The organism is candidate division KSB1 bacterium, from assembly GCA_022566355.1.
Taxonomy (GTDB): domain Bacteria; phylum Zhuqueibacterota; class JdFR-76; order JdFR-76; family DREG01; genus JADFJB01.
On sequence record JADFJB010000007.1, the window covers coordinates 1 to 57,671 of the forward strand.

The 57,671-nt window shown below is 40.2% G+C and carries 48 protein-coding genes and 5 pseudogenes (1 of these 53 running past the window's edge); 14 read left to right on the top strand and 39 right to left on the bottom strand.

Annotated features, from left to right (window positions below; all coding sequences use genetic code 11):
* Positions 1-261: 261 nt before the first annotated feature.
* The 3 genes from IIC38_02460 (at position 262) to IIC38_02470 (ending at position 1,683) form a co-directional block, all read left to right on the top strand.
* On the top strand, positions 262-534 hold the full coding sequence (locus IIC38_02460; GenBank protein MCH8124814.1) for a VOC family protein: 273 nt from the start codon (positions 262-264) through the stop codon (positions 532-534).
* Between the two features lie 10 nt (positions 535-544).
* Positions 545-1,057 (top strand): hypothetical protein, encoded by a 513-nt coding sequence (locus tag IIC38_02465; GenBank protein ID MCH8124815.1) that lies wholly within the window; start codon positions 545-547, stop codon positions 1,055-1,057.
* A 71-nt stretch (positions 1,058-1,128) separates the two neighbouring features.
* Positions 1,129-1,683 carry a DinB family protein gene (locus tag IIC38_02470; GenBank protein MCH8124816.1) on the top strand — a complete coding sequence of 185 codons (555 nt, stop codon included), beginning with the start codon at positions 1,129-1,131 and terminating at the stop codon, positions 1,681-1,683.
* Positions 1,684-1,692: 9 nt separating this feature from the next.
* Here the strand turns inward: IIC38_02470 and IIC38_02475 are convergent.
* Positions 1,693-2,065, bottom strand: a pseudogene (locus IIC38_02475) (DUF5615 family PIN-like protein).
* Positions 2,062-2,301, bottom strand: a complete 240-nt coding sequence (locus IIC38_02480; protein ID MCH8124817.1) for a DUF433 domain-containing protein — start codon at positions 2,299-2,301, stop codon at positions 2,062-2,064. The pseudogene IIC38_02475 and the gene IIC38_02480 overlap by 4 nt, the downstream one beginning before the upstream one ends.
* A gap of 231 nt (positions 2,302-2,532) precedes the next feature.
* On the opposite strand from IIC38_02480, the gene IIC38_02485 reads away from it, so the two are divergent.
* Positions 2,533-6,987: a DEAD/DEAH box helicase gene (locus IIC38_02485; protein ID MCH8124818.1), complete on the top strand. Its 4,455-nt coding sequence runs from the start codon at positions 2,533-2,535 to the stop codon at positions 6,985-6,987.
* Positions 6,988-6,998: 11 nt separating this feature from the next.
* On the opposite strand, the pseudogene IIC38_02490 reads toward IIC38_02485, so the two are convergent.
* The 9 genes and pseudogenes from IIC38_02490 to IIC38_02530 all read right to left on the bottom strand — a co-directional run bounded on the left by IIC38_02490 (position 6,999) and on the right by IIC38_02530 (position 12,850).
* Positions 6,999-7,299: pseudogene (locus tag IIC38_02490) on the bottom strand (type II toxin-antitoxin system RelE/ParE family toxin).
* Positions 7,296-7,517, bottom strand: coding sequence for an addiction module protein (locus IIC38_02495; GenBank protein MCH8124819.1), 222 nt, complete (start codon positions 7,515-7,517; stop codon positions 7,296-7,298). The pseudogene IIC38_02490 and the gene IIC38_02495 overlap by 4 nt, the downstream one beginning before the upstream one ends.
* A 201-nt stretch (positions 7,518-7,718) precedes the next feature.
* Complete coding sequence (locus tag IIC38_02500; protein ID MCH8124820.1) at positions 7,719-8,519, bottom strand: hypothetical protein; 801 nt, start codon at positions 8,517-8,519, stop codon at positions 7,719-7,721.
* A 377-nt stretch (positions 8,520-8,896) separates the two neighbouring features.
* Positions 8,897-9,293 (bottom strand): annotated as a pseudogene (locus IIC38_02505) (GxxExxY protein).
* A gap of 154 nt (positions 9,294-9,447) precedes the next feature.
* Positions 9,448-9,843 carry a methylmalonyl-CoA epimerase gene (gene mce, locus IIC38_02510; protein ID MCH8124821.1) on the bottom strand — a complete coding sequence of 132 codons (396 nt, stop codon included), beginning with the start codon at positions 9,841-9,843 and terminating at the stop codon, positions 9,448-9,450.
* Positions 9,844-10,163: 320 nt separating this feature from the next.
* Entirely contained in the window at positions 10,164-10,628 is a 465-nt protein-coding gene (locus tag IIC38_02515) for a hypothetical protein (GenBank protein MCH8124822.1), read from the bottom strand.
* Positions 10,597-11,568 carry an aldo/keto reductase gene (locus tag IIC38_02520; protein MCH8124823.1) on the bottom strand — a complete coding sequence of 324 codons (972 nt, stop codon included), beginning with the start codon at positions 11,566-11,568 and terminating at the stop codon, positions 10,597-10,599. Before IIC38_02520 ends, IIC38_02515 begins: the two co-directional genes overlap by 32 nt.
* A gap of 230 nt (positions 11,569-11,798) precedes the next feature.
* Positions 11,799-12,220, bottom strand: a pseudogene (locus tag IIC38_02525) (GNAT family N-acetyltransferase).
* Positions 12,221-12,667: 447 nt separating this feature from the next.
* Positions 12,668-12,850, bottom strand: coding sequence for a hypothetical protein (locus IIC38_02530; protein MCH8124824.1), 183 nt, complete (start codon positions 12,848-12,850; stop codon positions 12,668-12,670).
* A 352-nt stretch (positions 12,851-13,202) separates the two neighbouring features.
* On the opposite strand from IIC38_02530, the gene IIC38_02535 reads away from it, so the two are divergent.
* Together IIC38_02535 and IIC38_02540 are read left to right on the top strand one after the other, a co-directional pair.
* Positions 13,203-14,927 (top strand): TldD/PmbA family protein, encoded by a 1,725-nt coding sequence (locus IIC38_02535; GenBank protein ID MCH8124825.1) that lies wholly within the window; start codon positions 13,203-13,205, stop codon positions 14,925-14,927.
* A gap of 71 nt (positions 14,928-14,998) precedes the next feature.
* The gene (locus IIC38_02540) at positions 14,999-16,858 is read left to right on the top strand and encodes a hypothetical protein (protein MCH8124826.1); all 1,860 of its coding nucleotides are present in this window, start codon (positions 14,999-15,001) and stop codon (positions 16,856-16,858) included.
* A 252-nt stretch (positions 16,859-17,110) separates the two neighbouring features.
* Here IIC38_02540 and IIC38_02545 read toward each other — a convergent pair whose 3' ends face one another.
* The 8 genes from IIC38_02545 to IIC38_02580 form a co-directional block, all read right to left on the bottom strand.
* The gene (locus tag IIC38_02545) at positions 17,111-17,446 is read right to left on the bottom strand and encodes a helix-turn-helix domain-containing protein (GenBank protein MCH8124827.1); all 336 of its coding nucleotides are present in this window, start codon (positions 17,444-17,446) and stop codon (positions 17,111-17,113) included.
* Between the two features lie 5 nt (positions 17,447-17,451).
* Positions 17,452-17,817 (bottom strand): type II toxin-antitoxin system RelE/ParE family toxin, encoded by a 366-nt coding sequence (locus IIC38_02550; protein ID MCH8124828.1) that lies wholly within the window; start codon positions 17,815-17,817, stop codon positions 17,452-17,454.
* A 402-nt stretch (positions 17,818-18,219) separates the two neighbouring features.
* The gene (locus IIC38_02555; GenBank protein MCH8124829.1) at positions 18,220-19,320 is read right to left on the bottom strand and encodes a hypothetical protein; all 1,101 of its coding nucleotides are present in this window, start codon (positions 19,318-19,320) and stop codon (positions 18,220-18,222) included.
* 72 nt (positions 19,321-19,392) lie between these two features.
* Positions 19,393-19,590, bottom strand: a complete 198-nt coding sequence (locus IIC38_02560) for a hypothetical protein (protein MCH8124830.1) — start codon at positions 19,588-19,590, stop codon at positions 19,393-19,395.
* 350 nt (positions 19,591-19,940) lie between these two features.
* Positions 19,941-21,104, bottom strand: a complete 1,164-nt coding sequence (locus IIC38_02565; protein ID MCH8124831.1) for a hypothetical protein — start codon at positions 21,102-21,104, stop codon at positions 19,941-19,943.
* A 5-nt stretch (positions 21,105-21,109) separates the two neighbouring features.
* The gene (locus IIC38_02570; GenBank protein ID MCH8124832.1) at positions 21,110-23,680 is read right to left on the bottom strand and encodes a GH3 auxin-responsive promoter family protein; all 2,571 of its coding nucleotides are present in this window, start codon (positions 23,678-23,680) and stop codon (positions 21,110-21,112) included.
* Between the two features lie 466 nt (positions 23,681-24,146).
* Positions 24,147-24,962: a sterol desaturase family protein gene (locus tag IIC38_02575; protein ID MCH8124833.1), complete on the bottom strand. Its 816-nt coding sequence runs from the start codon at positions 24,960-24,962 to the stop codon at positions 24,147-24,149.
* 1,028 nt (positions 24,963-25,990) lie between these two features.
* On the bottom strand, positions 25,991-26,284 hold the full coding sequence (locus IIC38_02580; protein MCH8124834.1) for an ankyrin repeat domain-containing protein: 294 nt from the start codon (positions 26,282-26,284) through the stop codon (positions 25,991-25,993).
* 728 nt (positions 26,285-27,012) lie between these two features.
* Here IIC38_02580 and IIC38_02585 point away from each other — a divergent pair.
* From IIC38_02585 to IIC38_02595, 3 genes and pseudogenes are all read left to right on the top strand, one after another.
* A complete protein-coding gene (locus IIC38_02585) occupies positions 27,013-28,956 on the top strand; it encodes a T9SS type A sorting domain-containing protein (protein ID MCH8124835.1) in 1,944 nt (647 codons plus the stop codon).
* Between the two features lie 43 nt (positions 28,957-28,999).
* Positions 29,000-29,914, top strand: coding sequence for a TIGR01777 family protein (locus IIC38_02590; GenBank protein MCH8124836.1), 915 nt, complete (start codon positions 29,000-29,002; stop codon positions 29,912-29,914).
* Positions 29,915-30,410: 496 nt separating this feature from the next.
* Positions 30,411-31,410 (top strand): annotated as a pseudogene (locus tag IIC38_02595) (isocitrate/isopropylmalate dehydrogenase family protein).
* A 349-nt stretch (positions 31,411-31,759) separates the two neighbouring features.
* On the opposite strand, the gene amrA reads toward IIC38_02595, so the two are convergent.
* The 4 genes from amrA to IIC38_02615 form a co-directional block, all read right to left on the bottom strand.
* Positions 31,760-32,329, bottom strand: a complete 570-nt coding sequence (gene amrA / locus IIC38_02600; GenBank protein ID MCH8124837.1) for an AmmeMemoRadiSam system protein A — start codon at positions 32,327-32,329, stop codon at positions 31,760-31,762.
* Between the two features lie 102 nt (positions 32,330-32,431).
* A complete protein-coding gene (gene amrB, locus IIC38_02605; GenBank protein MCH8124838.1) occupies positions 32,432-33,268 on the bottom strand; it encodes an AmmeMemoRadiSam system protein B in 837 nt (278 codons plus the stop codon).
* 94 nt (positions 33,269-33,362) lie between these two features.
* Positions 33,363-34,106: a 23S rRNA (guanosine(2251)-2'-O)-methyltransferase RlmB gene (rlmB, locus tag IIC38_02610; protein ID MCH8124839.1), complete on the bottom strand. Its 744-nt coding sequence runs from the start codon at positions 34,104-34,106 to the stop codon at positions 33,363-33,365.
* An 81-nt stretch (positions 34,107-34,187) separates the two neighbouring features.
* Positions 34,188-34,970 (bottom strand): fumarylacetoacetate hydrolase family protein, encoded by a 783-nt coding sequence (locus tag IIC38_02615; GenBank protein MCH8124840.1) that lies wholly within the window; start codon positions 34,968-34,970, stop codon positions 34,188-34,190.
* Between the two features lie 341 nt (positions 34,971-35,311).
* Here IIC38_02615 and IIC38_02620 point away from each other — a divergent pair, with 341 nt between their 5' ends.
* Both IIC38_02620 and IIC38_02625 read left to right on the top strand, forming a co-directional pair.
* On the top strand, positions 35,312-37,489 hold the full coding sequence (locus IIC38_02620) for a GWxTD domain-containing protein (GenBank protein MCH8124841.1): 2,178 nt from the start codon (positions 35,312-35,314) through the stop codon (positions 37,487-37,489).
* A gap of 14 nt (positions 37,490-37,503) precedes the next feature.
* The gene (locus IIC38_02625) at positions 37,504-38,868 is read left to right on the top strand and encodes a GWxTD domain-containing protein (GenBank protein ID MCH8124842.1); all 1,365 of its coding nucleotides are present in this window, start codon (positions 37,504-37,506) and stop codon (positions 38,866-38,868) included.
* A gap of 4 nt (positions 38,869-38,872) precedes the next feature.
* Here IIC38_02625 and IIC38_02630 read toward each other — a convergent pair whose 3' ends face one another.
* From IIC38_02630 to trkA, 15 genes are all read right to left on the bottom strand, one after another.
* The gene (locus IIC38_02630; protein ID MCH8124843.1) at positions 38,873-40,216 is read right to left on the bottom strand and encodes an energy transducer TonB; all 1,344 of its coding nucleotides are present in this window, start codon (positions 40,214-40,216) and stop codon (positions 38,873-38,875) included.
* 16 nt (positions 40,217-40,232) lie between these two features.
* A complete protein-coding gene (locus tag IIC38_02635; GenBank protein ID MCH8124844.1) occupies positions 40,233-40,757 on the bottom strand; it encodes a biopolymer transporter ExbD in 525 nt (174 codons plus the stop codon).
* Between the two features lie 2 nt (positions 40,758-40,759).
* Entirely contained in the window at positions 40,760-41,218 is a 459-nt protein-coding gene (locus tag IIC38_02640) for a biopolymer transporter ExbD (GenBank protein MCH8124845.1), read from the bottom strand.
* A complete protein-coding gene (locus IIC38_02645) occupies positions 41,187-41,852 on the bottom strand; it encodes a MotA/TolQ/ExbB proton channel family protein (protein MCH8124846.1) in 666 nt (221 codons plus the stop codon). The genes IIC38_02640 and IIC38_02645 overlap by 32 nt, the downstream gene beginning before the upstream one ends.
* A 26-nt stretch (positions 41,853-41,878) precedes the next feature.
* Positions 41,879-42,214, bottom strand: coding sequence for a hypothetical protein (locus IIC38_02650; protein MCH8124847.1), 336 nt, complete (start codon positions 42,212-42,214; stop codon positions 41,879-41,881).
* 7 nt (positions 42,215-42,221) lie between these two features.
* Positions 42,222-44,948, bottom strand: a complete 2,727-nt coding sequence (locus tag IIC38_02655) for a tetratricopeptide repeat protein (protein MCH8124848.1) — start codon at positions 44,946-44,948, stop codon at positions 42,222-42,224.
* Positions 44,949-45,046: 98 nt separating this feature from the next.
* A complete protein-coding gene (locus tag IIC38_02660; GenBank protein ID MCH8124849.1) occupies positions 45,047-45,721 on the bottom strand; it encodes a tetratricopeptide repeat protein in 675 nt (224 codons plus the stop codon).
* A 41-nt stretch (positions 45,722-45,762) separates the two neighbouring features.
* The gene (locus tag IIC38_02665) at positions 45,763-46,284 is read right to left on the bottom strand and encodes a hypothetical protein (protein ID MCH8124850.1); all 522 of its coding nucleotides are present in this window, start codon (positions 46,282-46,284) and stop codon (positions 45,763-45,765) included.
* Between the two features lie 94 nt (positions 46,285-46,378).
* Positions 46,379-47,422, bottom strand: coding sequence for a hypothetical protein (locus tag IIC38_02670; GenBank protein MCH8124851.1), 1,044 nt, complete (start codon positions 47,420-47,422; stop codon positions 46,379-46,381).
* 107 nt (positions 47,423-47,529) lie between these two features.
* The gene (locus IIC38_02675) at positions 47,530-48,210 is read right to left on the bottom strand and encodes a deoxynucleoside kinase (protein MCH8124852.1); all 681 of its coding nucleotides are present in this window, start codon (positions 48,208-48,210) and stop codon (positions 47,530-47,532) included.
* A gap of 138 nt (positions 48,211-48,348) precedes the next feature.
* Positions 48,349-50,064, bottom strand: a complete 1,716-nt coding sequence (locus IIC38_02680; GenBank protein MCH8124853.1) for a S8 family peptidase — start codon at positions 50,062-50,064, stop codon at positions 48,349-48,351.
* A 235-nt stretch (positions 50,065-50,299) separates the two neighbouring features.
* Complete coding sequence (locus IIC38_02685; protein ID MCH8124854.1) at positions 50,300-50,881, bottom strand: orotate phosphoribosyltransferase; 582 nt, start codon at positions 50,879-50,881, stop codon at positions 50,300-50,302.
* The gene (gene pyrF / locus IIC38_02690; GenBank protein MCH8124855.1) at positions 50,871-51,704 is read right to left on the bottom strand and encodes an orotidine-5'-phosphate decarboxylase; all 834 of its coding nucleotides are present in this window, start codon (positions 51,702-51,704) and stop codon (positions 50,871-50,873) included. Before pyrF ends, IIC38_02685 begins: the two co-directional genes overlap by 11 nt.
* Positions 51,705-52,148: 444 nt before the next feature.
* Complete coding sequence (locus IIC38_02695) at positions 52,149-53,591, bottom strand: TrkH family potassium uptake protein (protein MCH8124856.1); 1,443 nt, start codon at positions 53,589-53,591, stop codon at positions 52,149-52,151.
* Between the two features lie 9 nt (positions 53,592-53,600).
* On the bottom strand, positions 53,601-55,001 hold the full coding sequence (gene trkA / locus IIC38_02700) for a Trk system potassium transporter TrkA (GenBank protein MCH8124857.1): 1,401 nt from the start codon (positions 54,999-55,001) through the stop codon (positions 53,601-53,603).
* A 350-nt stretch (positions 55,002-55,351) separates the two neighbouring features.
* Between trkA and IIC38_02705 the strand changes: the two genes are divergently transcribed.
* From IIC38_02705 to IIC38_02715, 3 genes are all read left to right on the top strand, one after another.
* Positions 55,352-55,954, top strand: a complete 603-nt coding sequence (locus IIC38_02705) for a hypothetical protein (protein MCH8124858.1) — start codon at positions 55,352-55,354, stop codon at positions 55,952-55,954.
* 153 nt (positions 55,955-56,107) lie between these two features.
* Positions 56,108-56,512: a hypothetical protein gene (locus IIC38_02710; GenBank protein ID MCH8124859.1), complete on the top strand. Its 405-nt coding sequence runs from the start codon at positions 56,108-56,110 to the stop codon at positions 56,510-56,512.
* 112 nt (positions 56,513-56,624) lie between these two features.
* Positions 56,625-56,897, top strand: a complete 273-nt coding sequence (locus tag IIC38_02715; protein MCH8124860.1) for a hypothetical protein — start codon at positions 56,625-56,627, stop codon at positions 56,895-56,897.
* Positions 56,898-57,248: 351 nt separating this feature from the next.
* Here IIC38_02715 and IIC38_02720 read toward each other — a convergent pair whose 3' ends face one another.
* Positions 57,249-57,671, bottom strand: partial view of a DUF4835 family protein gene (locus IIC38_02720; GenBank protein MCH8124861.1) — the 3' portion only. Its footprint extends 390 nt past the window's final position; 423 of the gene's 813 nt are visible here — the last part of the coding sequence; its start codon lies beyond the right edge, outside the window; the stop codon is at positions 57,249-57,251.

Here is a 57,671-nt window from a genome sequence, read left to right on the forward strand (position 1 = left end):
TCCGTTGCTAAATTATTGAGTTGCGGTCCAAGGCGCTATGTTAATCAGTTGCCTAATTTTTCTCTAAAGATGTTTAGCTACACGTAAACAAAGATTTTCTAAAAGATGTGATTACAATTGAACGGTTCATGACATGAATATCAAAATGATATTGGAAATTACCACGGATATAATTTGATTAATTTATAGATTATCCGTATAAATACTTAATTCCTTTACTGATAAAATTAATAGTTTTTGAGTTCATATTGAATGAATAAAATGAGCCATCTTAATTTCGCCATATATTTAATTACAATTTATTTTGGTTTTGGGAATCAAGAAATAAAAAATAATCCCCAAAGTAGATTTCGACTCGACCATATCAACATCGCCGTTAAGGATTTGGAGAAAGCAAAGCAGCGCTATCAAGACTTGGGTTTTTCCATCAAACCGGGAAAAAGATCTCCTTTCGAAATGGTATTCCAATTTCATCATCGAGAACCCCCGAGGTGCCGGCGCTTTTTGCGCTTTGAAAGTGGAGCAGCCTGCTGATCTGGATACTTTGAGAAAAGGTTTCGGAAAGAATAAAATTGAGTATAAATACCAGGAATTTGGATATGCTAATATCCTGTCTTTTCCGGAGAACGATCCAATGCATCCGTTCTTTTTTATCCATTATTCCAGTCCTGCCAAAGATCATGTGATTCATTTGAATCATCCGAATACCGCCCAGAAATTGTATGCTGTTTGGATCCCGGAACACATTTACCGCGAAAACCTCGAGAAATTCCAAAGTTTTGCCGCCGGCAATCCTTCTCATGTTGAACTCTCTTACACAAACACACCTGTAAAAGTCATTGAATTGGACAGTGGAAAAATTTATCTTGTGAGTGATAATTATTCCGGCCGCATAGTTGGCGCCACCGTTCTGGTGAAAAAAATCAGCCAGACAAAGTTATTGCTTGAGAATTCGTTTAAGCAGAAGTTTGATTTTTATTCCACGCCGAGAGGACGGAGCATATTAATTCCTCCTCAGTTTACGTTCGGTATTTGGTTGGAATTTTTAGAACAATAGCAAAAACCGTTGTTTGCGATTCATTCTTTTACCTATAAAACTAAATCGTCATTTTTAAAAGTGAGGCAGGTATGATAAACAGAACTAAATGGATCGAAAGAAAATTTGAATTTCATGATCCGGTCGGAGTCTTTCCCTGTATTTTGGCACGCCTGCGTGGAACCCCGGTTCGAATAGGCGAAATCACCCGAGATTTACCGCCGGGCATTCTTGTCATTAGAGCGGCTGACAGTTGGTCTATTCAGGAAAATGTCGGTCACTTGCTGGATCTGGAAGAACTGGGTGAAAAAAGACTGGCCGATTTTTTGTCAAATGCAGATGTTCTCACTCCGGCGGATATGACAAATACAAAAACCCACGGTGGGAATCATAACTCCGGTTCTATGAAGGATCTCCTGCAAAAATTCAGAGATGCCCGGCAAGACCTGGTTTCCAAACTGGCAGACCTTAGCGGAGAACAAGTGGCTATCTCTATTTTGCATCCCCGCATCAATAAACCCATGCGTATCATCGATTGGGCGTTTTTTATGGCAGAGCACGACGATAACCATGTGGCGAGAATTATCGAATTAGCGAAGATTTTGCAAAGGGGTAATAATGCTTCTTTATGCGAGCATCCTGAGTAGCCGACAGTTTCATCGTCGTATTTTTCTTACTCTGAATTTATCTTTTTGAGAGATACAGAAGTGATTTTTTATTTTGTCTCGATATTTTGATATAATCATTTTCATTACCTCAAGTTTTTCTGATCCTGTCGCATCTTCTAGTCTTAGTAGTATGATTCCTTTATGATCCATTAGAAGAATGATATACTAATTCTCCGAAATCTTTGTCCATAGTAATAATCATCCTTTCTTCACTAGCTGCTATTTTTAGAATATCAATATCAGACAATTTGGGATCGATAGATCTTACTGTTTTTGTATCATGACCAACATTTATGAGAAATTCTTCAATCTTTATGCCAACCCCAACATCCACTAAAAACTTCAATTCAATCAAGCTTATGTTGAAGATTCTACAGGAAATACCTGTTCTTCATCAACCAAGTCTGCAACATACGAATAAACAGCTTGAAAGTCTTCTTTTTCTAATTCCGGATATTCTTCTAATAATTCCTTTTCAGAAATACCGCCAGCTAAAGCGCGTAATATTTGTTCAACAGTGATTCTCATTCCTCTTATAGTTGGTTTTCCAACCATTATATCCGGATTAATGGTTATTCGCGCTATTGATTTCACCATTTTAACACTCCTAATGTTGAATCGAAAAATATGAAAATCTATTACTAAATAAGAAAAATTAAAATGTCAACCCTAAAACAAATATAAAAACCACTGAAGTTGCTATTATTGGAAATAAATTCGTTCAACTAAAAAAATCAACTCCTCATCAATTTCCCCATGAACTTGCTGTCTTAATTTCTTACATTCAGTAAACGGTTTCAATTTCTCGAATAAATGCTCTCAGACAATATGAAAGATCTATTCCACCCAACGGTTGCCAATTGGTTTCAAAATACGTTTGCAGCGCCTACTGAAATTCAGACCCGGGCCTGGCCGGAGATCAAGAAGCGCCGCAACACACTCATCGCCGCGCCAACCGGCTCCGGTAAAACACTGGCGGCATTTTATTCGGCTATCGATGACCTGGTTAAGCAAGGACTGGCAGGCGACCTGACCGACCAGCTGCAGGTTGTTTACGTTTCGCCCCTTAAAGCCTTAAGCAACGATATCGAACGTAACCTGCAATTTCCCTTAATTGGCATCAAAAAGGAGCTGGCAAAAGCCGGGCTGCCGGAGGTTAAGATTAAAGTCTCGGTTCGCACCGGCGACACGCCATCCTCACAGCGCACGGCTATGGTCAAGAAACCTCCGCATATTTTGGTGACCACGCCGGAATCCCTGTATCTATTGCTTACCAGCGAGAATGGTCGACGCATGCTGGGGACTGTCCACACCGTGATCGTCGATGAAATACATGCGCTGGTTGGCAATAAACGCGGCTCACATTTGTCCCTGTCCCTGGAACGATTGGATGCACTCACCGAACAAAAATTGATCCGCATTGGCTTGTCGGCAACCCAGAAGCCGATTAAAAAGGTGGCGCGTTTTTTAACCGGCAGTAACGGCCACGATTCTAAAGTTTCCTCTTGCACCATTATTGACGTTGGCCACACCCGCAAAATGGATCTGGCCCTGGAAGTACCGCGCTCGCCGTTAACCGCAATTATGCCCACCGAAGTTTGGGGCGAGATTTATGAGCGCTTGGAAGAGTTGATCAAAGCCCATAAAACCACCTTGATTTTTGTCAATACCCGGCGGTTGGCCGAACGCGTCGCTCACAATTTAACCGAACGCCTGGGTGAAGAAGTCATAACTGCGCACCATGGCAGCATGTCCAAAGATAATCGATTGGATGCCGAACAGCGGCTCAAAGCCGGTTCATTAAAAGCCTTGGTCGCCACTGCATCTTTGGAGTTGGGCATCGATATTGGTTCGGTGGACCTGGTTTGCCAGATTGGTTCTTCCAAATCGATTGCCGCATTTCTACAGCGCGTGGGGCGCTCCGGGCATACGGTCCATGGTACTCCCAAAGGCAGGTTGTTTCCCCTCAGCCGCGATGAACTGGTCGAATGCTGTGCCATTCTGGATGCGGTCAGGCGCGGGGAACTGGATCAAATCATCATGCCGGAAAAGCCGGTGGATATTTTAGCCCAGCAAATCGTGGCCGAGATTTCCTGCAAGGAATATAAAGAAGAGGAATTATACCAATTAGTTACTAAAGCTTATCCTTATCGAAATTTAACCCGCAAGGAGTTTGATGAAGTCATCACGATGTTATCCGATGGCTATGCAACCCGAAGAGGCCGGCGGAGTGCATATTTGCATCATGATATGGTGAATGAACGACTGCGTGCACGAAAAAACGCCCGGCTCACAGCTTTACTTTGCGGCGGCGCTATTCCTGATAATTTCGATTATGATGTGGTTATGGAACCTGAGAACACTTTCATCGGGACGATTAACGAAGATTTTGCTATCGAAAGTTTGCCGGGTGATATTTTCCAATTGGGCAACAGTTCGTGGAGAATCCTGCGCATCGAAAATGGTAAAATGCGGGTGGAAGATGCCAAGGGGCTGCCGCCCAACATTCCCTTCTGGTTTGGCGAAGTGCCGGGAAGAACTACGGAGTTGTCTGCTGCAGTATCCCGGCTGCGAGAAGAAATATCCAATCGTCTTGATGATTTGGAAAGCATCATTGCAGACGAAAATAACGGCGAGCTTGCTTCAGAGAATGATGCCTGGAAACAAAATCCAATGGACTGGCTGATCAACGAAGTGGGAGTGGCGCCGGAAGCCGCTGACCAGGTGGTTACTTACCTGGCCACCGTGAAACTGGCTCTTGGGGTAATGCCGTCTCAAAACACACTGGTTCTGGAACGGTTTTTCGATGAAGCCGGCGACATGCACCTGGTGATCCATTCGCCATTTGGCAGTCGTTTGAACCGGGCATGGGGATTGTCTCTGCGAAAACGCTTTTGCCGCAAATTTAATTTTGAATTACAGGCGGCTGCAACCGAAGATTCCATTATCTTATCGCTGGGTGCAACCCACAGCTTTCCATTGGAAGAAGTGTTTGATTACCTTAATCCTCAAACGGTGCGGGAGATATTGATCCAGGCGCTCCTGGATGCACCCATGTTTGAAGTGCGCTGGCGCTGGAATGCTTCCCGCGCTTTAGCCGTGCTGCGGCGTTCGGGCGGTAAAAGGGTACCTCCGCAGATCCAGCGTATGAATTCGGAGGATTTAATCGCATTGATTTTTCCAGACCAGCTTGCCTGCCCGGAGAACATCGTCGGGGAACGCGATATCCCGGATCATCCCCTGGTGAACCAAACCATCCATGATTGCCTGACCGAAGCCATGGATATCGATGAGCTGGAGAATCTTCTAACTGCAATCCAGGCTAAGGAAAAAACCCTGGTCGTGCGGGATTTGAAAGAGCCTTCGCCATTATCCCAGGAAATTTTAAATGCTCGGCCTTTTGCATTCCTGGACAATGCTCCTTTGGAAGAAAGACGTACAAATGCAGTGATGAATCGAAGATGGCTCGATCCCAAAGAAGCAGCAGACCTGGGAAAATTAGATGCTGCGGCCATCGAAGCCGTAAAGGAAGAAGCCTGGCCGCAAGTAAGAAATGCAGATGAATTACATGATGCATTGGTGTTGCTGGGTTTTCTGATCGAAGAGGAAGGTGTAGCCGGCGCTTGGCAGGATTATTTTGAACAGTTGGTTGCTGACAATCGTGCCACAGTTTTAATCACCCGGGAAACAGGCCCAAAACTGTGGGTAGCGGTTGAACGTGTTTTGGAAATGCAGGAAATTTACCCGGATGGAATTTTAACCCCGGAGATCCGGGTACCGGAACGATTGCGAAAAAAGATCGGTGAAAAAGGAAAAGATGCCTCAGAAGGAAAAGTTTCTTTGGTTGAGATCGTGCGGGGAAGATTGGAAGCGCTTGGCCCGGTCCTTGCAGAAACTTTGGCAGCGCATATGGGTATCTCAATAGCCAAAATTGAGCAGACTTTACTGGCTCTCGAAAATGATGGTTTTGTATTTCGCGGCCAATTCCATCCTGGCACCACCGAAACGGAATGGTGTGAACGACGGCTTTTGGCTCGTATCCATCGTTATACTTTGGAACGATTGCGCAAAGAGATCGAACCGGTATCATCAGCGGATTTCATGCGATTTCTGTTTGCGTGGCATCGTTTAGATTCGGAAAATAAGCCAGAAGGTCCTGAATCTTTGCAAGATGTGCTGACTCGACTGGAAGGGTTCGAAGCGGCCGCTGCTTCCTGGGAAAGTGATCTATTACCAGCGCGGATTAAAGATTACGACCATCACTGGCTCGATGATTTATGCCTTTCCGGTCGAGTGGTTTGGGGCCGGTTCCAGCACAATGGTCATTCGATGATTTCGCAAGAGAACGGATCTAATGGCAAAAAACGTGGCGGACCGATTAAGACCACTCCTATTGCCCTGGTCAATCGATCGAACCTTTCGGTATGGAAAAAGTTGGCCGTTCCGCCAAATGGGAATGGTGATTTGTTGTCTAACAATTCCAATAAAGTATTGGAATTACTAACCGATTTTGGCGCGTCTTTTTTTGATGAGATCGTAGAACGGAGTCAACTATTACAAACCCAGGTAGAAGAGGCGGTGAGTGAATTGGTTTCTTTGGGATTGATAACATCCGATAGTTACACGGGTCTCAGGGCGTTGTTGGTGCCGGCAAAAAATCGATCCAGCACCGGTATGCGCAGACGCAGGCTGGCTTTCAAAATGGAGCAGGCCGGCAGGTGGTCGTTGTTGCGCTATGAACAAAAAGGGTACAATGAAACCAAACTCGATTTTGAGTCCATAGCAATGCTGGCCTGGACATTATTACGGAGATATGGCGTTGTGTTTCGCAAGATCATCGAACGGGAAAGTTTTGCACCGCCCTGGCGCGAATTGGTGCGGGTTTTCCGTACTCTCGAAGCCAGAGGTGAAATTCGGGGAGGTCGTTTTGTCGATGGTGTTTGGGGTGAGCAGTTTGCCTTACCGGAAGCGGTAGCAAAGATGCGTAAAACCAGGAAAGCACATTTATCCAATAAAAAAAAGGGCAATGGCAATCTCATCTCGATCAGTGCAGCCGATCCATTGAATTTAACCGGTATAATTACGGTCGGCAAACGGGTGTCTACTATTTTCAGTAACCGGATCCTTTACAGAGATGGAGTCCCCATTGCGGTCAAAGAAGGCAAAGAAATCAAATTTTTTATCGAGGTTGATGAATCAGAACAATGGCAATTGAAAAATGCTTTAATACAAAGGAATGTCTCGCCGAAGTTGAGGGCTTATTTGGGGAAGGGAGTGCATTGAGAATTTTTGATTTACATGTTATCTCTTCTTTGTTTTAGAACGGTAGGATTTCTTCTATGATGAAGGACAGCTATTACTACGATCCTATTTTTGTCAAGCAAATAGACTATCTTGTAAGGAAATCTTTTAATGATATGTTTTCTGACACCTTCATAATCTTTTTGAAATACTTCAGGATTGATCTCCAGGAAACGAAAAGCCGCTTCAATCTGCAATAACAAATCGTGTCCTATCATGTTTGCTCTCGTACCATGAAAATGCTTCTTTTATATCATTTTCTGCCTCGGGTTGGATGACCACTTTATATTTCATTTTTTGTCTACAATTCGGTTATAGACATCCTTCCATGGAGATCCACTGTTAGGATTCTGGTGATAAGCTTCCAATCTTTGGTTAATAACTTCCTTTTCTTCTTCGGCTAACTCTACAGATTCTACCTCAGCAGCTATGCTGTCCCAGATATCTTCGACTAACTGAATTCGTTCTGGTATTGACAAGTGAAGTGCATCTGTTGCAGTAATTCTTCTCATAATCTAAGTTCCTTAAATCATTTTCACATTAGTATTATGTTTTGTAAATAATAAACCGCATAATTTATCACACCCAGGAATCTGATTCAAGTAATTCCAAAAACCAATCTCAATTTTCAAATAAATCCCAAAATACAATTGAAAACGACCAAAATTAAGAGCCCAAGATATTTACTATAAATGGATCAGATTCCAGTAGTTTTATTGAAGATGCATCGAAGCACAAGCAGCGCTCTTTAGCTCCCATTTTGATAAATACCTACAAGCCATTTCTCTTGTCCGAGCTATTTGTTTCTCAGTTAATTTAGCCTTTTTTGCACTAGGTGAAATCATTAAGTTTCCCGAAACTTTATCGGAAATACTCAAAAGTTCTATCCCGCATGTTTGATAAAAGTATGACTCATCCGGGTGTTGAAGACCAAGAAAGTGTCCAATTTCATGGGCTAACGTAATACCATTTTCATTCGGTGTATCCCAAGCAAGCGCAATGGCGTGATCCCTGTTTGTGTTATTTGTGCAACCAGGCCCTCTTGTCAATCCACTAATTATAGTATTATTAAAGCCAAATCGATTTGTATTTCTGCCTACATAAATATGGATTCCATTTTCCATTTTGTAATTTGTATGCAAACTCAAAGGTAGAAACTCTAATGGATTCGCTGACAAAACTTGATTTTCAAGACTGTCATGAGTCATGATGTCATATGTTTCCAGTTTAAATTGAATTTTTGCTTGATTCCAAACAACGCCAATCGATGTATATATTTGATTGACTTTTACATCCTCTAGTAATAATGAGTTTAATTGTTTACCAATTCTAATTCGGGTTCCCGTTCCTTCTATCCAATTTCTTACATTTGTTTCGTTTAACAGGTAATCTATTTGTTCATTTGTCTTTTTAAAGACGTGAACATGAACTGGCAGATTGATCACATCATCTACTGGTAAAGAATAAATTCCCGCTATGAATATTGAAAGAACTAGATGGTTTAGCCAATTCATCTGTTGGAAATTCCTGACCGGATTAAGTTTTCCAATTCGTCAATTTCTTAGCGAGGTTGATGAATCAAAACAATGGCAAATGAAAAATGCTTTAATACAAAGAAAGGTCTCGCCGAAGTTGAGGGCTTATTTGGGGAAGAAAGTGCATTGAGAATTGATAATTTAGATTGTTCTAAAAACATGTTTAAACACACGATTTATTTTGTCATCATGGTTCAGATGTTTTTTTTCGAGTATGTTTTAATAAATTGTCTGAACCCTGATTTTCTTGATTTCAGGATTACTAGGATTTTTTTATTGGTCATTTGAATATTATTTTGATTTTATGCGATATTACGATTTTATGATTCTTTAATTATGCTAATCAATCCAATTAATCATGGTTCAGACAAGTTTTTATCGCGGTTAAGATTATGATGCACCCGTTTAAATTGCAGACTTTGTGTGCCGAAATTTATCAATAAACCAATTTCCATGTTGTAGGCTTCCAGATAATTCATAGCTTGTGCTAAATGTACATTTTCCAGTGCTACGATTGCCTTCAATTCAACCATAATTTTCTCTTCTACAAAAAAAATCTACCCTCCTGCTGCCAATATTTTGTTCACGATAGAAAATGGGCATTTCCTTTTCACGCTCAAAATTTTGATCTTTAACATTCATCTCGATAGCCAAAGCCCGCTGGTATATCACCTCTTGAAAACAATTATCCAAAGTACTATTAACCGTCATCGCGCAACCTATAATCTTTCGGGTAATGTCTTCATACTTCATTGTCTGAACCATGATTATTAGGATTTATAGATGTAAAGGATTAAAAATGTATAATCGTGACATCAAGCAAAGAATATAAAAGACATATTTTACAAATAGAAATCAAGAAAATCCCCACATCAAGATAATCATGGTTCAGACATTTTAATAATCCTTATTCACTAAGCTCCATTAATACACCAAAAGTCGATTTCGGATGCAGAAATGCAACCTGGTTTCCACCGGCTCCTGTTTTAACTGTTTTGTCAATAAGCTCGACGCCCATTTCTTCCATCCTGATCAACTCGCCAGCAAGGTTCTCTACACGAAATGCAATATGGTGCATGCCTTCGCCTTTTTTTTCGAGAAATTTCGCAATGGGGCTATCTTCAGTTGTGGGTTCCAGCAATTCGATATGGGTGTCGCCAATCGGAAGCATGGCCAGCCGTACTTTTTGATCTGCGATTTCTTCAATTCCGGCATTTTGTAGTCCGAGAACATCTGTGTAAAATTTCAGGCTGGAATCCAAATCGTGAACGGCTATTGCTATGTGGTCAATTTTTTTAATCATTATTAACTCTGGTTAAATTTGAGTTGTTTATCATTTTGAGCTGTCTTGAAAATCAGTCACTGTGTCGCAGAGGACACAGCACGGTAACGCCGCAACCAATTCATAAAAGCCACGGATTTTCACGGATAAAATCCGTCTAGAAACAAATTAACAGCCATTACATGCAATTTTAAATTTGTAGAAATTTATTATAAGTGAAAAGTGAATTAAAGCTCCATTTATTAAAACTTGTGCGCCTACTGGCGTATCCGTGTTTTATCCGCGTAAATCAGTGGCAATATTATTGTTTGGTTTTTTAATCGCAGGGTGCACGTAAAAAATCATCCACTAATCCGTTTCCTCTTCTGTAATGCCATCTCCCTTTCTCCTTTCAGATGATCCAATAACTGCAGTAACATTGGCAGGCAAATCATCACATAGAAGAATCCGGAATAACTGCCGGGTATATTTTCTTCTCGATAAACAAGGGCGATTGTAATTAATAGCCCATAGGATAAAAATAGAATAGAAACCCATTTTACCCTGCCATAAGCGTGGTGGCCGTTTTGGAAAAGATCATAGCCTACGAGTAAAACAATAAACAAAAACAATAATTGCAGGAAAAGAGTAAAGGTCAACGAAAATGCGGCGAGTGAGAATTCCTGCTTAAAGCCATTTGTGTTTAACTCATAAATATGAAAAAAATGGTTTATGACCAAAAAGGAATAAAAAACAAGGATTTTGCTCGAGCGGCTCATATGAATAGTTCGAATATTAATCCAGATAAAAATTTCGCTGCCAGGCATGCTCGGCCAGTCGTTTGATCGTTTCGGAAGACAATTTATTCTTTTCTGAAATTGAGCAATTTGACTGGGCATGGCTTACGGTTCGCATGCCCGGGATGATTGTCGAAACGGCGTCAAATCCCAGGCAGAATTTCAACGCCAGTTCTGGCAAAGTTTCTGTTTCCGGGCCAAGAAAGTTCTCCAGCTTTTTAGTGCGTTCTTCAACCTGAAGTTTACGATCACCGGCAAAATAGGAATTGCGGAAATCACCCGAAGGGAATGTCGTATTGCGATCGATTTTGCCGGTCAGTCCGCCTTCATCCAGGGAAACACGAACGATGACACCGATATTATGCTCCACACAAGCCGGAAACAACCTGGCCGCTGGTGATTGATCGAAAATATTGAAAATAACCTGTACGCTGTCTACCAATCCTGATTCAATTAAGCGGACGGCATTTTCCGGCTGGTGATCGTTGATGGAAATGCCAAAGTATTGAATCTTTCCATCTTGCTTCAATTGATCGATTGGGGCAACCCAATCAGGTTCAGATAACCACTCATCATTCCACACGTGCAATTGCAGCAAATCAATGCAATCGACATCCAGGTTCTTCAGTGATTTTTCAGCACAAATCGTCACATGATCCGGTGGGAATACCTGGTCTATAGAAATACCGGGTTGGGCCGGCCATTTGAAATTTTTTGGTGGAACTTTGCTTGCCACATAAATGCGCTCGGATCTTTCTTTTAAAATTTTGGAAATCAATTGTTCGCTGTGGCCGTTACCATAAACCAGGGCCGTGTCAATAAAATTCAAACCAAGATCGATGGCCGTGTGTAAAGCCCGCAGGGATTCGGGGTCTTCGGCGCCCTTCCATAATGTCTTGCCAATTCCCCAGGCGCCGAAACCGATTTCCGATATTTGAAGTTTAGTTCTTCCTAAGGATCGATAATTCACAATGCCTCCAATAAATTATTAGCCACTGATTTACACAGATGAACACTGATTCTATCAAAAAATAAAATATTTTATCCGTGTTTAATCAGTGTTAATCCGTGGCTCCATTTGTTTTCTCTGAGATTCTAAGCCACTCAAAACAACATAGAGCCAATTTTTTTAATTCTTCCTCATTACATGGAATATATTCCTTCATTAGTTTTATTCTTTGAGTCTTAGAGACTTCGAGGCTAAATATTTACTCGAGAATAAATATCCGGATCGCTGATTTCCATCAGGTAGTCCGGAACCTTTAATTGCACAAAGCCAAATTTTTCATAAAACAATTGGGCATCTTCGGTCGCCAACATCCATCTGCGCAATCCCGACAATTCGGGATAAGCCATTTTGCCAAACCCAACCCCTGAAAAGGCTCAAGAATGAAAACATCACCCAGGTAGGCAAATGTTGCGTAATCCGTAACCACCCGGGCAAACCCGACTTGCTCGGCCGCGTTGTAGACGCCAAAACAAACAGAATTTTCGATGGACTTTTCAACAATGTCAATTGGAATATTTTTGGACCAATATGCATCTTGTAAAAAATGATGAATTAGCTCAAGGTCGAGTAATGATTTGTCGGTGCTGATATGGAATTCTTCTTGTAGTTTCATAGAGTTCACGGGGTAAATTATTAAAGTTAATTTAATGAATCAGGATTTATGTTTCAATAGGTTTGTTGGGGAACGTGGGGATTGAGAATGGTTAATGGTAGATGCATATAACGGCAAATGTTAAACTGACTTAAACTGCGGTAGTGAAAGTGATAGAAAGTACAAAATTTGACCAAAATCGCTCTGAAATTCCCCAAAAGCAACGGCTGTTTAAATCTAGCTTGAACAAAAGTTTATGTGTTTTTTCCAAAAACTTGTCTGTCTTTTACAGGTAGAGCTAGGACGGTTGAAAGCTCAAGTATTATCATAGCCCTATACCGTAAAACGTACTATATTTAATACCTACATCAAAACACGAACCAAACCGCACTGAAAGTCAACTACCACCGCCTGAGGCAGTGGTTTGATATATTTCGCCCTGAAAGGTGCGTTGTTTTCATGTTCGGTTTACTTAAAAAGGCTTAGTTGCTGCCTTTCTACGTGATGGCATTCCATCTTGCCAACAGAAAGAATCCCGGCGGTAATACCTGCTTCTCGGAGCCTGGGACGCTCCTCGGCTAAGGATCTAGAAAACAACAAGAGCAAGATGCCAAATAATAAACTTCTAAATAGTATCGTTGAATTTCTCATGGATCCTCCAACCATTAATAGTGATAATAATGTTCAGACGAGGAAAACTACCAGTAATGTATGTAAATATATAATAGTAAAGCTGACTTGACAGTCATCCAAAAAGATGGCAAGTCTATGGACAAAAAAACTTGAATTTTTCACCAAACTTGCTTATAATGGTTGCCACATAATTCAGACGAAAAGCTTCGAATACTGCCATCTTCTACAAGGATTTGATTTTGCCAATTTTGTGGAAGATTCGTCCTAACATTATCGCGAGTTTTAATTTTAACGACGGGGCTTCTCTATGACGCGTGAATTTTCATCATTTCACAGCACATAAATAAGCAATAATGAGAGGAAAATCGCAATGCGCTTCTCTTATAAATGGCCAGGACGCTATCTTATTTTTGTAGCCCTTATTATCCTATCAGGCACGCCAGCTCTTTTAAATGCACAGAACCCCCTTCTTGATTTGCTGGTGGAAGAGCTGGATCGTGAAAAGACGGAACTGCAAAAGCAGGAAGTCCCACCCTATTTCATTAGTTACTCGGTGAGCGATGTACATAGGACTTCGGTGACCGCATCATTCGGATCGCTAACGCGTTCGAATAGCTCCGATAGACGGCTGCTTTCCGTAAATGTGCGGATTGGCGATTATCAGTTAGACAATACCCACGAGATTCGGGGCGACCCTTTTAGTCAGATTATGTTTCGCATCGGCGGCTTGAAGCGCATTGCCCAAGAGGACAACCCGGATGCGATTCGGTCAGCTTTATGGCAGGAGACCAACAAGCAATACCGAGAGGCGGTTGAGCGCTATACAAAAGTAAAAGCAAATGTGGCGGTTAAGGTCGCTGAAGAAGATACATCCGCTGATTTTTCTATGGAGCCTGAGCCAACAGTTTATTACGAACCACCTGTTAATGTAGCTGAGATGCTTGGCAGCCGCACAAAGTGGGAATCGAAGGTCAAAAAATACACGGAGCCGTTCCTGGAGAACGCGGCGATCTATGGTGGAACAGCGACATTTAGCTTCACCATAGAGCGCAAAAATTTGGTTACGACCGAAGGGACAAGGCTTTCGCAGAACTTGATCTATTCCAGGCTTTTTGTCACGGGCTTTATTAAATCCGAAGATGGCATGGAACTACCGCTTTACCGCAGTTATTTTGCCTTCGAGCCAAGTGACCTGCCCAGCGACGAGGAGATTCTCGCCGACGTCAAAGTGATGATCGAAAAACTGGAAGAATTGCGTGATGCGCCGGTAGTCGATCCGTACACCGGGCCTGCAATTTTGCTGGGGCGCCCCGCCGGGGTCTTTTTCCACGAAATCTTCGGACATCGGATTGAAGGCCACCGCCAAAAGAGTGAAAAAGAGGGCCAAACCTTTAAAAAGAAAATCGGCGAACAGATCCTTCCCGAACATTTGCAGATCGTGTTCGACCCGACCCGCAAAGAATTCAAGGGACACCAAATGGTTGGTTTTTACAAATATGATGATGAAGGCGTCAAGGCTCGTCCCGTCAAGGTCGTTGATTCGGGTGTGTTTGAGAGCTTTCTCATGTCCCGCTCTCCAATCGAAAATTTTACTCGCTCCAACGGTCACGGCCGCGCCCAGGCTGGATTTCGGCCGGTCGCCCGTCAATCCAACCTGCTGGTCGAGTCCAAGTCACCAGTCTCCGAACAGAAGCTCCGCCAAAAGCTAATCGAAGAATGCAAGAAGCAGGGCAAGACGTTCGGCTTGTTGTTTAAAGACATCCAGGGCGGATTCACAATTACCGGCCGGACCATTCCAAATGCGTTTAACGTCTTGCCCACCGAAGTTTATCGCATCTATGCCGATGGCAGGCCAGATGAGCTGGTCCGCGGTGTCGATCTGGTTGGAACGCCCTTGGTGATCCTTTCTATGGTTTCTGAGATCGGCGATCAATATGATATCTTCAACGGTATGTGTAGGGCCGAGTCCGGCAGTGTGCCGGTTTCGGCAGTCTCCCCGGCATTGCTGTTAACGCAGATCGAAGTACAGAAGAAAAGCAAGTCGCAAGAGCGTCAGCCGATTCTACCGAGGCCGGATGCCGACCGCTCGATGTAGAGTAAAATGCCTGGTTGGTCGGTGTAAACAGCAATCTTCTACATGAAAGCCTATAACCATTGGGTGATGTTATGAGAATGAAAATGCAAGGATTCATCCTTTCTTTGATTTCACTGTTTATCGCTATTGGCGCTTTGGTGCCGGTTCATGGACAAACAACGCGCGAAATCATCATGCGCGCCATGAAGGATGAACTGGCCCGCAATATGGAAAGACTTAAACTTGAAAATTTGGAACGGCCATTTTTTATTTCTTACACCATCAGCGATGCCAGGACTATGGAAGTGACCGCTACCCTTGGTGCCGTCGTGCAGTCCAGTGAAAACCACATTCGCAATCACAACGTGCGCGTTATGGTAGGCGACTATTCGCGCAACGACGAGAACTTTCGCGACATCAGCGGCGGGTTTCGATCAACCATGTTGGGAGCCTCCGCGCGAATCCCTTTGGAGGACGACTACGACGGCATTCGGCGAGCCTTATGGATCGCTACTGATAATGTTTACAAAAGGGCCTCCGAACAGTATGAACGAAAAATTGCCGCGCTGGAGCAGCAATCGCTTTCCGCGGAGGAAGCGGAACTGGAAGATTTCAGCAGGGCGCCAGTCGTCGAATACACGGCTCCACCTCGCACTTTCAAAATGAATCAAAACGAATGGGAGGAGATCGCCAAGGAACTATCCGGGTCATTCCTTGACTATCCGGATATTCATTCCTCCCAGGTGCGGATCTATTTCTTTCAGGGCGATCTATTCTTCATGAATAGCGAAGGGAGCAAGGTCGTTCAACCCCTCACCCTGGCAGCGGTGCAGGTTAATGCTGCAACGCAGGCAGTCGACGGCAAGCCGGTGACGAATCACCAACTCTATTATGCTGCGCAGCCTGATGAATTGCCTCCTTTGAATTCCGTCAAGCGTGGCGTGCGCCACATGGCAGAGGAACTGGCCGCCTTACGAACCGCACCGGTCTTCGAGGATTCCTACACCGGGCCTATTATGTTCGAGGGCCAGGCGGTAATGGAGTTTTTTGCTCAGCGCTTTTTCAGTGGCTCAGGCGGGCTTCTCGCCTTTCGCCGGCCGACATTCAGCGATCCACGGATAAGCGCTTTTATGGGCAGGAGTCAGGGTCAACCTTTAGACGACAATATCGGCAGGCGAATCGTGTCACGCGATCTGACGATTAAAGCCACACCAAGGCTAAAAAATTATTCAGGCCAAAAGTTGATTGGCAGTTTTCACGTTGACACTGAGGGCGTCCAGCCTCCCGACGAAATCGTTTTGGTGGAAAACGGTTTATTGAAGACACTGCTAAACAACCGGACTCCAACGCCAAAAGTGAAAGAATCCAACGGGCATCAGCGGCCGGTAATGGGCAGCTCCGCCATAACCACGCGACTTGGTCCCGGCGTCATTTCCGTGAGTACTTCAAAAGGAATGTCCGAATCGGAAATGAAGGATGAACTCCTGCAGCTAGCAAAGGACGAGGGATTGGAATATGGGATTGTGGTGCGCAAACTGACTGCTTCCGTGTCAGGCGCAGAAGCGCGCCTCGATCCATTTGCATTCCTGTCAATGGGCCAAGGCGGACAGCAGGGGGCTTCACTCACCAAACCAGTTCTCGTCTACAAGGTCTACGTTGAAGATGGACGCGAGGAGTTAGTACGCTCCGTAAAGCTTGGCAGCTTATCGATAAGCTCCCTGCGGAGGATGGCGGGCGCGTCGGAGAAACGGGTGGTCTATAATACCCTGGTGTCGGGAGGAGCCAGCAGTTCGGGTTTCCTCGCCTTTATGGCACCAACATCCCGCAGGGGAGTCCCGGCTTCGTTTATTGTGCCGCAGGCCTTGATTCTGAAAGAGCTGGAAGTCAAAAAGGATAAACAAGGCTACACCCCAAAGCTCCCTGTGGTTGCAAGCCCTTTAGTTCGAAACTGACTCAGACATCAACGCTCACCTTCTTTCAATAATACAGCCTGAAATGTCATCCCATCGGAATCTATTTTGCTAATTTTTACTTACGATTTTACTATTCCCTTTTTATGGAGTAGATCCCATCGTGCGATGGGATAACATAAATTGGGAAATTTTAAGCTTGAGCCGACTCTAAAAAAAGATGGATCAATGAGCAATGACAATGATCAATGACCAAATGAGCAATGAATATATATGTGAGCAATAAGCAGGATTTTATTTACTTGGGCTCGTGGCTTTAATTCGGTAGTTAAGAATTGATGGTTGTAAACGAAGTAGTTCCAATAATACCTTTGTTGAGCCAGATGGCTTTCTTTTCCCCTGCTCCCATTGCCGTACAGAAGACGGACTTACATTGAGTAATTTTGCAAACACACTTTGACTTAATTTCGTTGTCCCTCTTATCTTTTGAATATCCATGGCATTGATTTCTACTTCAGGAATAATGATTCCTAATTTCTTCAATTCTTTCTCAGAAAATGATGTCTTTGCCCCACTTAGTATGAGATCTTGAATCGTTTCCCCGATTGCTTCTCTTACGCTTTCTCTCATCGTTTTTACTCCAAAATAATAAAATTACCTAATTCTATTTGCCTTGAATATTCATTAACACTTATCTGCAATAAGTCTTTAGCTAATTTTTTGAAATGCCTCAATTCCTCTTTATCTAAATTATCTTTTTCAGCTTTGGAAAATCCATATACGAAAATTGCTTTTTCCTTTTCTTTATACACGACAATTGTTCTATACCCACCGCTTTTTCCTTTTCCAATTCCAGGAGTGCGGATCTTATGTAGTCCTGCTCCTAAATTAATGACATTAAGATTTTTAGATAATGATTCAATAGTTCTAAGCAAAATATCATTGGATATGGAATTCTTTTTTGCCCATTTGTTAAACCATCTTGTTTTAAGTAATAACATATGAAATATATCACATTGTGATAGGATAATTCAAGTTATCTTTTCTTTTAGCAACGTTTCAATTATTTGGATACTTCGGGAGAAATGCATACATAGAGCCCCCAATGGTTTATTCTATTTTGAACAAATAAAAGTACCAAGCAGGATGTTAAAAGTCAAGGGAAAAACAATGAGCAATGAGAGAAGCTACTAACCTGAAAATTACACCGGCACCCCGCCGTCAAGAGAAACCCGATGTTATGTGAAAACAGTCCTTTAAACAGATTCCTTTGTCTATGGTCATCAGCCTTCGGAACGACCGAAACTACCCACAAAAAACAGTTAGAACCGCCGCCGTGTCCACACAAAACTAACTCACGCATCTCAAGCCCTCAGCTGAGCGCCGTAGCCATTAGCACACGACTAACGATTGGTAAAGTTAACCTCAATGGATAGATCTTGTCGGCGATACAAGCAGGTTCCATCTACACCCTCACAGACATAATAGAGTGCATAAGCAGGGACAGTGAGCTTGCCGCCCTCAGGTAATTCCTTACTCCGGATTTCAAACTCGATGTTACGAATCTCCAGGCTCACCGCCTTTTTAGGATTCGGGACTGTAAAGAACCGTGAACTAGTCTCCCACCCGTTCGAGGCGGACACCCAGAGTTCAAGTTGCCCAACCTCATTATTCCAGTGCGCCTTGTTGAACTGATTAGGCGCGAATCGCACATGAATTCTTGCAACCCCGCCGTCAGTCGCGGTTGACTTTACAACGACGTAGTCCACCTTAATGTACTGCCCCTGGTCTCTTACGATTCGGCCCTCCGGGTCAGGCTCGGCTTTTGTCTGCCCGCTGTTAGAGAAACTCCCCGGCTTCGCGATTTCAGCGCCACTGGGCTCGACTGTCAGTTCAACGGGTGTTTCACCACGCGCACTTATTTGCCGGCGTGCTTCAGAAACCCAATCATAAAACGGATAAGGTTTATCCAGGCGAGGTCCATACTGTTGAATTCGACGCCGCCAAATGTATTGATTTGGGTTGATGTCAAGTGCCGACGCCCAGTTCTCAACCGCTAATCGAAAATCCGACGCCTGCCGATGCGCGGAATCATGGCGCATTCGGTGAGCCACGCCAAGACGAAAGCGCGCTGGGCCATTCTCCGGCTCGGATTCAACCACACCATCATAGAGGCGGATAGCCTCGCCGATATCAGCGGCGTCTCCCCACAGCAACAGGCGATTAGCTCGCTCTGCCTTTTGGCTACCGCCATTTCGAGCGACAATTTCGCTGCTGTCGGATGCTTTATATTCAGTGTTCAAAAACGCTTCGAGGCCTTCGACATCGGAGCGCTGCGGGTTTATCGCACGAATGATGCCGAATTCATCAATAAAGAGCGTAATGGGAACCACTTCGACGCCCAGCAGATTTAAACCGTCGACCATGATCGGCCATCCCATCTGCTTCCATTGCATAAACAAACGAGCACGATCCGGATGCTGCTCCTGAATGATACCAACCATTTGCACTTTACCGTCGCTCTGCAGAGATTTTGTCGCCTCGTGCCACCCGGGCACGTGAATTCTACAGCCCGCTCACCATGAGGCAAAGATGTGCAAGATCAGCTTCTGACCGCTATAGTTTCCGATTGAATCTGCAACACCCGCATGTAGAGATGGTAACGGGAGATTCGGAAATGCATCGCCGACTTTAAACTTTGGTTGGGCCTTTGCGTTTTGTGGGACGACAAGGATTAGGATAGCAACAAATAAAAAGGTCAAGTTCTGCCTCATGATCGATCCTCGCTTTGGAAATAAGGACACAGAGTACACAGAAGAGTCAGCAGTCATGGAGTCGTTTCGTAGAAAACGACAAATCGCGGAATCTCTATGGCTACAGTCAACTTTCTGCCTGTGGAGCTACCAAATAAACTCCCAATGTCCAATTAATGCTCATTGACAATTTTCATAAGAGGTATAAACATAGTATTTAACTGCCAATAGATCAATGAACAATTAACAGTGATCAATTAGCAATAAACAATGACCAATGATCTGGATTTTATTTACTTGGGCTCCTCGTTTTAATTCAATAGTAAAAAGTTTCTCAAATTTTAAGAGGGCAAAGCGATCAATTTAAGATTCTATGGATTTTGAGCCACGGACTTATATCCAACTTGCCGGTTCTGGAGGCCATTGATCTTATTGAATTGATACGATAGTTGCATGCCGTATTCATCCGGTTTTAGAAATGCTTTTGGATCAAGTAACCCTCGCCTTCGAAACATCAGAGGCGGATTGACGATATCATATTTTAGTAACAGGGTACCAAACGCGCCCTCCTGGGCCAGCAAATTGCGTTTATTCGTGTGCGCCACAGTCAAGGCGGCTCTGGTTAATAAGCTGGTTTCCCCCACCTGAGCCCCGACGATGATAGGTAGTGCAAGTTCTCCAGCCATCCTGGCAATTTCCAACGAGCGTAGCAAGCCCCCCATTTTGGAAATTCGAATGTTAATAATGAAAGATGGTGCAATTTTTTGGATAGAATCGAAATGCGATTTATTTAGAAAACTCTCATCTAAAATGATTTTTGTCTGCGTGCCCTCGGCTACTTTACTCAGTTGCTCAAACTGCATCGCAGCTAAGGGCTCCTCGATGCCAAGTAACCGGATTCCAAATTGCTTGAAATAATCAATGGCTGTGCCGCTGTCCTGCCAGATGTTATTGGCATCGACCCTGAGTTTTAGATTTCCTTTTCCCAATTCCTGAAGGAGTGCAATTTTTTTGACGTCATCAGATAGATCTCCGGAGATTTTCAGCTTAAATTCCTGGAAACCCATAGCCAGATATTGTTTTACCTGCAATACGAACTTGTCCCAGGAGGCATTTCCCAGCACGGCAGTATAGCGAAAGTCTCCATTTAGTTGTGGCAAACCTAGTATTTTTTCTAAGGATTGTTTGTTTTCTTTGGCCAACAGATCTAACAGGGCAAGTTCAATAGCACACCAGGCGGCAGGGTTATTGTCGATGAGAGCTTCATTATCCCGCACAAAGTCTTGTAAAGATTCAAGAGAATGGATCTTGCCAATTAATATCTCCCGGTGGGTTTCAAAAAAGGCAGTGGCGGATTCGACGGTTTCATGAGTGACATACTCCCTTGGACACCCTTCCCCTAATCCGATATTGCCGCTTGCTGATTTGGCCACTACCAGGATGGATTGGGTCATTTCCCGTTCAGCACTGCTGTGCTTAAAACTTACTTTAAAGGGGATGTTGAGCTTAATTAAGGAAAGTTCGGTAAGTGTCATGTACCTTATTCCATTATATGCGCATGGAAATCAAAAAGGATGTCTTTCTTATATTGTAGTACGATTGTTTTGAACTGGCCTTCCCGCTGGCCTCCCTGCAAGCATGCTGTCTTAAATCGCTCAAAGGTTCCCTGGCGCAAGGAAAAAACATTTATCGGTTTTAGCCGGTTACTCTCGCGCTTGACCTGGTACTCTAAGTTTAACAGGCCAAGCTGCTCATCTAAATATGCAGAGATTTTGTTATCATCGATTGCCGTTTTGTCGCCTAATTCGAAATATAGTTCATAACCTGAAGACACTTGGTTAGCCAGCATTTGATAAAACCGAAAATGGCAACCGAATGTTTGTTCCGCTTTTTGCATTGCCAGAATCACCTGGCTTTCGTACAACTTTTCTCCGGTAATATTGGTGACCCCCTTCCCCTTCTGCACAAACTTTAAAGTGGGTGTATTCTGGAATTTGCCGGTCACCGTGACGATATCATTCATGTCATATCGATACAGGCCGGCTTTCGTGGTCACGACCAGGTAATATTCCTGGTCGTGTTCAAGTTGTTCGATGGTTAAGAACACTTTATCATTTTGTTCCCATTTTTCCTTTTCTACAAATTCAAAAAAGTTTTCCCGGATGGTCGGCAGACCGGCATTTGTTGCCAGATCGATAGTGATGGTCCCCCGGAATTCGCTGGACATATATCCCAGTTCAACCACTTCGGCATCCCGGGGAAACTTTGGCAAAAGACTACTCAGGGCAATGCCACAGCTGCCACCTGTCCAGGTCGTAACGATCTTTAAGTAAGGCCACACCTGTGAAAAACCAACAGACTCAATAGAGCTAAATATCTCCGCCAGCTCAGCAGCTCGCTTTGGATTTGGCTTGACACTTTGTTTGAGCTTCGACGCTATGGCCGGTGCCATTTTGTCTAAAAAGGCAATGGTCCCGCTTTTGATATCCTGCAGCAGCAAGTCCTGCTGTTCGTTCATCACTTCCAGCAGACGGTGAAAGGTGGAAGGATTGGCGCTTGCCAGATAGGTGATGTCCTTCTGTGCCAGGGCGAGTCGCATGATGGTGTAGTATTTGGTGTCGTAATCTTTGATCTCAAAAACCTCCGCAGGCAAAACATACTTGCCGCGGATGATTTTGGGCATGGTTTTGTAAATCAGTCCCGACGCCGAACCGAAGGGAATTCCGCTTTCCCGGGTACCCTCATTGGCCGGACTTACAATGCCCAGTAATTTGCCATAGAATGCCTCGGGCTTAATTCTATATTGCACATAAGAAAAAATCCGTTGACTTTTTCGCAAGTTCGATATGGTTTCCTCCATCACAGGTATGTATTTTGGCTTTCCTGTGGTCCCGCTGGTCTCGTTATACATAATAGGCATGTCGGCGTGGATAACGGATTCCCCGGTCTTCTCCTGTTCCTCGAAGTAAGGTCTCAACTGCTCATAATCATGTACCGGGACAAACTCTTTGAACTGCGCGTAATTCTTAATCTTTTCAAAAGAATGCTCTTTTCCGAAACGGGTATTCCTGTTCTGTTGCAGAATTTTGTGAAGCAGATTTTCCTGAACCTTCCAGGGTTCGCGTGCGCTGCGCACATACGGTGCATAATACCGAAAGCGAATATGAATCATCCGCAGCTTTAATAACCCATTCATCGCGATATCCCTGTACTTGAGAAGGGGGAGGGCTTGACTATCAATGTTGCCGGCAAACGGGGTCCTAAGTTGGGATTTAAAATCCAAGGGGTAGTCTTTATTAAACAAACCTAGTTCACCGACCAAACGGTCCCTCGGGAAGAAATATGTCCCGAAAAGGATATCCCAAATGATGATATTATTGCCATAATTGGCATTTGATTCTTCAATCAAGCGCGAATGGTGCCAGCGGTGCAGCTCTGCGCTGCTGATGATGTAATTCAGAAATCCAAATCGCAGCTCGATATTACAGTGTTGAAAGAAGCCATTTACAGCGTAAAAAACGAAATAGAGTGCCACTACCTCTTCCCGCACACCCAAAACAATGAAGGGCAGGGCGTCGGCCAGGAATTGTAAGCTTTTTTCGATCGGATGGAATCGACCAACATTTAACCAGTAAAGTTTCTTGGGCGAATGGTGAACCGCGTGAAGTCTCCATAAGGTATTATTTTCATGCGAAAACTTGTGCAGCCAATAGCGAAAAAAATCAGCAATTAATACCATGAGAACTGCTTGTACGCCAATTGGCCAGGCATGGGGCCAGAATCCAGTCAATCCTAAACTATAGTAAGCTATTATTTTTATGATAGAAATGGCAACCAGAAAAGCCAGTAACTTCGGCAGAATCATCTGCACGGTTACCATAAATAACATATCGTTGCCAACATCGTTCTTATTGGCTATCCAACTTTTGATATGCGGGTTATAAAGTTCCAGGAAAGTAATCGATGCTGCACCAACGATAACCGGTATGTAAGTATAGGCAAGTAAAGCAAATCCCAGGCCTCTGAAGGTCATAAACAGGCCGATACAAACAAGCATGACCACCGGATAAGCGGTCCATGTCAAGGCATTTTTGATTGTTAAAGTAGGCATGTCTTCAACAAAGCATTGAATTGACTGATTTTAGTTTAGCTATTTTATGATGGTACCAACCAACAAGAAGTAAGAATATGGCCAAAAGGTAATGAAACGCGGTTGATAGATAATTGCTAAACCAGCGGGATTCTGTATACACCGTTAGTCCAAGCGTCATACGCAATACCATCGAAAAAAAGTAAATACTCCCGATAATTAAGATGAAAACACCAGTTCTTTTTGACGGCCGCACTTGTTTCCGGGAGAATCTCAACGCGGTTTTCGCCATGAAGAACAGAATCACTATCTGAAAAAAAGCCAGCAGGCCATACGGCATAGTGGCACTGTGCCAATCTTCAAAAGCCGGGAGAAAAGTAGTGTCGACTACCGACGCAGTCAGTTGGGCGAGAACTCGCAGGCAAAAGAGCGCAGATAGAAACCATAAGATAGCACTAATTTTTTGTGAGTCCATAGTTTTCGGGATTCAATCACTACTTATATTCTTATCAAAGGGCATCTTCAATAGGAAGAGAATATTTTCATCTGGCGTACCGTCAAGAAAATCTAAGCCATACCTTACTTTTTTGGGGTCATCGTAGACCATTGTTCCAAAAATACGATCCCAAATTGAGAACATATTGCCAAAGTTGGCATCAGTCCATGGCAGCTTAAAGTGATGATGAAATTTGTGCATATTGGGCGTTATAAAAATCCAACTTAGGGATTTATCCAACCAGTTTGGCATCGATATATTTGCATGGGTGACATACGTGAAGAAGATGGTGCATATTCTAAAAAAGAAGTAGAATGCGATGGGAGCACCAATAAGAATTATGGCGACCAAGGCAAATAATTCACGCAGAATATAGTCACCTGGATGATGACGAGTGCCGGTGGTAGCATCCACTTTCGTGTCACTATGATGAACCATATGAAGCTTCCACAGCCATTTTATCCTGTGCATAAGATAATGGACGAAATACTGTGCTACCAGCTCCAATAGTAAAACGGCGATGAGCAATTCAGCCCAGATAGGCAGATCAATAATAAACAATAATCCAATTTCATTCTGCTGGACCCACTCAAATACGCCCACGGTAGCAATTCCGAAAATAAGGTTGATGATTCCTATGCCCAAAAAAAATACTAAATTAACCCCACCATGTTTCCATTTTTGATAATCAAATTGAAATAGTGGATAGTTACCCTCGAGTAACCAACAAAAGATTAAACAACCTAAAACCCAGACAAACTTCTGCCATACCGGCATCTGCTCGAAGAAAATTAAGAAGGAGTCCATGATTCAAACTTATTTAGGTGAACAACGTTTCACCCAATGAATTTACTCCATTGTTAGAAGTATCAAAGATATTCAACTGTTTTCAAATTAAATGATTAGAATGTAGAATACAACTTTTTGCTATGCAACCAACGTGTCCTATTCATACCGGCAAGCCAATTTTCTTCAAGAACTTAGTATACTTGGCGTCTTTAACCATTTGTTCGGGAGATGGCCAGATATTCTTGTAAACTACCCATTAGGCTCGCTCTTCAAAAATTTTATCAAAATACTGAAATGCAGCATCCGAATTATTCAAGTTAACCTGCGCCCAACCAAAATACGTTATCTGAATATAAAACGATATGAACCTCACCCGGCCTGTACAAACAAGCATGATCACCGGATAAGCGGCCAAAATCAAGGCATTGTTAATTATTAAAGTACACATATCTTGAAGAAAGAATATAATTGTTTGATTTTGGTTTACTCATTTTATGATGATACCAGCCAACAAGAATTAAGTATAGCACCAAAACGTAATGAAATGCAGTTGATAAATAATTGCTAAACCAGAAGGCTTCTGCATACAACGTTAGCCCAAGAACCATACGAAATACCATCGCGAAAAAGTAAATACTCCCAATAATTAAGATAAAAACACCCGTTCTTTTTGAGGCCACCACTTGTTTCCGGAATAACAGCTTTTGTTCCATTCGATAACTTCATTCACCATAATATATTTAAAGTTTTCTACTTTTCCAAACAAAATTTAGATTGATATTTTGAGTTCTCATACCTAGCAGTTTAAGAAAGGTCAGAAAAGTTAATTGAACAACAGGCAATGACCAATAAACAATAATAAACAACAATGATCCCGAACCTTTGTTGTGTAAATTGATGAAAGCGTAAACGGTAGAAACCTACAGTACATAAGCTAACCAGGGTGGCGGCTGGCGATGTCCATTTAACGCTCAACCGCCGCTCCAGTTTAGTCATTTGTTATACGGGATTTATGGAATCATTTAACCTTCATTGTGAAGTACCATCTATCGCAGCATCTCAGCAATCTTTGGGCGAGTCGCCATAATCTGCTCGTAGTTCAGTTCCAATCCCAGGGGCTTAAGGGCAGCTCCGAGGCCATCGTAGATACCTTTGACAGCATCGAAAGGACTTGCAACGGATTCCAACGCAGTGCTTCCAGCATTATTTCTTGCATTTTTGTCAGCGCTATTCTCCAGCAGAATCTTTACGATTTCGGTGCGGCAGAAAAAAGCGGCGGTGATAAGTGCAGTTGATCCTTCGTTGTTTTTGTAGTTCACATCGGCCCCGGCTTCGATCAACGCTCTAGCCACTTCAGTCTTACCAATACCACCGCCGTGATCAGGGGACTGGACCCTCGTGTCGGTTCTTTTTCATTCAGGTTTGAACCGGCCTTAATGTGCTGCCGAATGGCTTCAAGATTTCCCTGAATGGCTGCCACGTGGAGGCCTACGATTCGGAGCTGAGTTGTCCTGGTTTCCGCAACCGGCACCGGTAAGGAGTGTGACTACCAGCATTGCTGTCGTTACTGTTTTCATTGCTATTTCCTTTCTTTTAATTGATATTTTTGATTTGATGACTTTTCTATAAAAAGTAATGATCAAATTACTTGCTGCATAGGTTGAAACTGTCAAAATAAGAAACTTTAATAGTGAAGGAATTTCAGGTGTTAAGCATCGTTAATGCTATACAACCCAGAACTATCGTGTGAATAATATAAACATTAAAAGAATTATTGTTGAGTTCTTTGCTGATTCTTCCTTGTTTATTCAGATAAACTCTGAAAGTATTTATCATCACATATAACAAACAGACCACCTTCATAATGCCAACCTTTGTTTGCGGCAAAAAGCTAATCATCTTATATCCTTATATATAATTTGATGAACTCTTCGGAATTGTTTACATTACGTCAAAGGCAAAATAAAAAGGATATTTAGTGCAAAATATGCGTTTTTATGACAGCCTAATTGTAATTCCCGGATGAACTTCGACCAAAAGCATGCATCATTATGAAAAGAGCCGATTTATGAAATACAAAAAATTGCTATTTTTGGTTTTCATCCTATCCTTTACTGCCGCATCGTATGCAGATATAATCCCCAAAGACTTGCTTAACAGAAAGTTTGAACCCATCGTTGTAAAAGCTAATTCCATGCAGGCCTTGTGGGGGCTTTCCATTTCTCAACTTTTCCTTTATGCCTACGATGCGGACTTGGCTGCCTGGCGGATTGTTCCATTTCAAATCGATGAACGCAACAATACCACCGGCTCCTATCATGAAGTGGATGATGGGATATTGGATTCAAATGAAGAAATAGTTTTTATGTTGAAGTCATTGGGAGACAAAGTTCCGGTTGATTTATGGCGGCAAGATACCGATCTGACCCGAATTTGCATCGAAGTAGTTGACACGCTGCGCAACCAGAAGGGATGGGTTTACCTTTACCATTCTGCATCTATAGATGATTTTGTTTTTGAAGATTACATGGCTTATGATGCGGAGAATGACAAAGTCTTATCCAAATATTATGAAGTCGGTTTTGATCCGGGTTTTGGATTACCCACAAATTATACGATTACGGAAATGGGCGGGGGTACGAATGTAGATATCCTCGATCGCTTCAAAGTTCGGATATTGGTTGATAGTGACATTGGTAAGATTCCTATTAATGAAGATAATATTAAGATGCAGGAAATTCTGCCATTTTTTAATTCGAAAGTCCGGTTCCGTCGCAACATGGTTGTTAAAATTGAACTAAAGGTGACATTTGGATTCATTACTATTCCCATCGAACTGGGCCCTTATGAATTCCCAATTGATTTTTACCCGTATTGCATGCGAGGCGTTTTTGAAATTCCGCTAAAATTTGATGATGCTCCAATCGATGTTAATCCTAAGATTAAATCAATGCGGACATCAAACGATTACGGTATCAATTCAATTGGCATGTATTTTTATAATTTCTTCAATTCAAGCCAGCAAACAGCAAATCTTATCGATGGGATTGGCACCAACACTGGCATAGACAGGACACTTGTTGTGCCTGGTTATAATTGGATGATGGTAACCGGGGCGCCAGGGACAGTGCTAAATATAAACTTTGTATCTGATATCGGCGATAGCCAGGAACTCTATTTTTGGGATAGCTTTACCGGTGGAAGAATGGATGGTGTGGTAGGAATCGGCGATACAAGAACCCAGGGCGATTCCGGGATATTAATTAGCGGAAACAACATTACCGGGTCGTTTATTCTTGGGTTAACGACTTACTTTTTGCCCCCTATTGAAAATATTGTTTTGTCTAAAAGCTCGGGCTCATTTTTAGCTACACCCATGGAACTTGGCGAAACTTTACAAGCCAATGTTGCGAGTCCACCGGTAGTGAATAGTATAACCGAACAAATACCCCTGGCGGTTGAGCTTGCCGATTTTTACGCTATTGCATCCAAACGAGATATCCAACTCCATTGGCGCACGGTGAGCGAAACCAATAACATTGGGTTTGAATTGCAAAGGAAATCCGAAAGTGTTTCTTATATTGACATCGCTTTTATTCCAGGGCAAGGAACCATTACCCAGCCACATGATTATTCTTTTACGGATTTTGAAGTTTCGGGAGGGAAATACTTTTACCGACTCAAACAAATTGACAACAATGGCTCCTTCATGTATTCCGATGAGATAGAAGTGATCCTTGCAATACCAACAGATTTTGCTCTTTTGCAAAATTACCCCAATCCTTTTAATCCCACGACTACCCTGGAATTCGAGTTAGCTACTGATGGACCCGTTAAATTAAATATTTATAATCTCGCCGGCCAATTCATGACAACCGCGTTCAATCAACAAAAGCCGGCTGGCCGTTATCGTGTCCAAATAAATGCTGAAAATTGGCCATCCGGAATCTATTTCGCCAGATTGCGTGCAGGCGGCAAGGTACTAACCCGTAAAATGCTACTATTGGAATGAAATATCGGGAATTAGTGTTGAGTATTTGGAGTTAAAATCGCTAATGCGTGTAATCATCACAGGTGCAACAGGTTTCATTGGTCGTGCTCTCACAGAACGTCTTCTCCTTCATTCTCATGAAGTGATTGCTCTCACAAGAAATCTCAAAAGTGCCAAAAAGATTTTCGATCCGCAAGTAATCACTGTTGAGTGGGATGGCAAGTCCACAACCGGTTGGCAAACTTATGTAGATAAAACAGATGCAATCGTCAATCTTTCCGGACGGAATATCGGTAAAAGTTTATGGACCAAATCGGTAAAAGAAGAATTGCTGCAAAGCCGGTTAAATGCAGGTCTGGCTGTTAGCAATGCAATAAGAGATGCAAAACAAAAGCCAAAGGTTTTGGTGCAGGCTTCTGCGATTGGATATTATGGTTCAAGAGAAGATGAGGAACTTACCGAAAATTCTTCAACGGGCGAAGGTTTTTTGGCGGCGCTCACACAGGAATGGGAAAATTCAACAAAAGATGTCGAAGAGCTTGGGGTTCGCCGAGTTTGTATTCGTACAGGGCTTGTTCTGGGTTCCGGGGGTGGAGTACTGCCAAAGTTAATGCTGCCTTTTCGATTTTTTGTCGGCGGGCCTTCTGGCAGTGGCAGGCAATGGCTTTCCTGGATCCACCTCGAAGATGAGGTCAATATTATTCTCCGGATTTTAGAAGAAGATCAGTTTTCTGGGATTTACAATCTAACCGCACCAAACCCGGAAACCATGCGGAATTTCTGTAAGCATCTTGGTAAAGCCATGAGACGTCCATCATGGTTGCCGGTTCCGGCTTTTTTGCTGAAAGGAATAATGGGAGAAATGGCAGATGAAACCATCCTGACTAACCAAAAAGTAATTCCTAAAAGGCTTTTGGATGCCGGTTTTTCTTTTCAATTCGGGGAAGTTGGCAAGGCGTTGAATTCGATACTACACTAATTAATCAGCCATTTTATTTCAGCAGACCTGTAATTGATATATTTATTTTGTCAATGGTTTTTCTATTTTGTCCCGAGGGGATTTTTATTTTTTTTTGAGGTAAAGTCATTCGCTATTAATATTTTGTCCCTATCGGGACATTCACTGTTATAGTCTAAGTAAGTACACTTGAGCAAACCTGAATTTAACCATCAATCTACAATGATAATTTGCAATAAATAATTTGTTGTACAAACTAAAAAACTTTCCTAAATTAGATCGTTGCGGAAATTAACGAAGTGGTTTCCACAATATTTCCTTCGTGTCTGAGACCTCCATGTTTAATCAATCTTGGCTTGTGAAAAGGTTATAATTTTCTAACTAAATCTATTGGATTTCTCATTAATTATTTTCTAACTTTGTCGAATAAAATAACCAACTTTCTCTTAAATCATAGAAAGTCGGTTTTTCTGTTACTCTTATTATGTTCACAAAATTTTTATGAGGAACTCAATAAATGGCAACAACGATAACCCTGATTCTCGGTGACGGAATTGGAAGGGAAGTCAGTGAAGCTGCGCAACAAGTAATCGAAGCCGTTGGGGTGGATATTAATTGGGAAATTCAAGAGGCAGGTGCAGATATCATGAATCGATATAATAAGGCATTGCCTCGGGAAACTGTGGAATCTATTGTTAAAAATAAAATTGCACTTAAAGGGCCGACCGCGACGCCAATCGGTTCCGGGTTTAAATCAGTGAATGTGGGACTCCGTAAAACATTGGATTTGTATGCAAATTTTCGCCGCGCCAAAACAGTAAATGGCATTCCATCTCGCTATCAAAGATGTAGATCTAATTGTAGTTCGTGAAAATACGGAAGGCTTGTACAGCGGGCTTGAGCACATTGTTATTCCCGGCGTCGTCGAAAGTCTTCGTATCATTACGGAAGCCGGATCCGATCGGATTGTTCGATTTGCTTTTGAAACAGCTCAAAAATACAAGAGGAAAAAAGTAACGGCTGTTCATAAAGCAAATATTTTAAAATTGAGTGATGGCTTATTTCTTGAGGTCGCCCGAAAGGTTGCCAGGGAATTTCCGGATATTGAATATGATGAAACAATTGTCGATGCGACTGCAATGGGATTAGTGCTGGATCCCAGCAAATTTGATGTGCTGGTTATGGAAAATTTATTCGGCGATATTATTTCGGATTTAACCAGCGGATTAATCGGTGGTATGGGAATGGCGCCCAGCGCTAACATTGGTGAAAAATATGCAGTTTTTGAAGCTGTACATGGCTCCGCGCCCGATATCGCCGGAAAGAATTTAGCCAATCCGACGGCCTTAATTCTAAGCGGGGCTTTAATGTTAAATTACCTCGGTGAAGAAGATGCTGCGAATAGAATAGAAAAAGCCGTTAATCAAGTGATCAATAAGGGGATTTCATTAACTCCTGACCTGGGTGGCTCCGGAACGACTACAGAGTTTACACAAGCTTTGATCGAACATCTATAAAAACCATCTTTTAAAAAGGGTCATCATAAAGATGGAAAGGATGGTCTTAAAGCTAGGCCTATTTTTGAAGAATAATTACGATACATAAACTATCCATGATCCTTAATTAATTATTAATCCTCTACGAGGATTTGAAAACCTTGATCAACCCCATATCTACAAAAATAAAACCTCTACGAGGTTATTTATGATCTGTTTATAACTTAACTTATAAGAAATGCGCTATCCACAGATTTGAGTTAATTAACTTCGTTTAGGATAGATTTATAAGATCTCGCATAACTAAAAAGCTTAGGAAGCAGCCATTTGAATTGATCTGATTATCCTATAGTTAAATTTTAGGTGGAAATTAGTTGGTTTGGCCGGAAGAAACGTCGTCGTCGCTAAATATTTCTGCAGAGAATCGATAGATATTCGTTCCCGATTCTTTCCATGCGCCAACAGGAAGGTCAGCTTTGATGCAAGTTTGGTCGAGAAAAGTTTCTGCATTCCAATGAAATCGGGGCGCCACTTGTGGTAAAAGCAAGCCTTGCTGTAGTTTGGTTTTGAGGTAAATCCCATGTTTCCCAATCTCAATGTCCTTCGAACCTTCGACTAGCTCCAAGGGAGATAAAACGGAGATTTCAATCTTCAGAGTCGGTAAATCTTTTTTTCGAATATTACGAAAACGCGGATCTTTAAAGGCGGCAGATTCTGCCGCTTGTACTATAGAATTATATAAATAATTTTCTGACTCTATAAATCCGATACACCCTGCAAGCTGATCTTGGTTGTATAACGAGACAAACACCCCAGCTTTTTGATGAAAAGTTTCGGATTCTGGTACCTCGAAAACAAATTCTGTGTTTTCACATTTAGCTGCGATTGAGCCATGTGCAAGATCTAAAAGTTCTATCATCTCTTCAAGGGTCAGGCGCATGAATATAGAACCCTTTTAAGGCAAGTTACTACATGATTTTTTTTCTTAAAATTCAACAATTTCTTTACCATTACTGCAAGGAAACAAAAAATGGTATTTAGGTTATCCTTTATGAATCGCCGCAGAAAGATAACCTACCACAGCGGAATGGTCTCCAGTGATATTTCCGGAATGTTGATAAAGAAGAACTTCAGATTTATTAGCGCCCCTTTTTTTTGCTGTATACATAGCCGCCACTATAGGCCCTGCTCCACAAGCTTCACTGGATTGAGATTCAATATCATCCCAGAGACCTTCGTAATCAAAAGCATTTATACGCGTGACTACTTTTTTGTCTTTGATTTCAGCATCAAGTGCAGGATAATAATGGGAAAGATCAGAGCTGGCAACGATTAATGTTTTTTGATGCCGAAAGACTTTCACCAGCGCTTCACCGAGAAGAATACAATTATCAAAAGTTTGATCGCCCATAATAATTGGAATTAGCTCAAAATCACCCAAAACTCTCTGGATGAACGGAAGTTGAACTTCCAGGGCATGTTCTTCATTGTGGCCTTCCCACGAAGCTATTATATTATCATTTTGTTCGATTAGTCGTTCGCAGTAGCTTGTAGCAATTTTTACATCTCTTAAAGGCGTTGAATAACCGAGAGCTGGTAAAACGGAAATACCTTTAAAATATTCCCTGTGGCTTGGGGCGATTATAACGACGTAATCAAATTCTTGATCCAATAGATGAATATATGCCGCTGCAGCAACCTGGCCTGAATACATATACCCGGCATGAGGTACAACAATCGCCATTAATTCTCCAATTATAGGTTTTTTCTCCAGGTTGTTTAAATAAAAATCAATTTGTTGCTTTAGCTCGGTAGGATCGTCGGGATAAAACATACCGGCAACGGCAGGGGGTCGAGTTTTGTTGAAATCAGTTAGCATTCTTTTTATTAGTAAAACAATTAAAATTTGCTTTTAATATTACTGTTAAACAGTACTCAATAATTCTTCCTTCTGCAAAAGAAATTATAAATTTTTATTCCTGATTTTGTAGTCTTCGACGCGCTTCGTAAAAAAGCAATCCCGCAGCTACAGAGGCATTCAGAGACGAGGTTTTGCCAAACATCGGAATTTTAACCAGGAAATCGCAGCTTTCTTTTACCAGCCGGCGTATGCCTTTCCCTTCACTTCCAATTACAATTGCCATTGGATAATTTGAGTCCAATTCCCAAATGGTTTTGGATACTTTTTCATCGCTGCCAATAATCCAAAAGCCATGTTTTTTTAAACTCTTTATTGACTGCGTTAGGTTAGTCACTCGTGCTATCGGCAGGTGATGAATCGCTCCTGCGGAAGTGCTGCTGACCACAGGAGACAATGGTGCAGATCGCCTTTGTGGCAAGACTAATCCGGAAAGCCCCGCCGCCTCTGCAGAACGAATTATGGCCCCCACATTGTGTGGATCTTCAATGCCATCCAATAAAGCAATGATCGGGGTGGATTTTTGAAGTTTTATTTTTGTCAAAAGCTCATCCAGGGTTAATAATGATACCGGGCTAATGTAAGCCAAAATGCCCTGGTGCTTTACAGTTTTTGCTTTTTTCGCAATTGCTTCAAAAGGAACAAACTGAACGACAATTTTTTGTTGTTTTGCGATAGCGATTATTTCGGAAATTTTACTTTTTTGTACCGTAATGGAAATTAAAATTTTTTCCAGGGTTTGGTTAGAATCAAGGGCGGACTTAATAGAATGTACCCCATAGATAATATGTTCACTCACTCAGGAAATATCTCTTTCATCCGTAATCCATCGAATCGGTTGAATAGCTGTTAATTCAATAGTTAAAAAATTAAAATTCATTTAAATATGAATTTCTTCAACGGTGTTACGCAAAACACCAATCTTTTCGATTGAAGCTTCTATCAGATCACCATCCTTCAACGGACTAATCCCTTCCGCTGTACCTGTAGAAATTACATCTCCGGGATAGAGTGTGAGGTACTGGGTAATAGATTGGATCAATTGAGGTATTTTGACGATCATTTGACCGGTATTCGATTTTTGTTTGATTTCACCGTTTATTGTAAGCTCTAAATCCAGATCAAAAGGAAAACTTAATTCTTTGGGTGTAACCATGCATGGTCCCATAGGGGCAAAAGTATCCATGTTTTTAGACAGGAACCATGGCTGCCCGGCTTTCTTAAAGTCTCTTTGTTTTTCCCTTGCCGTGATATCATTGAAAACCGTATAACCCGCAATATAATTTTCAAAATCATCCTGCTTCACCCGGTAAGCTTTTTTACTAATAATAACAGCCAATTCCAATTCATGATCAACTCGCCCAACACCCGGCGGAATATGAATTACTTCTTCCGGACCAATAACAATCGATCCGACTTTTCCAAAGAATAATGGTTCATCGGGTACTGCATGCCCGCCTTCGGCTGCATGGGCCAGGTAATTTAAGCCAACACATATTATTTTCCCGGGATTAGATAAGGGAGCCCTAATTGAAAATTCATCTTTAATAACAAACTGATCCCACAAATTATGAGTTTCAAGGTAATCAAAAACTCGAAGAATAAGCTCATCCGAAAAATCCGGCAAAGAAATTAAGTCTTGAATGGAACTCAACTTCACCATCATACGTTTCTTTTTAATGAAATTATACACTTGGAATGCATCGGTAAAATTGATTAGCCCTCGATCAATTTCAACGGCGATAATAAACTGGTCTGATGAGGATAATTGATAAAGCTTCATAAGCTATCTTCTAATTTAATAAATATTGATGAGTAGATGAATTTGGATTTACTCAGTCGGGAATGTGTTAAAACTAAAGAAACATTGTAAATTATTCAAGACTTATTTTGATCATCCTTTTAGTATATTAGGCTAATTTCATTATTAAATTTGCCTTTACTAAACAGCTTCTATAAATTTGTAAATAAATAAAATGCTAATCAACACTCAAGGTATTCAAAGTGGACTCTATTAATCGAATTAAACATTCGTTCCTCCTGTTTTTATCTTTAGTAACATTTTTTCCCTTGCAAGTATATTCATTTGACATTCCTCTAACAAGAATCCAGAAAGATTCCATCCGGCAACTTATTCGAGATTATAAATTAAAAACCATTAATAACCTAGGCGATCAACAGATCCTGAATCAAATAAGCAGCCTATATTTCCAGTTGGAAGATATGGATTCGGCTGGATTCTGGATCAATCTTTCTGATAAAATCGATAAGAATAACCCGGAAACAAAGTTCTGGAAAGGGCGAATCCATTTGTATAAAGGCGAGAGTTCGCTTATCCCGTTTGAAAGATTAAAAGAACTTTTTAAGCAAGACAACCATTCCAAAGCGATCCGAGAGTTTGAACAGGCAGTAAAACAAAAGGAGGACTATTGGGAAGCCCGTTATTTTCTTGGCAGAGCATATGTTGCAAAAGGCGGTGATTCAAATTATAACAAAGCCATAGAAACCTATAATACCTTGTTGACTTTAAAACCCGATTATTATGAGACACATTATGAGTTGGCAATTGCTTTGTACAAACTGAAGAAGTTTCAGGAAGCAATTCGGAATTTAAATTTTTATTCCGGTCAACATCCGGAAGATGCAAGGCCATTTATAAGAATGTCGGATATTCATAATGAAATGGGAAAAACCGAGAGCGCCAGCCGTTTGTTCATGCAGGGGATTGTAAGATTGAAAGATAAAGAAATGTTACAGTCTCTCTTTCTGGAAATCGAAGATCTTTCAAACAAGGCTGAAAAAGAAGAATTTGAAAGCCTTCCTAACAAAAAGAGAGGATTGTTTTTTCAGAAATTCTGGAAAAGAAGAGACCCCACACCGTTCACCGAGGAGAATGAGCGATATTCCGAACATTTTCGCCGGGTGCAACATGCACGTCTTGTCTTTTCGTATACCGTGCCGCCCTATTATGATGACCGTGGAAGGATTTATGTGAAGTATGGTAAACCGGATGTCCGATATACTTCAAGCATGTCAACCGCAGATGTAAAAGATAACGAATCCTGGTCTTACCAAAAAAGCATACGCAGGGGCTTAGTCTTCGATTTTGTTCAATTTGGCGCCCATTATCAATTGGTTCAAGATTTGACAGTAGCTTCAAAAGCGGGAGTTCCTTATAGTTTTAAACAATTGTTAGCGACCCAATTATACAGCGAACGAGCTCCTGATTTAGGTGGGGTTTATAACAAATTTAGCGCGAGCACCCGTTCAACAGATTTGATGGATTTTACTATCGAAAAAACAAATGCGGCTGATAAAGCTCCGTCAGAAGTTTTTAATTATGATTATAAAGCAGAGCCGCTGCCATTTACTGTCCGATATGCTCAATTTCGTGGCGATGAAGGTAAAACCAAGCTTGAAGTTTATCACACGATCATGGGTGAAAACCTGGGCATCAAACAAAGCAAAGAAAATGAATATTTGGCGACTATTCATAGTAATGTCGGGATATTCGATGAATTTTATTCAAGAGTGGATCAACAAAAAAATGAAATAAAATTACTCGGTACCTCCCTGGATCAAATTAAAGATGTAGCCAGCATCGATGAGGCAATATTTAACCTGGCTCCAAATAAATCCTATAGGGTTGTTATAGAATTAAAAAATCCCGAAGGAAATATGCTTGGGATTGGTAATTTGAATGTGCCCATAAAAAACTTTAATCTAGATTCCCTGCTCATTAGTGATATTGAATTGGCTGCAAAGGTAGAAAAAGCACAAAAAAAAGGCAGGTTTTATAAAGACAATTTATGGGTTTTGCCATACACCTTTTCAAAACTTGACAGGACAAAACCAATAATTATTTATTATGAAATCTATAATTTGAGAAAAAATGCTGATGGTGAAACTCAATATACAATTGATTATACAGTTAAATCCTTAACGAGAAAAGAGGGTGGAGTTAAAAAGTTTTTCAGATCAATTGGAAAAATATTTGGCGGAGACAAAAAACCAAGCGTAACTTCAACATATGAGCGGCAAGGGAATTCATCTGTTGAAAAGGAATATATTTCATTGGATGTTGGTAAAATGCCCCTGGGGGTTATTGAACTTTCCGTTACAGTATTCGATAAAATATCTAATCAGACCCGAAAGTCTACAACGAGTTTAGAAATTATTTAATTGGAGCTCTTAATATGGGTAATATTATGCGCATTTTGTTCTCATTCCTTATTCTTTGCAGTTTGATTCAAATCACCAACGCACAGAATTTAAAAGATGTAGAAAATCAATTACGGCAATTCCAGGTAAATCGAAGTTTGTATTTCAACTATGACCTTTACCAATTTGCCGCAACGCAAGGTGATTCTTCACACTTATCAATCATCGTATCAATTGTGAATGATCTCCTTCAATTTGTTAAGGAATCGGATTCATTGTACGTGGCAAACTTTGAAATAACATTCACGATAACCGAATCTAAAAACCAGTTAATATCCGACAAAACTTTTCGGAAAAGTATTTCTGTCGATAATTTCAAAGAGACAAATTCACGTACCAATGTTCATCTATACTATTATGCCATTGATTTACTACCGGGAGAATATCAATTACTGTTAGAACTGACAGATTTAGATATCAGAAAATCGTTAACCCGGAAAAAGGAATTTGAGATTCTAGACTTATTTGAAAATCCATTAGAAATCAGCGATCCATTAGTGACATCCGATTTAACGGAGGATCGCCTCTTTCAAATTGAACCGTTAACTGAAGTTCATCCGAAATCTAATATTGCTCAACTCATTCTAAATTCCCGACTTTTATCACCGGTTCTAATCGGAGATAAAGTCCACTACCGGGCAAAATCTCCTTTCAAAGTGTTTAACGAATTTTATCAGCAAGCAGGACTAGATTCTTTGAATGTTCGATATCAACTGAAAAATACAAAGCAGGAGATTGTTTGGAAGAGCAATAAATCTTTTTTTTCAACACAACAGGACCAATTTCACAACACGATTCAATTTGATCCGTCTGAACAACAACCTGGTCTTTACATATTAAATATTTTAGTTTCAAGGGGAATAGAGGAGAAAAGTAAAGAAATTCGAATTTATTTTAGAAAAAAAATAAGTGAAAACGTTGAGGACACCAGTGACATTAATATTGCCGCTCCTTTGCAGCATATTTTAAGTAAAAATGAATTTGAGTACATTAATTCATTTGAAGAAAGCCAAAGAGATTCATTGATCGTAGAATTTTGGAATGAACGAGATCCTTCACCTTTAACTGAAAAAAATGAATTAAAAGAAGAATTTATTCATAGGGTAAGATTTGCAAATCAAAATTTTCACAGCCTTCTTAGTGGAAAACAGGGTTGGCAAACCGACCAGGGAAGAATTTACATTTTGAATGGACCACCCACGGAGATTTTTCATCCTTCCATCGAAAATGAGGACTACCAACATGAAATTTGGGTATATGAAAACCCAAGTCTAAAAATGAGATTTGTCTTTGTTTTTAAACCTGAAAAAGGGGAATATGAATTATTATCAAGAGGGTAGCTTATTAGGTGCCTTGTCTGAAAAACACAAAAGGATTTTGAAAGGTTACATCACCTTCGGCAACGGGTTTAAATTGAAAATCTTTTATCAATGCCACAAGCTCATTTTCAAGTTCGGAATTACCAAGTGTAGACGAAATAACTTTACAAAGAGTTACTAGGCCTTCGGCATTGACTGTAATCTCCAGGATAACCTTGCCTCTTAATCTCGGAAATTGTTTTAAGTATTTGTTATAAGTAAATGTGATCCTTCCCTTGTAGGAATTTAGAACATCCAACAGTGATTTTTCATCCCGATATCCAAGACCGGATTCACCTACCTGAATTTCATCCAAACTTTGAAGCTCTACTTCTCCCTTATCTTTCAACACAATTTTTTCATCTACCTGCATTTCGGAAATTAGATTATCCACTTCCAATTCGGATTCTGGGATTAGTTGACCCAAATCGCCAAGATCATCTAAAGATGGCAGCTCAATCACAAGGTTCTGTCCGCTATTCAAAATATCGTTGATTTCTTGAATCAATCCTTTGCCCATTAAAGATTCGATAACCACCCCGGGATTGTCGCTCGTTCCTTTTCCCCCGATTAAACCCAACAGTCCCCTTTTGGTAACTGCCGGTTTTACAGGTGATGTTGATTTGGCCGCGGGAGGTGACGATTCGGTTTCGTTATCTGTTTCTTTCTTTGTGGAGGAAGTTTCGTTAGAAGGTTGATTGAAGTCCTGCCGCGATTGGGATAGTTTAACTTCCTCTTTTTGTGGCTGCCGAATAATTACCTTTGCTACATACCTGGTGTAGGATTCAAGATTAATCGTGTTGCTTTCTACATAGGGTAGCCCATACACATAATAACTAAAAGAAAATCCAAAAAACAGTGAGGTTACCAGAATCGATTTATAAAGCCAGTCTGAAGTAAACCTCTGAATGATTCTTCTTCTAAACTTCCAATATTCTACAACTTCGTTCCCAACTTCAGCTTTGCCATCAAAACCGAATTGAAAACTATGATCATAAATCGTTAGTGAAGCTTTTTTCTCATCGGTAAGTTCGAGTAAATAACCATCTTTAACCTGTTTGAGAAAATTGTGTTTGATTAAATCCCGGATAGACAATGAAGAATCCCCAATAACGATTTCTCCTACTGTATTTTCCTGAACTTTAAGGTAATAAATATTCTCTTTCCCTGAAATGAGATCAAATCTTTTTGGGACTCCAGAACCAAATATTTGAATGGAATTCTTTGGATCATAACCTAATGTGAAACGTTTCTTTTTCTCCAGGGTATAAATCCGAACGCTCCCTAAGTTTTCCACTTTTATTCTAAGAATTTTCGATTGTTTCGACATAGTTATCAGGTTGATGTTATTCAGTACTTGATGTGACTGCCAATAAAATATTATTGTAACCCACCTGTCCGCAGGTATACATTACTCGTTTAAGGATTAGAAAAGGAATATTTTCATCACCCTGCACCGTTATTTCACCCCGGAAAGCCATGCGATCATCCAAATTCGCCACGCTTTCAGTCAGGATACGCTTGGCTTTTAAATCCTCATAAAGGTTATTCAACAAAAGTGTCTTATCGTTTGTAATTTTATTTATTGATTCCAAAGGCCTGCCATCTACCATAATCCATTCGGAACTGATCAAGATAATCGAAGAGGCTGAGGGAACTTTCGTAGCGGTCGACACAGGGAGGATAATATCATTTGAAGTTGACATAATCTGGCCGTCGGTTGAAAAGTTCTTCAAAAGAAATATTAGAAGAATCGTAAAAACATCGATCATGGATGTCAGACGAAGCGTAAAAGTGTAGTGTTTTCTTCGCGGTTTCAGGGTGAACGAATGATGATGCAGAGAATCGTCAGATTGAACCAGGTTATACATATTTATCCTGTGATTGCAAAATTAGGGAATCCAACATCACGGCAACTATCCAATACTTTGATAATTACCTGGTATTGAATATCATCAGCTGGTGAAATCAATACATCCTCCAATTTCGGATATTGTAGTTTGATATCTTCGAGCTGTTCGGCAAGTTTTTTAAAATCAAATCCATCAGATGTATTCAGAACTTTAGGAAAATTGTTTTCCGAAGTTTTGATTTCGAATCCTTCAGGATTAATGGTAACCATCAAAAGAGTTAAATCCTTAAGGTCTTCCGGATTGGTATCTTCTATAATTTCCAGTGTGGGTAATGTCAATTCAATTATGGCAATTTTTACAAATGTTGCCGTGAGGAGCAGAAAAGGGATAAGGATTACAAATATATTCATCACCGGTGTGACGTTTAACTCAACGTCACGACTTTTTCTATTTTTCCCAAGTACTTTCTTTAGGTTCATTTATATTCTTTGATTTGAATGTTCTGGCTAAAAATTGGTAAACTCTGGCAGTATTTTCATTGATATCGTCTATCAATTCATTGGTTCTCTCATAAAGAAATGTGAAAACAAGCATACAAGGAATTGCTACAATTAACCCAAAAGCAGTTGTATTCAAGGCCAATGAGATTCCACTTGAAAGTAGCGTGGCTTTTTGCGCCGCATCCGCATGTGCCACAGCTTGAAAGGAAGTGATCAATCCCCAGATGGTTCCGAGCAAACCGACCAAAGTGGCCACATTTGCAATCATGGACAAATAGCCTGTCCTTTTTTCTAACCGTGGGATTACAGACATTGCTTTTAATTCGATTGCATCTTGGACTTCCACCAAGCCTTCCGTACTTTGAGCCAGGCCTGCACTAATGATTTGTGGAAGGGCTGCTTTTGATTGGTCGCATAACATCTTTGCCGAATCAATATTTCCTTCTTTAATATGATTCACCACCTGGTTTACCAAAGATAATGAATCTACTTTATTCTTAATCATGATGACTATTATTCGTTCGATGGTAATTGTTAAACCAAACAATCCCATCGCTAAAATCAGGTACATAAATATTCCACCCTGTTGAAAAAATGAGACGATTGTGTCCAAATTAATTCTCCTAAATTATTTCAAATTCACCACGGGATTACTGTTCTTTTTCTTCTTGAGACTTTTTGTTTTTCAAATCTATCTTTTCGTAAAGGACGTAAAATTTCAATAAGAAACGATCTATCTAAAATGATGTCATCAATTTCAGGATTTAAGCCGGGAATAACATATACCATTTGCGGTTTCTCCACCCAGCCTTGTATTTCAATTTGTTCCAAAAGCATCTTTAATGACCGTTTTTTTGTTGTTGAGTCCTGAACAGTCTTTGTCTTTACAGAGTCAGGAACAGTTTGAGCGTTTACAGATGTTGTCATAAAAACAGTAAATAAAAGAACACATCCAAAAGTTAAAATTAATTTCATAGTGCCTCTATGGATTATTCACTTTATTGTTGTTTAAAGTATTATTTATTAAAACAATTTGTTCCTTGCTTAACTCGGTCCAGGAGTTTTCCAGGTTATTGGTTTTTGCCTGTTTAACATTCGATTGATGTGCTTCCAATGCTTTTTTCTGAAAAGGGCGAGCCAGTTTCTGCAACTGAGATTCATATGTGATGATTTCCTGATCAGCAAGGTTTTCAGGAAGCGTTGAAACCAGTATGGCATTTGCAAATTCTTCAAAAACTTTCCCGATTTTAAAAGAAGATGCTGTCGTCCATTCGAAAATTCTAAATTTAGCTGCATCAGAATATGCTTTTAGCACCGATTTTAGGGAAATGGATTTATTATTTAAACTTTTTTTAAATGGCGGTGTGAGATCGATTCTTGAAAATTCAATCAAACTTAATTCTGCCAGCATAAATTGTGCATTGGCAGGAAAATACGCATTTAATTTGGATTGGTCTTTAATTGATTTATACTTGTTGACAGTCAATTCAAATGCAGATTTGGCATTCTTTAATTGTTCCAATTCAAACCATGCTAGTCCAACCCGGCATTGAGCTTCAAGCACTCGATTTTGATCTTCTCCAATTTGTACATATTCTTCAAAAATATTTATCGAAAAGTTCCAATTTCTTGCTTTTGTATAACAAATACCGGCAGAAAAAAGAGAAGCGGATGCCGGCAACCCGGATGTTGAATGTTTGGCGATTAGATAATCTTCAGCTGCATTGATCCAATCGCCAATTTTTTCACGATACTTAGCAGCATACAAAGCGCAAAGGGTCGTTATTTCCGAATTAGGATTCTCTTTAATAAAAATCTCAAATAACTCCGCTGATTTGACAGTTTCACCGCTAGTTTCAAACATTTGTCCGGCTGCGATTAAAGCATTCTTGGTTATTTGTGTTGCCGGATATTTTAGAGCAATGTTTCGAAACTTCTCTGCTGCTAAAGCGAACTCACCATTCTTTTTGTAATTTTCAGCGATTTTGAAAACTGAAGTGGACATCATAGTTCTTGCCCTGTCAACAAGTTTAAGAGAATCTGAAAAACCTGATGCAACGGCGCCATACCACTTTTCAGCTTTTTTATAGTTTTCTTCTTGGAAAAATGATTGTGCAACCAAAATCATTGCCATTGATTTCTGTGGATGATTCGGATGCCCTACAATAATTTTTTGGTAAATAAGGCGAGCGAAGTGAGGGTATTGAATTTTGCTTAGTACTTCAGCTTCTTTCATTAGTACTTCCACGACTCTATCTCCCTGTGGATATCGTTCAGCATACTCATGACAACCCAATAGAAATTCTTTGGTTGGACTATTTCCAACTTGTATTGTAACAAGCGAGTCGCTGTCTAAAAATCGATTTAGGGTAACCGGTATAAGCTCAGAATCCCTTTTACTTTCAAGCGCTTTATTATAGCTCATAATACAATTGAAAGCTGCTTTCTCGCTAAATTCATTTTCCGGATAAGTCTTGTAACAATTTTTGTATTCGTTACCAGCTTCTTCGAAATTCCCTGTGGAATAGTATGCATCAGCCAGGTAATAATTTATTTTGTAGGCTAACGAATCCTGTGGAAATAGGGCTAAAAAATATTTGTGTTGATCAATGGCAAGCCGGTAATTTAATGCTTTGTCTACTTTTTCTCTCGCTTGCTGTTGATGGTAAACACCTTTGGAATAAAGAGCGTTTCTAATAAGAGACAATGCTTCTTTTTTAATTACCGAATCCTCTTGAGCAGTAAACCATGCACTACCCGGCTTGTAATAATCTATCAGTTCCCCCCGCATACTATTTGCCAGGGGGAAATCCAATTTCCTTTCATATATTTCAATTATTTTCTGTGAGAAGACTGGAGTATTTGGATTTTTGGGAAATTCAGCATTTAAGTGATTATAGGTTTTAATTGCCTCATCCAGCAAGCTAAACTGTAAATAAACACTGGCTAATTTTTCTAATATTTGATATTTATAGGAACTATCTGAAAATGAATTCAGAAATTCGAAAGCATCTTCAGGTTCCGCATATTCAGTAAAACTAACGGCTATATAAGTAATCGCTTCATTTTTTAAATCAGAGGTAGCAAGATCCAGTTTTTGTGTTTGAATGCGCTCTAATGTTCTTAGATCTTTCAACAAAAGCATAAAAGAACTAATTGCTTCCGGATACTGGTTGATTCGGTAATAGGACCAGCCAAGCTTGTAAAGAGACATGTCATAAAACGGATTACGCCACATATCAGCATTAACCAACCGCTTATAATAAGAAATTGCTTTTTCATTATTGTTTTTGGCAAAATAATGCTCCCCCAATCGAAAATAAGCTTCAGGATAGAGATTGCTTAATGGATAATTCTTAATTAACGCTTCAAAATACTCCCGGCTTTTCTCTTCATCGCCTCTCTCCTGATAGAAGAAAGCTAATCGGTATGTGGTTTTATCATTAAAACCGGAGGTCGGATATTTTGTTAGAAGTTTTTCTAATATCGTAATTGCATGTATATTATTGATTACCGGAAGGATCGGCTTGTCGATTGTTTTATCATTTTTATACTCTTCTAAATGAGACTCATACGAAATCATAGCTACTTCAAAATTCAATCTTGCCTTACGAATGAAAAGATCGGAAAGTTGAAAATATAACCGGGGAGAATATTCACTATTGGGATATTTCAAAATCAATTCTTCATGATTTCGAATTTCTTCCATTAATTCTTCCAGGGATTGAGTCCTACTCTCTTGGGCAAAACTTAATGGGATAAATAAGGCTGAAAAAACAAAAATGAAAATTAGAATACGAGCTTTGATCATCGGTTCTGCCCCTTTAAAAATAAAGCCCTTGAAATGCCATATTCAGCGTAGGTTCGCCAATCCTTGGTACGGACTTCAAGTTTGAGCCTTAGTTGTTCAATGAGTTGCAGCATATCATCGATTTTGGCTTTCTCACTGTTGATCTGGTCTATCAATTTTGAACTATGGTTTTTTACTGCTTCGATTTCTTCAAGCATAAATTTCGGTATCCACTTCTTAGAAACAATTTGAAAAGCATCCAAAAGATCGATCTCTACTAGTAATAGATCTAGCTGTTGCTTCTCGAGCCTCTCCTTAAATGGTTTGAGTGAATTTTCTATCTCTTTATTTATATTGACATTATCGTAAGATTTCGGAAACATATTTAACAAATTATTGAAATAATCGACTGCTTTCTCATATAGTCGAATTTTCAAATGAGCCTGGCCAAGCAATAAGAAAACTTCAGGGATTAGATGATGAGCCGGGAATTTTTTCACAAATTTTTCAAGAGGAGAAATGACATATTGAAATTGCTGCTTCTTTATATAGCACCATCCCAACCCCATCAAAGCCTGGGGATAATTTTCATTATCCGTATTAACACTCTTTAAATAGTTTATTGAAACATCGTAATCGCCTAATTCAAAATACGTAAGTCCTATTACTAAATTACTTCTTTGAGTCAGCAACTCCCATTTTGTGTAGAGCTTTGGCAGCCGGAGAATATCTTTTAAATCATCAAGAGCCTGTTGAACATTTTTTTTTTAAGCTTAGCCATTGCTTTTGAGTAAAGACCATATGCTTGAAATTCACTGTTCATTTCTATTTTCTCAAAAGCTATTATTGCTTTATCTGGTTTATCTAATGCTAGAAAACTTTGCCCGGCATAGTAATATTTCCCGCTACCAACATCAGCGCTAGGAAATGATTCTTCCAGACGGTTATAAAATTCCAGAGAACGGTCGTACTTATCTTGTAAGAAATTAATCCTTTCGAGTCCATAGAGTGCATTGGGAACTAAGCTGCTTTTGCCATAATTGTTCATGACATGCCTAAAGATACGGCTGGCAGCAGAAGACAATTCCATATCAGTTAAAACATTGCCTAGCTCCACAAAAACAACATCGATTTGACTAAAAGCTGAATAATAATCTGTGATGATAATTAATTCCTTGGCGGCTTTGTTGAGCTCACCCTTATCCCTGAAACTAATCGCCTGGTCAAGCAATCTTTTTGCAGCTCTTTCCTGCAAAAGTCTGTCTTGATTAGAAATATCCTGGGCTAGTAATAAAAAACTAAAAAGAACTGTAAATAAACAACTTAGTGTAACAATTAGTTTTGCACGGTTATTGGCCATTATTCTTTTTGTCTTTATTCTTTTTCTTTTTTTTCAATTCTTCCTGCATTTTCTTTAATTCTTCATCGGCTTCCGTGCGTTTTTGTTTAATCATTTGTTGTTTCTTCAACTCTTCTTTTAATTCATTTTCCCGACGTTTACGATCGGAAATTTCATTAAACATTTTTTTCAAAGGAATATACTTAGTAATACCGATCCAAATTTTCCAATCTGCTAATTTTTTATCAACAAAAAAAGTTCTTTCCGTTGGTTTTGCAAGACTAATATCAAATGCCGTAGTCAATATTAAATTGTAAGGGCCTAGAAATGAGAATCCCAGCGTCGAAACCTGGTAGTTTTCCTTGAACTCAATTTTTTCCTTACGATTGGAGAATTGTTCCGTGTAATATTCCCAAAAGAATATTGTATTTCTAACCAAGACTTTTAATCCGACACCCAAATAAATTTGGTCATCCCTGGCGCTGAAAATGCTATTCCCGAGATCTCTGTCTATATATCCGCCATTTAAGTAAAGTTTTAACGGGACAAAAAAATTATCTTCCAAATTTAGGGAAAACGTTGCTCCCGGACTCCAACCAAATTTACCAGAAGTATATGGTTCGTATTCAAGATTATGGTTTACACCTGTCGGTAAAATAAAATAGTTTCTCAGACTCAAGCGTACATTTCGTTCACTACCAAATGGCACCCTTAACTTAAATCCCAACTCAGTATCACCGATTGGACCCCATATGTGACTTTGATCATCCTGGTATGGAACCAACCTTCCGTAAATCTCCAGAAAATGACTTAAGCCGTATGTAAAATTTAAAGTGAGATGGTAATTTTTGGCTAACGAACTGCTACCGGTAGGTTTTTCAAAAAATGTCGACCCAAATGCAGACAAGTAAAGATCGCCGGTTTCGGAAATTCCACCATCCTGAATCCGAAGTAGACCACGCCCACCCTGAAGTGACATTTGAGCATGTGAGACGGCTGCTAAAAGCAGTAGAAAAGCTACAGTTTTAAGTAATAGAGATATCTGTTTGTTCATATGGTTACATCTTAATAGGGATCATTGTAATACAATTCAAGCAAAACAATTAAAACCTATCATTATAAATAGGTATTTTCAAGGTAAATAAAAGAAAAACAACAAATTTAAGGGTGGATTTTTATATTAGAAGAAATAGAAATAGACTTTTCATATTCGTTGTTAACAACTGAAATGATCTCTTTTCGCCATTGTAAATCTTGAACAAAATCCCGGCCGTCAGTTTCAATGGTTAATACTTTATGTTGCTTTTGCCAACCTCCAATCCATTTCTCATAGGCCAAATTCAATTGGAAAAGATATTCTTTATCGATATCCCGCTCAACATCTCTCCATCTCTTTCGAATTCTACTTAATAAAGTCCAGGGCGAAGCGCGGAGATATAAAGTTAAAGCCGGTGGTTTTAAAGCTTCGATCATTGAAGTATAAAGTTCCCTGTATGTTTCATACTCATCAATTGAAATCAGGTTACTTTTAAACAGGTTATTTACAAATACTTCGCTATCTTCATAAATGCTCCTGTCCTGGATAATTGGAACATTCATTTTATCGATCTGTAAGTTGGATTTGAATCTTTGGGTCAGGAAGAATATTTGGGAGTGAAAACTCCATCTCGTCATATCTTTATAAAATTTCGCCAGATAAGGATTTTCCTTAACCGGCTCCTGATAGACTTTCCAGCCCAGTTTTTGGCCAATGAGTTCCGATAAAGTGGTTTTTCCAACACCAATATTACCGGCTATGACCAAAAAAAACACATGGGACCCTTTTTCGTTTTGAGCGTTCATCAGTTATTAATATGCAAGGATTCGATTTAACAATTTAAATTATGCCGTTCTCAAATTAAAAATCAGCAAATAATAAGTGTAGATCAACTGAGAGCTGTTGGATTTATTTTGCTAGGATGAATCTAATAAATTATGATTCTATCTAACAATTATCGTTTTCACAACACCCTCTTTTGTTGGGCTTTGGAAGTGTGCAAAATAGATACCACCAGAAACATTCTGCGGCCAATTCCAGAGCACCGATCTTTGTGTCCCTGCTTCAATTGATTGTTGTATGCTATCAACCTTCTGGCCCCTGATATTGTAAATCGTTATTGTTACTGGTTCTGTTTCTGTCATATCAACCAAAAATCTTGTATAGTTGGATGCAAAATTTGTTCGAGGAGGATGAAGCGAAAATCCATCCGGGATTACATTAGACCCACCAGTGGAAGCCGGTCCAAAATAATTTACAGCATCGAGAGCGTTAGCAATGCCATATCCCATGAAATTATCGGGAGAGCTCGATTGCGATGCTGTTGAGGTGAGAGCGGTTAGCATATCGCTTGGGTTTAATTCAGGATGTCTTTCTAAAATGAGAGCACAAATCCCCGCTACTAAAGGAGCTGAAAAAGAAGTTCCCGTAACTGTACCAATTCTTTGATTGTGTCCTGGGTCAACTGCTGTAACTCTTGTGCCCTTAGCCATTACATCGGGTTTGATCCGGTTATCTGCCGTTGGCCCTATTGAGCTCCTGCTATAACGAGAACCATCTGAGTTCACTCCGCCAACAGTGACGACTCCAATACCATCTGCAGGACTCCACACATATGGCCATTCAGAAACCAACCCTTCATTTCCGGCGGATACCACTATAATGATGCCTTTGGTTACAGCTGTGGAAGCGGTAATTGAAGTAACCATGGTATGTCCATCTAAAGCGCTGTACGGATAGCTAAAGCCATCGTCAAAAACAAGATACCCCAAAGAGGTCGAAATAATATCCGTGCCCAGGCTATCGGCCCATTCGACTGCTGCAACCCAATTGTCCTCCTCTGTTCTTGTTTCCGTCGGGATATGCTCTGTTTTTGCCAATGCATAAGTTGCACCATATGCGGGACCAATTAAACTCTGCGGTAAAAACCCACCAATGACAGACAACACCTGTGTTCCATGATTGTGTTGACTGCTAATGTCTTGTCCGTCTTCGTTGTGAGTGATGTCATCGTTGTTTATAAAATCTCGTTCAACCAAAATATCCAAATGTTGAAGTGATTCGTGCAAATCAAAAAAGAAACCACTATCCAATAAGGTGATTAAAACATCCTTACCTGTCAGCCCTTCCTCGTGCAGGGGGTCGATATTACAAATTTGGATTTGGTTGAGTGACGGCCCGTAATCTAACCCGAAGCTTTTTGCATTTGATTTTGGAATAGAGCTGTTTTTAAATTCAGAATCATTTGCTTCCCTTTTATAGATTCCAACCGGACTGGTCTTCTTAACGAAAGGCAGAGCCGATAGCTTTTCAATTTCCGATTTGCCTGTTATTACACTTATCGCGTTTAGCCATCGGGATCGTCTCACAATTTTGATTCCCTCATCCTTTATTTGTTGAATGTATTTATTGTAAACCGGTAAATCCGATTCATCAAAACTCTTCCCGGGAGTGCCCCTTTTAATCCGTCTCGAGATCGCGCGCTGCGAAAGATTCTGTCGTACGATTTTATTCAGTTGATCCGTAGCGATTGGACCCTTATCCACAAAATAGATCCAGTATTTTTTTTCTATATCATCCGCTTTGGAAAATCCGATCATAGTAGTGGTTAATAATGCACCAATACAAACAATCCATAAAACAAATTTTTTTGAAATCATACGCAGCTTTCCGTTTGCTAAAAATTAAAATAGTTGACATTCTTATTTTAAAGAAAAGATATTGAATTCCACTAAAAACATCAAAGAAAGATTCATTTTTTTAGAAGAAAAAAAGGCCAATATGAATAATGCGGTCCTTATTCTTCAAAATAATAAGATAGGATCAATATGGGGACAGATTTTAGCATGGATTAACCGTATTAAAATAGATCCCTCCCATTAGCACGTTAATAGTTTAGTTTTTCTTCCGACTCCCTGGTTTGTCTATTGGCAAACCTTTTTCACAAAGCGGGCACTCTGTTGGCTGGTAAACGATTGCGGGCAATTCAAAAATGGCATATTTGGGAATTCCAAATTTTACACTATTATTACTACGATCGATAATGAAGCCAATACCTACAACTTCACTACCTTCTTTTTGAATTAGCTTTAAAATTTCTCGAACGGATCTACCGGTCGTTAATACATCTTCAATAACCAAGGCCTTTTCACCTTCCTCAAAATCGAATCCTCGTCTTAGAACCATTTCATCTGTCTCTTTGGATCGTTCGGTAAAAACAAATCGAGTTTTCATAATTCTTGCAACTTCATGGCCGATAATTAACCCACCTATTGCAGGTGCAATAACCAAATCGATGTTTTTATTTGTAAAATGACCCACAATGTCCTCTGCCAGTTCTTCAGCATACTGCGGATATTGCAAAACCCTTGCACATTGAAAATATTGTGAGCTATGCAGACCCGAAGAAAGTAAAAAGTGGCCTTCTAAAAAACCCTTGGTTTTTTGGAAAATCTCTACGATTTCATTATGTTCCATGGTTTATCTTTGCCGATGAAAGGTGTGAGTTTATTTGATCTCGCAAATATAAAGCGGCTGCCCGCGATTTACTGGCGAAATCTGTTTCATCAGATTGATACAGAATATTTCTGCTGACAGTTATGATCATTCCTTCATTTTCTGAATTCTTTCCGGCAGAAATGGTTTCCTCCAAATTTCCTCCCTGGGCACCTACACCGGGAATCAAGAAAGGAAGATTAGGTGCAATATTTCTAATTTTCTTCATGAATTGAGACTGTGTTGCCCCTACAACAAGCCCGACATTATCGTTTGTATTCCACTCGTTTGCCTTATTAGCCACTTCTTCAAATATATGCCTGCCATTCACCGAAAGGTGTTGAAAATCCTTTGCCCCGGGATTGGATGTTAAGCATAGTACAAATGCACCTTTCGATTCATCTTCGAGAAATGGTGCGATACTATCACCACCCATGTATGGATTTACCGTAACGGCGTCAGCTTTCAATTCTTCAAAAACAGACTTCGCATATTTTCCGGAAGTGTTGGCAATATCGGCCCGCTTGCCGTCCAGAATGATTAAGGTATCTTCCTGGATAAGCTCAATTGTTTTTTTGAGACTGCGCCATCCTTTAATCCCAAATTGTTCATAAAAAGCCATGTTGAGTTTATAAGCGCAAACCAGGTCTGATGTGGCATTAATAATGGATTTGTTAAATTCTAGAATGGGTGACTCAAATTTTTTAAGGAAAGAGGGGATCCTGTCAAAATCAGGATCTAGGCCTATGGTTAGGAAGCTTCCCTTTTTCCTACAGGTTGAACGGAGCCTCTCGTTGAATCTCATTATGAAGGAATCTTTCTGTAATTATTTGGGCAGGATTATTTAACCTGATCTATTCATAAACCTTATCACTGTTAATCGAGGAAATGATCTTTTTAATATAAATTAGTTGCAAAATAGATCCCTGCGGGATGACAGTGATGGCAATTCAAATTTCCGGAATAAAATTTAATCAAAAAAAACTAAAACAAATTGAGAGAATACGCAACTAAAAAAATTATTTTCTTTGATTTAACAAATGAATATTTTTCAAATAAAAAGGGTTGAAAGAAAACAGTGATTAATATTAAAGGAAATTTCAAAAAACAAGTCCCAATTATTAAATAAACCCCAATACTCAATCACGAATGACTAAAACTTTTATACCAGAAGTTGCGATTCAATAATTTGTATATTGGAATTTATTTGATTTCTTGGTGCTTGTCATTTATAGTTTCAAATTCATTTTCAGTGTTTCCAAAACTCACGCGTGAGAAGTAATAGAACCGTATAAAGCTCTAACCTGCCGGCAAGCATACAAAATGAAAGAATCCATTTTCCGATGATTGGGATTTGTGAATAATTATCCGCTGGTCCAACTGTGCCAAGCCCAGGGCCGATATTTCCCAATGTGGCTGCAACTGAGGCAAATGCACTCACAAGATCCAAACCAAGTATTGTCATTAACCAGGTTACAAAAACCAGGATGCTGAAATAAAGAAAGATAAAACCAAAAATATTATTCACCACATTAGGTGAGATTACCTGGCCATTGACTCTAACAGGGATAACAGCGTGAGGATGAATAATTCTTTTAAGTTCTGCAAAACCATGCTTTAATACGATCATGATTCGCAGCACTTTTATACTACCCCCAGTGGATCCTGCACTACCGCCAATAAACATGAGGAATAGCATAATGAACTGGCCGGTAGATGACCATTGCTCATAATCCGCAGTCGCATAACCAGTTGTAGTTGTGATCGAAACGACTTGGAATAGTGAGTAGCGGATAGAATCTGATATATTGGGATAAACCGAAGTCAGGTTATCAATCGTTACAATGACGCTGCATATTAGAATAATAGCCAAATAGAATTTAACTTCTTCATTCTTCCAATACGTCAGCAAATTACCACGAATGCCATGGTAATGTAAGCTGAAATTCGTCCCTGCCAAAATCATAAAAAAAATGATTACATAGTCGATATAAGCACTGCCAAAGGCAGTGATACTTGTATTTTTCGTCGAAAATCCTCCGGTAGCCATAGTACCAAAAGTGTGGCAAAGAGAATCGAAAAGATTCATGCCTCCAAACATGAGCAAAATTGCCTCCACAGCTGAGATAACTACATAAACTATCCAGAGTAATTTTGCCGTATTTTGAATTCTTGGGGTCAATTTGTCTGCTACCGGTCCAGGAATTTCTGCTCTGAAAAGTTGCATTCCACCAATACCAAGTAACGGAAGAATTGCGAGGGACAGAACAATGATACCCATTCCGCCCAGCCATTGAGTTAAACTTCTCCAAAAAAGCAAACCGTGTGGCAACTCTTCAATGTTATTCAGGATACTCGCACCGGTGGTCGTAAATCCTGACATTGTTTCGAAAAAAGCATCGGTAAAAGAAGGGATGTAACCGGAAATATAAAAAGGCAGCGAACCGGCTAAGGAGCAGACAATCCATCCTAGTGTAACAATTGCATAACTCTCGCGTATTCTTAATTCACCCTTGAAGCGCAGCGGGAAATAAAGCAGAAGGCCAATTCCGATACTTAGTCCGGCCGATATGAGTAAGGCTGCAATATCATCGTCTCCGTAATACCAGGAAAATGCTGCCGGGAATATCATGGAAATACCCACGAAAATCAGAAGAAGCCCCTGGATATAAAATATCGGTCGAAACTTCATCAACCTACCTTAATGATGAAAGATTTTTTCAATATCGTGAATGGATTGTGGAAGTGTAAAGATGACAACCAGATCACCTGCCTGGAAAATTGTGCTTCCAACCGGAATCAGGACCTCCGAATCCCGCGTAATAGCACCGACAATGGTATTTTTGGGGAGATGAACCTGGCTAAGAGATTTATTTATTAATTTGCTGTTATCAGAAACTTTATATTCCATAATTTCTGCGTCGACGCCGGCTATTGTAACTAAAGAAACCAGGTTACCCCTTCTAATGAGCCTTAAAATGGTGTTGGATGTAACCACATTTGTATTCACTGCGGCATTGATGCCTATTGGTGCCATGATAGGCATGTATTCGTCGCGGTTGATTAAAGAAATTGTTTTAGTCACTTTCAAATGCTTTGCCAAAAGGCATGTGAGAATGTTGGTTTCTTCGTCACTGGTTACACTAATTAAGGCATCCGCATCCATAACGCCCTCTTGAGCCAGTAAATCGAAATCTCGCCCATCTCCCTGGATTACAAGTGTTTTTTTCAATTCTTCAGCCAGGCGATAGGATTTTTCTGGATTCGATTCGATCAACTTAATCTTAAGATCTTTCTCTTGTTCAAGTAAATGGGCTGTTGCCCGACCCACTTTGCCCCCGCCCAGAATAATAATTTGTTCCAATTTTTCATTTGACTTACCCATAAATTCCACAATTTTCGGAATGGCTGTGGTTTCGGCAATGATAAATATTTGATCCCTTGGCATAAATGTGTCAGATCCGGTTGGGATAATCGTACGGTTGTTTCGAACGATGGCGACGACACGAAAAGTATGTTCCCGAAATTCCTGTGTGATAATTTCCATGGTTTTATAAAGTACAGGCGACCCCGGATCCAGGCGAATGCCAATCACTTGAATTCTTTCGTCTGCAAACTGAATGACGTCTGTCGCAGCGCTTCGCTTGATCAGTAAAACAATTTCTTTTGCTGTTTCGAGTTCCGGTTGAATCGCAGTATCTATCCCCCATTCCTTCAGCGTAAACGAATCCGGGTTTTCATAAAAATGAGGGTTACGAATTCGCGCGATTTTTTGTTTAACCCCATATCTTGCTGCAATTTGACATGCTACTATGTTTATTTCATCAAGAGATGTTAATGCAATAAGCATGTCGGCGTCTTTAATTCCAGCTCTCTCAAGTGTATGATAATCTACCCCGTAACCATTTATGACTGTCATATCAAATGATTCTTGCGCATGTTTAACCTTTGTCTCGTTGATTTCAACCGCAACAACATTGTGAATATCACTCGAGAGTATTTTTGCCAGATGCATACCCACCCGGCCCAGGCCTACAATAATTATATTTAGACATTTCACGGTTCTATTAAAATTATTCGTAATCGAATAATCATTCTCCATTTTTTAACCGTGAAGGCGCCAAGATCGCAAAGAAACACATATTTAAATATAATAAAGTTATGTTTCAAAAGATGACTTATAGATCATCCTAATGAATTATTTTTACTTTGCGTCCTCCGCGTCTTTGCGGTTGGTAAATAATTAGGTTCAATAAAGTGAAAAGCGTAGTCTGACTTTATTTAAAAAAACAGCCTTTAGTATAACAAGCAACGATCCATTTTTCAATTATTTTTGGTTTAATCATTATACAGAATTATTATTTCTACTTTAATTGAAAGTTTGACAAAAATATTGCTTGTTTGCTCTTTTTATCCATTTATTTATTTTTTAAAAATCAAGACCCTGATCATATGCAAACTTCAAAAAAAATCAAATTAGCCCAATGGATTTCTGAAATATGTATTCCGCCATTTTTTTTGATTTTTGTGGTAACTATTTTCCTGATCAACTCTACAGGCATAATTACGGATAAAGTCCTCTGGTGGTTTATCTTATTTATTGTTCCGGCTTGTTTGCCCATAGCATACATCATTTATTTGTTTAGAAAAGGCAAAGTGAGTAACAAGCACCTACCAATAAAAAGTGAAAGAACCAGGCCGTATATCGTAGCGATTTTATGTATTCTGCTTGCAATTCTTCTGCTTAAGAGCACCAATGCGCCTGCAATTCTAATTGTTTTAATGACTGCTTACTTGGTCAATGCGGTTTTTTTACTATTGATTAATTTTACCTGGAAAGTGAGCGCCCATGCAGTGGGAGTAGCCTGTCCTTTAATGGTACTTTCCTGGAGTTTCGGACAAATTATATCACCCTTTTTTTTAATTGTACCTTTGATTGCATGGGCACGCTGGCAGCTTGGCGCCCATACATTCGCTGAAGTTTTAATGGGGTCTTTGGCGGGATTAGGGCTTACATATCTTCAGCTTCATTATGGTACTATTTTGTTTGGGTGATTGGAGTTTAAATCCCGAGTATTCCAGCCCGATCAAGTATCCTTGAGATAACGTATTCGATTGGGTAGAGGAAGCTCATTTACGGATTTATGATACTTTCGAAGCATGTATCACGGAAAAATTAAGAAAAGAATTTGAGCCGGAGAAATTATAATGCCAATAATAGCTGAATCGGAAATAGAAGACTTCACTGAATTCGACCAAGAAACTTCAACTGCTAACATTTCAGAAAAAGTGATTCCACCCTTAGAAGATATTTATATTTTTCGAATTAGGGATGATATACAGTGGTTTCTGGAGAAAAATTCGTTCTTAGTGTCTATTCTCTTTGAAGCTCATGTTTATATCAACTATTTTTTCCCATTATATAGTCAAAAAATATTAAATGTAGTATCCGACCCTGAAATCCCCGAAAACATTCAATTGATTATTTCGATATCCGCAAAATTGAACGCAAACGAGGCTTTTGATTGCCTGAAAGAATTAGATGAATACTGGTGGCTTAACGCAAAAAGGCAAACAAAGGGATTGATGAATATCACGGTCGAATTTGGATGAGCTTTGATTGGACACAGTACTTATTCTTGGCACGAGAACTCACCAAAGGTTTAACGTCTTCCTCCAATCATGAAGCAAAGTTGCGTTCTGCAATAAGTCGCGCGCGCTTATTATGGCAGCTTTTTGTAATGCACGAAATTTTTTAAGAGACGACAGAAAAGAAGTAATCCCTTCCACTGCTATAGCTCACGGAATTGTCAAAGATATATTTGGCGGTTCTACCGACAAAATAGAATTAGAGATCGAGGCAGATTTGGACAGGCTTCGAATAGACCGAAATAAGGCAGACTATGATGATGACGTACTTGGCTTGGCCTCAATATCCGAATATGCTTTAAAACTTTGTCAGAACATTTTTCTCAATATCAGGACGCTTCAGAAATAAGGAACAAAATTTATTGTTCCACTGAAGTCAGCCAAAATGTTAAGCGTGTCTTGGTTTTGTGTCTCCCACTGAACTGTTTGGAAATGCAACTAAACTTTAAAAGACAAACTATTCTGGTTATTCCTACTACTTTACATTAGTTCTGAAAATTTATCTATCGCTTCGTCTTACTTTTTTGTCAATCAATTTAGCATAGATTTGTGTAGTCTTAATATCTTTGTGTCCAAGAAGTCTGAGACAGAAAGATCAATATCATGTGTCAGCTGAAATTAGTTAGATCCAGGCACGGATTAAGAGAAAAAAAGAAGTCCCACAAAAATTCCCCTTGCAAATAAAAATTAAACCCCTACATTAAAGATACTTTTTATATTTATCTTCATGATCGGGGTCGATTTTAATCAAGGTTTCGAATACCCCACGATAATTTTCAGCATCTTTGAAAATATTTATGATTTCAATATAGTGTCCGTCAATAAATTGACCGGGTAGAGCATATTGGGGGCTAACCTCAATTTGTTTCTTCAATAAATCAATGGCTGCTTTGCAATATTTTCGAGTGAGGGAAAAATCTTCTTCTGCATAAGCCAAACCTAAAAAATAGGAGTCAACCGCTTCGCGGTAAATTTGATTTTTTTTATCCAAAATGTCGTCGATCACTATTTGACGCTCATCCCAGCCCAGGATGAACCGGGAAAATCGCGCCTGTTGGCTCAAGGTCTGCGCTTTCTTATAATAAGGAGAGCCTTCGAATTTTCCGTATTTATCGAATTCTCC

Coding starts and splice junctions, on each gene's coding strand:
- IIC38_02460 (MCH8124814.1), top strand. CDS start 262: ATGAGCCATCTTAATTTCGCCATATATTTAATTACAATTTATTTTGGT.
- IIC38_02470 (MCH8124816.1), top strand. CDS start 1,129: ATGATAAACAGAACTAAATGGATCGAAAGAAAATTTGAATTTCATGAT.
- IIC38_02480 (MCH8124817.1), bottom strand. CDS start 2,301: ATGGTGAAATCAATAGCGCGAATAACCATTAATCCGGATATAATGGTT.
- IIC38_02485 (MCH8124818.1), top strand. CDS start 2,533: ATGAAAGATCTATTCCACCCAACGGTTGCCAATTGGTTTCAAAATACG.
- IIC38_02495 (MCH8124819.1), bottom strand. CDS start 7,517: ATGAGAAGAATTACTGCAACAGATGCACTTCACTTGTCAATACCAGAA.
- IIC38_02500 (MCH8124820.1), bottom strand. CDS start 8,519: ATGAATTGGCTAAACCATCTAGTTCTTTCAATATTCATAGCGGGAATT.
- mce (MCH8124821.1), bottom strand. CDS start 9,843: ATGATTAAAAAAATTGACCACATAGCAATAGCCGTTCACGATTTGGAT.
- IIC38_02515 (MCH8124822.1), bottom strand. CDS start 10,628: ATGCCTGGCAGCGAAATTTTTATCTGGATTAATATTCGAACTATTCAT.
- IIC38_02530 (MCH8124824.1), bottom strand. CDS start 12,850: ATGAGAAATTCAACGATACTATTTAGAAGTTTATTATTTGGCATCTTG.
- IIC38_02535 (MCH8124825.1), top strand. CDS start 13,203: ATGCGCTTCTCTTATAAATGGCCAGGACGCTATCTTATTTTTGTAGCC.
- IIC38_02540 (MCH8124826.1), top strand. CDS start 14,999: ATGAGAATGAAAATGCAAGGATTCATCCTTTCTTTGATTTCACTGTTT.
- IIC38_02545 (MCH8124827.1), bottom strand. CDS start 17,446: ATGAGAGAAAGCGTAAGAGAAGCAATCGGGGAAACGATTCAAGATCTC.
- IIC38_02550 (MCH8124828.1), bottom strand. CDS start 17,817: ATGTTATTACTTAAAACAAGATGGTTTAACAAATGGGCAAAAAAGAAT.
- IIC38_02555 (MCH8124829.1), bottom strand. CDS start 19,320: ATGGTTGGTATCATTCAGGAGCAGCATCCGGATCGTGCTCGTTTGTTT.
- IIC38_02560 (MCH8124830.1), bottom strand. CDS start 19,590: ATGAGGCAGAACTTGACCTTTTTATTTGTTGCTATCCTAATCCTTGTC.
- IIC38_02565 (MCH8124831.1), bottom strand. CDS start 21,104: ATGACACTTACCGAACTTTCCTTAATTAAGCTCAACATCCCCTTTAAA.
- IIC38_02570 (MCH8124832.1), bottom strand. CDS start 23,680: ATGCCTACTTTAACAATCAAAAATGCCTTGACATGGACCGCTTATCCG.
- IIC38_02575 (MCH8124833.1), bottom strand. CDS start 24,962: ATGGACTCCTTCTTAATTTTCTTCGAGCAGATGCCGGTATGGCAGAAG.
- IIC38_02585 (MCH8124835.1), top strand. CDS start 27,013: ATGAAATACAAAAAATTGCTATTTTTGGTTTTCATCCTATCCTTTACT.
- IIC38_02590 (MCH8124836.1), top strand. CDS start 29,000: ATGCGTGTAATCATCACAGGTGCAACAGGTTTCATTGGTCGTGCTCTC.
- amrA (MCH8124837.1), bottom strand. CDS start 32,329: ATGCGCCTGACCCTTGAAGAGATGATAGAACTTTTAGATCTTGCACAT.
- amrB (MCH8124838.1), bottom strand. CDS start 33,268: ATGCTAACTGATTTCAACAAAACTCGACCCCCTGCCGTTGCCGGTATG.
- IIC38_02615 (MCH8124840.1), bottom strand. CDS start 34,970: ATGGTGAAGTTGAGTTCCATTCAAGACTTAATTTCTTTGCCGGATTTT.
- IIC38_02625 (MCH8124842.1), top strand. CDS start 37,504: ATGGGTAATATTATGCGCATTTTGTTCTCATTCCTTATTCTTTGCAGT.
- IIC38_02630 (MCH8124843.1), bottom strand. CDS start 40,216: ATGTCGAAACAATCGAAAATTCTTAGAATAAAAGTGGAAAACTTAGGG.
- IIC38_02635 (MCH8124844.1), bottom strand. CDS start 40,757: ATGTATAACCTGGTTCAATCTGACGATTCTCTGCATCATCATTCGTTC.
- IIC38_02640 (MCH8124845.1), bottom strand. CDS start 41,218: ATGAACCTAAAGAAAGTACTTGGGAAAAATAGAAAAAGTCGTGACGTT.
- IIC38_02650 (MCH8124847.1), bottom strand. CDS start 42,214: ATGAAATTAATTTTAACTTTTGGATGTGTTCTTTTATTTACTGTTTTT.
- IIC38_02655 (MCH8124848.1), bottom strand. CDS start 44,948: ATGGAAGAAATTCGAAATCATGAAGAATTGATTTTGAAATATCCCAAT.
- IIC38_02670 (MCH8124851.1), bottom strand. CDS start 47,422: ATGAACAAACAGATATCTCTATTACTTAAAACTGTAGCTTTTCTACTG.
- IIC38_02675 (MCH8124852.1), bottom strand. CDS start 48,210: ATGAACGCTCAAAACGAAAAAGGGTCCCATGTGTTTTTTTTGGTCATA.
- IIC38_02680 (MCH8124853.1), bottom strand. CDS start 50,064: ATGATTTCAAAAAAATTTGTTTTATGGATTGTTTGTATTGGTGCATTA.
- IIC38_02685 (MCH8124854.1), bottom strand. CDS start 50,881: ATGGAACATAATGAAATCGTAGAGATTTTCCAAAAAACCAAGGGTTTT.
- pyrF (MCH8124855.1), bottom strand. CDS start 51,704: ATGAGATTCAACGAGAGGCTCCGTTCAACCTGTAGGAAAAAGGGAAGC.
- IIC38_02695 (MCH8124856.1), bottom strand. CDS start 53,591: ATGAAGTTTCGACCGATATTTTATATCCAGGGGCTTCTTCTGATTTTC.
- trkA (MCH8124857.1), bottom strand. CDS start 55,001: ATGGAGAATGATTATTCGATTACGAATAATTTTAATAGAACCGTGAAA.
- IIC38_02705 (MCH8124858.1), top strand. CDS start 55,352: ATGCAAACTTCAAAAAAAATCAAATTAGCCCAATGGATTTCTGAAATA.
- IIC38_02710 (MCH8124859.1), top strand. CDS start 56,108: ATGCCAATAATAGCTGAATCGGAAATAGAAGACTTCACTGAATTCGAC.
- IIC38_02715 (MCH8124860.1), top strand. CDS start 56,625: ATGGCAGCTTTTTGTAATGCACGAAATTTTTTAAGAGACGACAGAAAA.